Here is a 55,318-nt window from a genome sequence, read left to right as displayed (position 1 = left end):
TTGTCGAATGTGTGCCTGATCGGCACCCGTTCCAGCCGGATCCCCCGCGACCCCACCCCCGTCGCGCAGGCGTGATCCCCGGGTGACGACCACGTCGACGACGCCAGGCGTCCGACGCGATCGATCCCCGCACTCCCGGGCTCCCCGGTCCGCAGCAGGACCGCGGGGGATCCTCGGCACACCGCCGTACCCGGGCCGACGCATTCGACACCGGTCGCACCACCGCAGCACCGCAGCACCGCAGCACCGCGACCTTCCTCCCGGAGAACCAGCCATGTCGCTCACCATCGCCCAGCCCCGCACCCCGCTCCGCACCTCGGCACCCGCACCGACCGACCTCGGCACGGTGACGCCGCTGCGTCCCCGTCGCCACCCGGTGACACCGCAGGCGAGCCCGGTGCCCACGAGCCCGGTCGTCGCCCCGCAGCGCAACCGCGCACTGCCCGAGGGCACCGAGGCCCGCGGCTTCGCCCTCTACGTCGGGATCGACGAGGCGAAGGCGGCAGCGGCCGGCACGACGCTCGCGGCCGTGGTCGAGCAGCTCAAGGCCCTGACGGCGCAGCTCGTGCCGACGTCGGAGACCTACGCCGCGGTCGCCGTAGCCGCCGAGGGCTCCGGTGGGCGTGACGTCGACGTCGTCCGGCTCGCCCTGCAGGACCGCTCCGCCGTCGCCGCGCGGAAGCAGGCCGAGAAGCCCGAGCCCGAGGAGACCGGCGTCGTGATCGACATCTCCCGGAAGCGCGTCACGCTCGACGGCGAGCCGGCACCGCTGACCTACAAGGAGTTCGAGCTGCTGCAGTTCCTCGTGCTCCGCGAGGGCCGGACCGTCGACCGCTCGGCGATCATCGACGGGCTGTGGTCCGACGGCGAGGACGAGACGCCGAACGAGCGCACCATCGACGTGCACGTCCGCCGGCTGCGGTCGAAGCTCGGCGTGTTCGAGGAGATCGTGCGGACCGTCCGGGGCGTCGGCTACCGCTTCGACCGCCACGCCGACGTCGCGGTCCGCTACGCGTCGACGCCGTCGCCCGACCTGTTCTGAGGCCTCTCGGCGAGGACATCGACCGCTCTTGGTGAACTCGCAGCGAACGGGGCACGTGTGGTCTAGCGTGCCGTTACCGCTTCGTTATACAGTCGTTCCTGCAGGCAGTGTTTGCTGTGGCACCGCCTGTGGAATGTGATTGCAGGACACTCTTGGTGCAAGGGAGAGGGCCGGTCGTCTTCGGATGGCCGGCCCTCGTGCTTTCCGGAGCTGCACCCATCGTGCAAGGGAGAGGGCCGGCCGCCTTCGGACGGCCGGCCCTCGTGCTTCCCGGAGCTGCACCCATCGTGCAAGGGAGAGGGCCGGCCGCCGACAAGGTGGCCGGCCCTCGTGCCTTCCCCAGTGCTCCGGCCGGCGGCACCGGCGTCCGTCTGTCGGGCGTCGTCGGTAGGGTTGGGCGACGGACCGGAGGGAGCAGCAAGGTGAGCGACAAGGCCACTGCGGTCACGGCGTGGGAGGCCCTCTTCCGCGCCCAGGTACAGGTGATGCGGAACCTCAACGCGGAGTTCCCCGGCGGCGAGATCTCGTTCAACGAGTACGACGTCTGCTTCAACCTCTCCACCCAGCCGGGTCGACGGTCGCGGATGCGTGACCTGACCGGCCACCTCCTCCTCACCCAGCCGAGCGTGAGCCGCCTCGTCGACCGCCTCGCCTCGCGCGGCATCGTGGAGAAGCAGCCCGACCCCACCGATGCACGCGGCGTCTACGTCGCCCTCACCCCGCACGGGTTCGACGTCTACCGCGCGGTCGCGGTCCAGCACGCCGCGAGCATCGCCGCGCAGCTCGGCGCCGGACTCACCGACGTCGAGCTCCGCACCCTCACCGAGCTCTGCACGAAGGTGCGCCGCGCGGCAGGGACCGGCATCCCCGCACGACGCTCCGCTCCCGACACGGCCTCCGTGTGACCGGCGCGATCGTCTGGCTCCGCGACGACCTCCGGCTCGCGGACAACCCGGCGCTCCGGGCCGGCATCGACCACGGCGGGACGCTGACGGTCGTGTACGTCCTCGACGACGAGTCCCCCGGCGTCCGGTCGATCGGCGCTGCGGCGCGGTGGTGGCTCCACCACTCACTGACCGCCCTCGACGACGCACTGCGTGAGCGCGGTTCCCGACTGGTGCTCCGGCGCGGAGCCGCAGCCGCGGTCATCGACACCCTCGTCGCGGACACCGGGGCGGACGCGGTGTTCTGGAACCGCCGCTACGGTCACGCCGAACGCGAGATCGACGCCGGCATCAAGTCGACCCTCCACGACCACGGCGTCGAGGCGCACAGCTTCGCCGCGAACCTGCTCTGGGAGCCGTGGACGGTCACGACCGGCCAGGGCGAGCCGTACAAGGTCTTCACGCCGTTCTGGCGCGCGGCCCAGGCGATGCCCGAGCCCCGCCACCCGCTCCCGAAGCCGCGCGACCTCCCGGCTGCGGCGGACGTCACGGGCGACGACCTCGACGACTGGGCGCTCCTGCCGACGAAGCCGGACTGGGCCGCCGGACTCCGCGACGCCTGGACCCCGGGCGAGCTCGGTGCGCACCGTCGCCTCGAGCACTTCGTGGAGCACGCCCTCGAGGACTACGACCAGCGTGACGAGCCGTCGATGGACGCCACGAGCGGCCTCTCCCCGCACCTGCGCTGGGGCGAGATCAGCCCGTACCAGGTGTGGCACCGCCTGCACGGACAGATGGAGCCGTCGCAGCGGCAGCAGGCGCCGGCGTTCCTCCGGCAGCTCGCGTGGCGTGAGTTCAACTGGAACGAGTACTTCCACTGCGAGGACATCGCGACGGTCAACGTCCGCCGCGAGTTCGACGGCTTCCCGTGGCGCGACGCCTCGGACGCCGAGCTCGACGCGTGGCGGACCGGGACGACCGGCTTCGACCTCGTCGACGCGGGCATGCGGGAGCTCTGGCACACCGGCGCGATGCACAACCGCGTCCGGCTGGCCGCGGGCAGCTTCCTCGTGAAGAACCTCCTGGTCGACTGGCGCGTCGGCGAGCAGTGGTTCTGGGACACCCTCGTCGACGCGGACGCCGCGAACAACCCGGGCAACTGGCAGTGGGTGGCGGGGTCGGGCTTCGACGCGGCACCGTACTTCCGCGTGTTCAACCCGGAGCGCCAGCTCGAGCGCTTCGACCCGCACCGCGAGTACGTCCGGCGGTGGGTGCCCGCGGACGAGGACCGACCCGAGCCGATGGTCGACCTCAAGGAGACCCGGCAGCGCGCGCTCGGCGCCTACGACCGGATGCGTCGATCGTGACCACGGCGGAGGTCATCGCCCGGGTCGACGCCGTCTTCGGAGACCGCGTCGCACGGGGCCTGGCCCCGAGCTCGGTCTGGGGCGTCTTCGACCCGAGCGGACTCGTGGCGTCGGGCGGCCACGGCGACCGCGGTGACGGCACCGCGCCCGATGCCTCGACGGTCTACCGGATCGCCTCGTGCACGAAGAGCGTGACGGCGGCGACCCTGCTCACCCTCGTCGCCGACGGCCGGCTCGACCTCGACGCCCCGGTCACCGACTTCGTCCCGGCGTTCCGCGCGGTCGAGCTCCCGACGACGGACTCCCCCGTGCCCACCGTCCGGATGCTGCTGACGATGTCCGCCGGGTTCCCGACGGATGACCCCTGGGCAGACCGTCAGGAGTCCATCAGCGACGACGAGCTGGACGCAGTGCTGACCGACGGGCTGCTGTTCGACAGCGTCCCCGGCACCGGGTTCGCCTACTCGAACCTCGGGTACGCCCTGCTCGGTCGGGTCGTCGCGGTCGTGTCCGACGAGCCCTACACCGCGACGGCGACGGACCGGGTGCTCCGCCCGCTCGGCCTGCACGACACGGTGTTCTCCGCCGAGGACTCGAACGGCTTCGTCGTGACCGGGGTCCGGCCGTACGCCGGTACCTGGGAGCCGCTGCCGCTGACCGGCCCCGGCGCCTTCTCCTCCATCGGCGGCCTCTACTCGACGGTCTCGGACCTGGCTCGGTGGGGCGGTCACCTGGCCTCGGCGTTCGCGGACCGGCCCGAACCCGGGCCCGTGGCACCGGCCGATCGACGGCTCATGCAGCAGGCGATGCGGGTCGTCCCGCCCGTCGTCGTCCCGGGCTCGACCCGTGCGACGGCGTACGGGTTCGGGCTGTTCGTCGAGCAGGACGACCGTCACGGTCCGATCGCCTCGCACTCCGGCGGGTACCCGGGCTTCTCCGCCCACATGCGTTGGTCCACCCGGCACGGCATCGGCGTCGTCGCCTTCGAGAACGCGACGCAGGCCAAGGTATCCCAGGCCGCCACCGAGGCCCTCGACCTCTTGCTCGACGCACGCGAGCGCGAGCGCGAGACCGGGCGGTCTGCACGAGGTCCGGTCGCGGCCGAGGTCGCGGTGCTCCCGCAGACCCGGGAGGCGCAGCGCCGCGTCTCCACCCTGCTCGCCGACTGGGACGACGCCCTCGCCGATCGGATCCTCTCGCCGAACGTCGCGCTCGACGAGCCCTACGAGCGCCGGCGTCGACACCTGGCCGAGGCCGCCGCTGCCGTCGGCGCCGACCTCACGGCGGCACCGGCCGAGGAGCGCTCGGTCGCGCCGACGCACCTGCGGTGGTGGCTCCCCGGCGCGGGTGGTCGACTCCGGGTCGAGATCCGACTCGCGCCGCTCGCCGCCGGCCTCGTGCAGACCATGACGGTGACGGCCGAGCCCAACGAGGCCTGAGCAGCGACCGGAGGTCAGACCGGCGGACGACCGCCGACGAAGCCGAGCGCCCGTGCAGCGACCCGTCCGCCCTCGCGCGCGGCCGACCCGATCCGGACCGGGTCGGTCGCCCAGGCGCGGAGGAACCCGGCGGCGAAGGCGTCCCCCGCCCCGAGCGTGTCGACGACCGTCGCCGGCGTGGCCGCCACCCGCTGCGGACTCCGCCCCGGCCGCCCCACGACGGCGCCGTCCGCTCCGACGGTCACGACCACCAGCGGGACGTGTTCGGTGAGCCGCCGGACACCCTCACGGAGATCGGCGGCTCCCGTGAGCGCCAGGGTCTCCTCGCGTCCGGGGAACAGCACGTCGACCCCGGCGAGGGCTTCGAGGAACGCCGGGGCACCGAGCGCCCGGACGACCGACGGCGACGACGGGTCGAGCGACACCCGGGCCGGTCCCGAGCGGGCGCACGCCACGAGTTCCGCGAGCCGGTCCACCCCGCCGCCGGACAGCATGCCCGCGCCGGTCAGGTGCACGATGTCCGCGCGGGCGACCAGGTCGGGCGGCACGTCGGCCGCTGACAGGAGGCCCGTGGCCGCCGGGTCGGACATCGCCGTGCGCCCGTTCCGGTTCCGCACGGAGACCTCGGTCCCGGTGCTCGCACGAGCGTCGTAGCGGATGTGCGGACGGACTCCGGCGTCCTCGAGTCCTCGTTCGTGTCGGTGCACGTCGTCGACGCCCACCCGGGCCACCAGGTCGACCTCGGCACCGAGCCACCCCAACCACGTCGCGGTGTTCCCCCCGGCGCCGACCGCGCGGTGGCGGATGGTGGCGGCCGGGTCGTGCAGGCCCATGGCGTCAGCGGTGGTGTGCACGAGGATGCCGTCGAGGACGTCGCCGACGACCAGGAAGCGCTTCCCGGCGCCCCGACGCCGTCCTCGGTCAGCAGGCTGCGCCCGCCCTGGTACGGGCGTTCGTGGCGGCACAGCGTGCTCGTGGGACGTGGACATCCGCCCTAGTGTACGTGGACACGAGCTTTGCTCCTCTTTTCTCGCGGATCACTCAGGCTCCGCCATCTCGAATGCATCGCACGTACGGTAATATTTCTGGTGGTCGCACACGGCGGCCGTGCCAGCAGCCCCGGAGGACCCGTGCCCAGGAAGCCCGATCCCACGCTCAAGCCCGCGATCATCGAGAAGGTCACCGAGCACCTGCACGACACCAAGCTCGAGGCGGTCTCTGTCCGGAGCCTCGGCCGGGTCCTCGGGACGAGCGCGTACCCGATCGTGTACCACTTCGGTTCGCGGGAGGCGCTGATCGACGCCGTCGTCGAGCACCTCGACCGAGACCTCGCCGACCTCCGCCTCGTGCCCGACGCGGGCCCCGCCGCGCTGCGCCACTGGCTGATCGCGGTGTTCGGCGGGCTCGAGCACCGCGATCGGTTCCTCGCCGCACGGCTCACGTTCGAGCTCGGCGCGGTCGAGACCCTCGACGGGCGGGAGCGCGAGCGTCTCGTGCACCACGGTCACCTCGCCGCCGTCGCCGAGTGGTGCAGGGCACACGGCTACGCGACTCCCGATGCCGAACAGGCAGCGAGTGAGGCGGTCTGCGCCGCACGGGGAGCGCAGTGGGCAGCGCTCGTCGACCCGGACGGCACCGACGTCGACGGCGCGCTCCGCGCGATCGCCGACCGGCTCGCTTCCGGAGCGCAGGTGCCCGTCGCCTAGCGGGGAGCAACGACTCCGCACAACGTGCAACGGACGGGAGGGACGGTGCCGTCCGGCACCGTCCCTCCCGTCCGTCTCCGGGTCGCGTCACGCGACCCGCTGCACACGACTCAGAGCGTGACGAAGCTCTGCGACTTCGCGTTCGCGAAGCGCGCGGCCACGTTCTCCCAGTCGACGATGTTCCACACGGCCTTGACGTAGTCCGCCTTGACGTTGAGGTAGTCGAGGTAGAAGGCGTGCTCCCACATGTCGAGCATGAAGATCGGCACGACGCCCAGCGGCACGTTGGCCTGCTGGTCGAAGAGCTGGAACGTGGTGAGCTTCTGCCCGACCTGGTCCCACGCGAGCACCGACCAGCCGGAACCCTGGATGCCGGTCGCGACGGCGGTGAACTGCGCCTGGAACTTCTCGAACGAGCCGAAGAACTCGTCGATCGCCGCGGCGAGCTCGCCCTCCGGGACCTTCGTGTCGGGGCCGAGGTTGGTCCAGAAGATCGAGTGGTTGACGTGGCCACCGAGGTTGAACGCGAGGTCCTTCTCGAGCTTGTTCACGTTCGCCAGGTTGCCCGACTCGCGTGCCTCGGCGAGCTGCTCGAGCGCGGTGTTGGCGCCCGTCACGTAGGTCTGGTGGTGCTTGTCGTGGTGCAGCTGCATGATCTTGCCGCTGATGTGCGGCTCGAGCGCCGCGTAGTCGTACGGCAGCTCCGGCAGGGTGTACTCAGCCATGTGGGGTCCTTTCGATCGGTGGTTGGCGGAACGGTGTCCCGCGGCTCACGAGAGCCGGGAACGGTCGGTGAGGGAGTGGAATTCCCGGTTGTGGTAGACGAGCGGCTCGCCGTGCTCGAGGCCGAGGACGATGTCGAGGACCTCGGCCACGACGACGGTCGACGAGCCGATCGGTGTCGTCGAGAGCGGCCGGCACCGGAGCGCGGTCGCGGCACCCGGCAGGTAGCGGTCCCCCGAGGGCAGCGTGCCCCAGATCGGGTCGTCCGCGGCCGGGCTCCCGGTGCTCGCGAACCGCTTCGCCAGCGCGACGCCGAGCGAGTCGACGAGGTGCACGACGAAGATCGGGGCGCCGAGGACGACGCCGGCGGACCCGGAGTTCGTCGACAGCGAGAAGACGAGGACCGGCGGGTCGATCGCCACGCTCGCGACGCTCGACGCCGTGAGCCCGGTCGGGCCGTCGGGGCCCTCAGCGGTGATGACGGCGACGCCGGCGGGATGGCCCCGGAAGGCGGACTTGTAGGCCTCGGCGAGGTTCGCGGGCGCGTCGGACATCGTGGTCGTGGTCGTTCCTGTCATCGGGGGGTCGACCGCGTGCATCGCGGCCAGGTCCCAACGTAGGACCTGAACCGGGGTTGAGGTCAACGATTCACAGGTTCCGGCGATCCCGGGCGCGCCGTGTGTCCCGCTACCGACGGCGCAGCATCACCACGGCACCCGACGCGGCGACGACCATGAGCACCGCGGCCACCGAACCGGTGATCGTCACGCCGGAGTCGAACGCCGCCCGGGCCGAGGCGAGCAACGCCTCGCCGGCCGAGCCGCCGAGGTCAGCAGCCGCCGAGACCGCTCCGCCGAGGGTCTCCTGCGCTGCGGTGTGCGCGGTGGAGGACAGCCCGTCGGGCACCGCCACGTGGGCACGGTAGGCGGTCGCCAGGATCGTGCCGAGCACGGCCGTCCCGAGCACGGCCCCGATCTCGTACGCCGTCTCCGAGAGCGCGGACGCCGCACCGGCCTTGTCGGCGGGAGCGGTGGAGATGATGAGGTCGTTCGTCACCGTCTCCGACGCGCCGATCCCGATGCCGAGCAGCACGAAGGCGAACCCGAGGGCGACCACCGTGGCGTGGTGCCCCAGGACCGCGACCATCGCGTACGCGGCCGCGGAGAACAGCAGCGCCACGGCGACGACCCAGCGCGGCGCGACACGGGCGACGATCGGCACGACGACGAGGCCGGCGACGATCGTCAGCACGGAGCCGGGGATGAGCACGACGCCCGAGGTGAACGGGTCGAGCCCGGCCACGAGCTGCAGGTGCTGCGCGATGAAGAACAGGAACCCGGTGAGCGAGAACATCGCCGCGAGGTTCATGAGCACGCTGCCGGTGAACGCCGTGCTGCGGAACAGCGTCAGGTCGAGCATGGGCGTGCGGGAGCGCAGCTGCCGGCGGACGAAGGCGATGCCGCACACGACGCCGACCGCGAGCATCGCGATCGCGAGCCCCCGCTCCTCCGGGTGCACGACCGACTTGATCGCCCAGGCGACGGGGCCGAGCGCGCCGAGGGACAGCAGCATGCTCGGCACGTCGACCGGCCCGGGCGCGGGGTCGCGTGACTCCGGGACGAAGAACGGCACGCCGACGAGCATGAGCACGAGGATCGGCACGGCGACGAGGAACACGCTGCCCCAGGGGAAGTGCGCGAGGAGCACCCCGCCGACGAGCGGTCCGAGCGCGTTGCCGGCAGCGAACATCGTCGACCAGACGGCGAGCGCCATCCGCCGCTCCCCCGCGTCCGTGAAGACGTTGCGGATGATCGAGAGCGTCGCCGGCATGAGCATCGCACCGAAGACGCCCATCGCGATCCGGGCGGCGACGAGCATCCAGGCGTCGGTGGCGAAGGCGGCCGCGACGGACAGCAGCGCGAAGCCGGTGGCACCGACGACCAGGATGCGGCGTCGTCCGATCCGGTCGCCGATGCTCCCCATCACGACGAGGAGGCCGGCGAGGACGAGCGGGTAGGCGTCGACGATCCACAGCTGGGTCGTGGCGTCGGGGTCGAGGGCGCGGCTGATCGACGGGAGGGCGAAGCTCAGCACGGTGTTGTCGACCGAGATGAGCAGCACGGGGAGCATCAGCACGGCGAGCGCGGCGAACCGTCGGGCGCGGCTGCCGGTGGCGACGGTGGGGACCGAGCTGGTGAGCAGAGCGGACACGCAGGACTCCTGGAGGACTTCGAGCCGGACCAGGTCGACGGCACTTCGGTGGGGGTGGTCCGGGACGGGGCGCGGAGATCGACACGCGCCCGTCAGGACTCCGTAAGTGTACCGTCTGGACGGTGTTGGTTGCAAATGCAACCAACGAGCGGCCGGGAGGCACGGTGCGGGCCCGCCACGGGCCTCCAGGCCGGTGCGTGGTGGGCGTGCGCTCGCGCGATCGGCTACGCGCTCTCGCGCACCAGCAGCCGGTGCCGCACCGTGCGCTGCACGGCAGCGCCGCTGCGCGGCAGCTCCCCCGCGAGCATCCCGAGCGCGAGGTCGAGGGCCTCCCGCGCCACGGCATCGAGGTCGACCGCGAGGGTCGTGAGCGTCGGTGAGACGAGCGCACCGAGCGGCAGTCCGTCCACCCCGACGACCCGTACGTCGCCGGGCACGTCGCGGCCCGCGCGTCGGCACGCCTGGAGCACCCCGAGCGCCATGACGTCGTTGAAGGCGAGGACGGCGTCGAGCCGGCGTCGGCGCGCGAGCACCTTCGTGGTCTCCTCCGCGCCGCACTCCGCGGTGCCGTGCGGACCGTGCACGAGCTCGGGCAGGTACCCGCGCCGGTGCAGGGCGTCGAGCATCAGGGCGCCACGCGCGCTCGGCCGTCCGGGCTCGGAGTTGTCGAGCACCACGGGGTGTCGGACGCCGGTCGCGACGAGGTGGTCGGCGAGCTGCTCGATCGACTCCGCCGGGTCGATCCACACGGCGGCCGTCGGCGGGTCGGCGGACGGGTCGAGCTCGACCATGGGGACGGAGCCGAGGAGCGCGGTCCACCGCTCGCGCCGGTTTCCGAGGTACCCGATGACGACGTCCGTCTGGCTGCCGAGGGCGGCGACGATGCGGTCGGCGTCCCCGGCGAGCGTCGTGTCGGCGAGCATGACGTTCCACCCCTGCTCGGCCGCGAGGCGGTAGACGGCGGACGCGAGCTGTGGCGAGTAGGGGTTCCGGAGGTCGTTGACGACCAGGCCGAGCTGGTGGTCGCCGCCCGTGACGAGGCCGCGGCCGAAGCGGGACGGACGGTACGCGAGCTGCTCGGCGACGGCGAGCACCCGTTCCTTCGTGGCGGCACTGATCCCGGACATCCCGTTCATCGCGCGGGTGACGGTCTGCCGGGAGACGCCGGCGGCGGCGGCGACGTCGATGATCGTGGCCCGTGACGGTGTCCCGGGAGCCGCGGGCGACGACTGCGTCGCAGGTGCCGCGGGCGCGTCGGACGGGTCCGGCGCACCCACGGCGTGCTGCGGATCGGTCAGTCGCGGAGGTCCAGCCATGCCACCTGTTCGGGAGTGAGGTCGACGGAGAGGCCCTGCATCGAGGAGCGGGCTTCCGCGATCGTACGCGGTCCGAAGAGCGGGAACGTCGGGAACGGCTGGTTCAGGACGTACGCGAGGGCGATGGCCGTCGCGGGCACCCCGAACTGCGCACCGAGCTCCCGGGCGCGACGGAGCCGCTCGAAGTTCTCGTCCGAGTAGTAGCAGCGGACGAGCTCGGCGTCGCTCGTGTCCTCCGGCGCCGCACGGCCGGTGAAGAACCCACGGGCCTGCGACGACCACGGCAGCAGCGGGACCTGACGCTCCTCGAGCCACCGCTTCGACTCCGGGTCGGTCGCGTGGCGGCAGCCCGCCCACGGCACGTCGTACGCCTCGGCCAGGCCGAAGTGGTTGCTCAGCACCTCGAAGCCGTGCTTGCCGTTCGCCGCCGCGTAGGCGTTCGCCTCGTCGAAGCGCGCGAGGCTCCAGTTCGAACCGCCGAACACCCGGATGCGGCCGGCGCGGCGGTGCTCGTCGAGGACGTCGACGAACTCCCCCACGGGGACGTCCTCGTTGTCGCGGTGCATCATGTAGATGTCCGCGTAGTCGGTGCCCTGGCGATCGAGGCTCTCGAGCAGCTGCCGCGTCAGTGACTCCGGGTCGCAGTACGGGGTGTGGGCGCCCTTCGTGATGACGACCACGTCCTCCCGGACGCCGCGGTTCTGGATCCACTTCCCGAGGCGGCCCTCCATCGTGCCGCCGCCGTAGATGTAGCCGGTGTCGAAGACGTTGCCGCCGCGGCTGACGAAGTGGTCGAAGATCGCGCTCGCGTGGGCGAGGTCCAGCTGGTTGTCGACACCCATCACGAGTCGGGACAGCCGCTTGCCGACCCCGGCGATCTCCCCGTACCGCATCGGGTTGTCGGCCCGGTCCGGCTCGAGGGCCGCGACGGTCAGCGGCTCGCCGCTCACCGTCGGGATGTCGGCATCCTCGGCCTCGAACGGGTAGCGGAGGCCGATCGCCTCGCGCCAGCGGTCGAGGGTCCTGGCGGTCGCGAGCGACTCGTCGGTGGTCATCTCCGGGGCGTCGGTGCGTCCGTCGCGCAGGGCGGCGGTCGTGGCGTCGGCCTCGAGCGCGTACGGCGCCGCACCGGCGAACGAGAGCGTGCGGGGTTCCTCGTCGACGGTGCGGACCTCGATCGTCGGGTCGTCCCCGAGGGTCCACGGGTCCGTCAGCACGATCCGGCCGCGGGTGCCGTACACCGTCACGGCGTTCTCGTCCTGCACCCGCACACCGGTCCGGACCACCGCGGTGATGCCGGACGGGTACGTGAGGTGCGCCGTGGTCCACTCGTCGACGCCCGTCGGCCCGAGGGTCCCCGTCGCGGTCAGCTCGGTCGGTTCCGCGACCGCGACGCCCGTCGCCGCCTGCACGACGGCCGCGGTCATCGTGACCGGGTACCCGCCGACGTCGAGGATGCCGCCACCGGCGGTCTCGACGTCGAACAGGCGACCCGTACGGGAGCCGGCGCGGAAGGCGAAGGACGCGTCGACGTGGGTGACGTCGCCGATCGCGCCGTCACGCACGAGCTCGCGGAGCGCCGCGGTCTGCGGGTGGAAGCGGTACATGTAGGCCTCGACCAGGGGCAGCCCCGCCTGGCGTGCGGCGTCGACGAGCGCCATCGCGGTGCCGTGGTTCGGGGAGAGGGGCTTCTCGCAGAGGACCGCCTTGCCGGCAGCCAGGGCGCGGAGCACGAGACGTGCGTGCCCGGTGTGCACCGTCGAGACGTACACCGCGTCGACCCGCGGATCGGCGAGCACCTCGTCGTAGCCGGCCGCGGTCACGTCGGCGAAGCCGTGCTCGGCAGCCTCGTCCGCGAACGCCTGCGCACGGCTGGGGTCGCTGCTCCCGGCGGCCACGAGCAGGCCGCCGACCGACGGGTCGACGTCACCCGTGACGCCGTTCCCGCTCGCCGGCAGTTGGGAGAGGAACCGGCGCGCGATGCCACCGGGTCCGAGGACGGCCCACCCTTCCTGCGTGCGGGTGGAGGTGGGGGTCGCGGTCTGCGCTGACATGCGGATCCTGTTCGTCGTGAACCTTCACGGTCGCAGCGACGCTAGCCCGATCTCCGCCACGGCACAATGCCGAGGATGCTTGACACGGCGTGTCGCGGAGAGCATGCTCTGAGCACTTCGTGAGCGTTCACGGTCGAACGCTCGGCACGGGTCTCGACGATGAGTGCCCGTGCGCCGGCCGCTGCCCGACGAGCGCGCCGCCGAGGTGTCCGGCAATCTCAACGACGAGAGCAGGTCGTCCGTGACAGCAGCACCATCCGTCCGTCTCAGCAGGCGGGGGTTCCTCGCCGGCGCAGGAGCCCTCGGGGCACTCGCCACCACCGCACTCCTCACGGGGTGCTCGACCGGGACCGCGATCTCGAAGGACCCCGACGAACTCGTCCTCTGGTACTGGAACCGTTCACTCGACCCGAAGTTCCTCCGCCAGGCGGCCGGCGGCATCCCCGGGCAGGGAGCGAAGCGTCTGCGACCGGACCTCATCGGCGGCGCCTCGTACGACACGAAGTTCCGCACGGCGCTGGCCGGGAACGCGTTCATCCCGGACGTGCTCATGATCAACTCGAACTGCTGGCTGTACTTCCCCGACGAAGAGCTCTTCACCGACTTCCGGCCGACGGCTGCGGAGCGGGAGGACTACTACGACTGGAAGCTCTCGCTCGGGCGCACCCCGTCCGGACGCCAGTGCTTCTGGCCCGTCGACACCGGACCCACCGGGTTCTTCTACAACCAGGAGGTGCTGCAGAAGGCGGACCTGCCGACCGAACCCGACGAGGTCGGCGCCGCGATCAGCACCTGGGCCGACTTCCGTGCGGTCGGCAAGCAGATCAAGCAGAAGACGGGCGCGGCCACGATCATCACCGCCACACAGCTCTTCAACCAGTTCATCGCCGCGAGCCCGACCCGGTACTTCGACCGCGACGACGAGCCGCTCTACCAGCGCGACGACGGCTCGGTGCGGAAGGCCTGGGACAACGCGGTCGAGTCGATCCACGCCGGCATCACGGGCAACCTGCAGTCCGGCACGGACCAGAACGCCGGGTGGGTGGCGGGCCGCGTCGCCGGGCAGATCGAGGGCGCCTGGTGGACGCAGATCATCCACGACACCGCACCCGACCTGTCCGGCAAGTGGCGCATCGCGAAGCAGCCGGAGCGGCCGGGCAACAGCGGCGGCTCCTTCCTCGCGGTCCCGAAGTCCTCGAAGGACCCGGAGGCCGCCGTGGCGTTCGCGAAGTGGATCACGCAGCCCGAGATCCAGTCGCACACCTACAACGACATCCAGCTCTTCCCCTCCACCCCGGCGTCGTTCACCAACGGCCTGATGCGGAACCCGGGCGACTACTTCGGTGACCAGGACCCGCTCGACTTCTTCAGCGATGCCGCACCGGAGGTGCCCGTGACCTACATCTCGAACCGCGAGCGCTTCATCGGGGCCTTCGCCACGGAGATCACGAACGTCGAGTCGACGGGCAAGGACCCCGAGCGGGCGTGGAAGGACGCGGTCGACCAGACCGACCGGGTCCTCGCGAAGCGGGGTGTTGCGGCATGACCTCGACCCGTGAAGCACCCGCGACCACGGCGAACCCGACCGTCGGCGGCACACCCACCTCGTCGATCTCGACCGCTGCGGCCGGCCGCCGGTCGGGCCTCCGCCGGTTCTGGCCGCAGTACGTCGCGATCGCACCGTTCTACGTGCTGTTCCTCGTGTTCGGCCTGTTCCCGATCGTGTTCTCGATCGTCCTGTCCTTCACCGACTGGGACGGCGTCGGCTCCCCCGCGTGGGTCGGGTTCGCGCAGTACCAGTACCTCCTCGGCGACCCGAGGTTCTGGAACGCGGTGTCGAACACCTTCATCATCTGGATCATCTCGACCGTCCCGATGCTCTTCCTCGCGCTCGTGCTCGCGTTCCTGCTGCACGGCAACATCCGGGCGAAGGGCTTCTACCGCGTCGCGTTCTTCATCCCCAACGTCACGAGCATGGTCGCGATGGCGATCGTCTTCGGGTCGGTGTTCTCGGACGGGTTCGGGCTCGTCAACGCCGCCCTGCGTGCCGTCGGCGCGGACCCGGTCGGATGGCTCTCGACGTACTGGGGCGTCAAGGTCACGATCGCCGTCATGGTGATCTGGAGGTGGACCGGGTACAACGCGATCATCTACCTCGCCGGACTGCAGTCGATCCCGACGGAGTTGTACGACGCCGCGAAGGTCGACGGCGCGAACACCTGGCAGATCTTCACCCGGATCACCATCCCGATGCTCCGGCCGGTGATCCTCTTCACCGTGATCACGTCGACGATCGGCGGCCTCGGACTCTTCACGGAGCCGCAGATCCTGTTCCAGGGCCAGGCCGTCGGCGGACCAGACGAAGCCGGCATGACGATCGTGCTCTACCAGTACGACCAGGCCTTCAACCAGTTCGACTTCGGCTACGGCTCGGCGATCGCCTGGGTGCTCTTCTTCTTCTCCGTGGTCTTCGCGATCATCAACTGGCGCCTGCTCAGTGAACGCGACGGGTTGAAGACACCGCGACGGCTGCGCACCGCGCGCACCCTCGCTCCGGCGACGTCCGGCCGCGCCGGTGCCACCACCGCCTCGAAGGGGGACCGCGCATGAGCGCCGACACCGCACCGAGCACGACGAACACCGCCGCGGCCCTCGGCCGACCGAACGCCGCCGCGGACCGCCCCGACGACCACCGTCGCGGGTTCAGGCACGGCTGGGTCGGACGGCTCGTCACGCACCTCTGCCTGATCGTCGGGGTCGTGCTGTCGATCTTCCCCTTCTACTGGCTGCTCGTGATGTCGACGTCGTCGAACGCGCAGATCTTCGGCTACCCGCCCTCGCTCTGGTTCAGCGACCACACGATGCAGAACCTGGCGACGGTGTTCAGCAGCGTCGACATGCTCCGCGCGCTCGGCAACACCGTGCTCGTGTCCGGGGCCACGGCCGTGCTCGTCATGCTGTTCGACTCGCTCGCGGCGTTCGCGTTCGCCAAGTACGAGTTCCCGTTCAAGCGGTCGCTCTTCACCGTCATGCTCGCGACCTTCCTCGTGCCCGGGAGCCTCTCGCTGGTGCCGAGCTTCGTCCTCATGGCGCACCTCGGCTGGATCGGTGGGCTCCAGGCACTCATCGTCCCCGGGGCGGCGAACGCGTTCGGCATCTTCCTGCTCCGGCAGTTCGCGACCGGGTCGATCCCGAACGAGATCATCGACTCCGCGCGGGTGGACGGTGCCGGGTTCTTCCGGACGTGGTGGTCGATCGCGGTGCCGATGCTCCGCGGAGGCCTCGCCTTCCTCGGCATCTTCACGTTCATCAGCTCGTGGAACGACTACGTCTGGCCCCTCATCGTGCTCATCGATCCGAAGGGACAGACGCTCCAGGTGGCGCTGGCCTCCCTCAGCTCGGTGAACGCGACGGACCTCGGCTCGGTGATGGCGGGCGCGGTGATCAGCGTCTTCCCGCTCATCGGGGTGTTCATCATCGGCTCGCGGCACTTCATCGCGAACATCGCCGCCGGAGCACTCAAGGGCTGACCCGACCCGCAGGCGCCGTGGAGGATGGCCCACGGCGCCTGCGCGCTGCCCGGCGACGGTGCGGCCCCCGGTCGCGGCGCGACCGGTGCGCGCCGCCCGGTCCCGCGCATGGCAGACTTCCGGCATGGCAAGCGCCCGCGATCGTGTCCTGGACAGCTTCGTCGCCATCGTGTGCGAGGAAGGCGAGCGTCCGGCGACCCTCGACGCCGTCGCCGCCCGCGCCGGCGTCTCGAAGGGCGGACTGCTCTACCACTTCGGCTCGAAGGCCGCCCTCGTCGAGGGGCTGTGCGAGCGGCTCTCCGACCTGTCGCACATCGACGTCGAGCGGATGCGCGAGGCCGAGGACGGTGTGGCCCGCTACTTCGTCCGCAACTGCCAGTGGGTCGGCAGCGAGCTCGACCTCGCCCTGCTCGCAGCGAGCCGGTTGCAGCAGGCCGGGTACGAGGAGGCCGGACGGACCCTCGACGACACCGAGAACGCCTGGCTCGAGACCCTCGTCGAGGAGCTCGGCGACGAGCCGACCGCGCAGGCCGTCAAGCTGCTCGGCGACGGGCTGTACCACCAGGCCTCGCTCGGCGCGACGACGGACGTCCGACCGACCCGCGGCGTCGTCGACATGGAGGCCCTGCTCGCCGTCGTCGACCGTCTGATCGCGACGAAGCCCGCGGCGTGAACCAGCACCCGCGCTCCTGGGGATAGACTGGCGACTGCATCACCCGCTGATTCCGGAGGTACCACCGTGGGCCGCGTCATCGCCGCTGTTTTCTCGATCCTGCTGCTGCTGGTGTCGATGTACCTGTTCGGTTTCGCGTTCCAGGTCGCGTCGGGTCAGGCGTTCGTCTTCATGGGTGGCCTGATCCTCATGTGCATCTCGTTCTTCCTGCCGATCCACGTGTTCGGCAAGCGGTAGTCACCACCGCACGGCACGGACGGCCCCGCACCCATCGGTGCGGGGCCGTCGTCGTTCCGCTGCGCGCACGGCCTGGAGGCGCGGCTCGGGCCCGCCACGCAGCACTCGTCACGCAGGCCGGCCTGCCGACTGCGCGCCCGCCCGGCCGGCGCGCCAGCTGACCCGGCCCGCTCCACGCGTCTCGACGGCTCGCGCACGACCGAAGACACCCCGAACCGCGTCGGAACGTGGTGCGGGGTGTCTTCGGTCGTGCAGCGTTGCGGGGCGCGCGGACGCGGTGGTCAGGCGGGGACGCGCAGCGACCGGAGCGTGACCGCGGTCGCGATGGCGGCGTGCGCGGCCTCGGCTCCCTTGTCCTCCTTCGACTCGGGCAGCCCCGCGCGGTCGATGCCCTGCTGCTCGTCGTCGAGGGTGAGGACCCCGAAGCCGATCGGCTTCCCGGTCTCGATCGCGACGCGGGTGAGGCCGCTCGTCGCCGCGTCCGACACGTACTCGAAGTGCGGGGTGCCGCCGCGGATGATGACCCCGAGCGCCACCGCCGCGTCGAACCCGGACTCGAGCGCCGACTTCGCGACGACCGGCAGTTCGAAGCTCCCGGGCACGGGGATCACGGTCGCCGTCGCACCGAGCCGTTCGACCTCGCGCTGCGCCCCCGCGAGGAGTCCCGCGGCGATGACGTCGTGCCACTGCCCGGCGACGATCGCGACCCGCACCCCGGTGCCGTCGACGTGGCCGCGCTCCGCAGCTCCCGCTCCGCTCATCGTGTCGTTCCTTCCGTGGGCGACTTCCCCGCCCGGTCGGCCGCGTCCAGCCACTCGACGAGCGCGGCGATGGTGATGACGGGCACGCCCTCGCGCGCCCCGAGTTCGACGAGCCGCGGCAGCCGCATCATGCTGCCGTCCTCGTCGACGATCTCGCAGATGGCCGCCGCCGGGCGCAGGCCCGCAGCGGTCACGAGTTCGATGGCCGCCTCGGTGTGGCCGGCGCGTTCGCGGACGCCACCCGGGCGGGCGCGGAGCGGCACGACGTGGCCCGGGCGGTGCAGGTCGGACCGGACGGACGCCGGGTCGGCGAGCACTCGCAGGGTCCGGGCGCGGTCGTGTGCGCTGATGCCCGTCGTGATGCCGGACGCCGCGTCGACGGTGACCGTGTAGGCCGTCCCCCTCGGGTCCTCGTTGTGGGCCACCATCGGCGGCAGGTCGAGCGCGTCGGCGATCTCCGCGGACACCGGTGCGCAGACGAACCCGGACGAGTGCGCCACGGTCCACGCGATCCACTCCGGGCTCGCGAGCTCGGCGGCGAGGATGACGTCGCCCTCGTTCTCGCGGTGCTCGTCGTCCGCGACGATGACCGGGCGGCCGGACGCGATGGCGGCCACGGCGTCGTCGATGCTCGACAGTCCGGGGACGCGGTGTTCGCCGGGGCCGGACGCGGCGACGGGTGTGGCGTGCGTGACCATCACCGCGCCTCCAGGACGGGTTCCGCCGCACCGGCAGCACCGGCCGACACAGCAGCGCCGGCGGCCGTCGCCGCGGCGTCGAGCCGCAGCATCCGCCGGACGTGCCTGGCGAGGACGTCGGTCTCCACGTTCACCCGGTCCCCCGGCACCCGGAGCCCGAGTGTGGTGGCCTCGAGCGTCTCCGGGATGAGGCTGACCTCGAACCACGCGGCGTCGGGTGCGGTGTCCTCGGACGAGACCGCGCTCACGGTGAGGGAGACGCCGTCGAGCGCGATCGATCCCTTGTCGACGACGAGCGGGCTCAGCTCGGGCGCGAGGGAGAACCGCACGCGCCGCCAGCCGTCGCCGTCGGACGTCTCGAGCACGGTCGCCGTGCCGTCCACGTGCCCCTGCACGATGTGGCCCCCGAGGCGGTCCCCCACCGACGCGGCGCGCTCGAGGTTGAGGCGGTCGCCGACGACGAGTGCGCCGTGGGCACTCATGTCGAGCGTCTGCTTCATGACGAAGGCCGTGAAGGTGTCGGGGGTCTGCTCGACGACGGTCAGGCAGACGCCGGACGTGGCGATGGAGTCGCCGTGCGATGCGTCCGCGACGACGAGCGGACCGCGGACGGTGAGCGCGACGGAGTCGCCGTGCTGCTCGACGGCGGTGACGGTGCCGAGTTCCTCGATGATGCCGGTGAACACTGGTGTCCTCTCAACGGGACTCCGGGGGTGCTCGACGGTCGTCGACACGGGCGGACGGGTCGACACGGTCGACCTGCCCGCCAGCGCTTCCTCCCATCCGGACTTTCACCGTCGGTCCTGGAATCCCACCAGGTCAACCTCTGCCGGGTTCGCACCCGTCATCAGTTCGTGGACTGTCACCACCGGTTCGGACTTGCACCGACCCCGGAGCGCTTGCGTACCGGGAACGATACCCCACCCGCATGACGGTCCGGTTGCGCCGGTTTCCTCGCGTGACACGCAGCAGCCTGGAGGCTCGTGGCGGCGCCGCCACGAGCCTCCCGGCCGTCAGGTGGTGCGTCGGTCAGCCGCGCCCCCGCGCGAAGGCGACCGCCTGCCGGAACGACAGGTCGGGCAGGTACGCCCGCACCACCGCGATGCCGATGGCCGGCAGCGCGACGGGGTCGGGGTAGGCGAGGACGAGCGGGTGCAGTTCGGGGCCGAACTTCTGCTTGAAGCGCAGGAGCGAGCGGAACCCGTACACGGGCTCGAGCACCCCGCCGACGAGCTCGAGGAGGTTCTGCACGCCGTCCGTCGGCGCCTCCGGGTCCGAGACCTGCGCGAGCGGCGCGGCGGACAGGCTGAGCCGTTCGACCCCGTCGTCGCGCATCTGCTCCGCGGCGCTCGCGACGAGGAACTCCATGACGCCGTTCGGCGCGTGGTCGGTCCGCCGCATCACGTCGAGCGTCCACCCGACGACGCGCCCGTCCCGGTGGCTGGGGAGCCAGCTCGTCACGGCGAGCACGGTGCCCTCGGCGTCCTGCGCGACGAGGGTACGGACGGCGGGGTCGCGCATCTCGTCGACGCCGCCGAGGGTGAACCCCATCTCGGGGAGTTCCCGCTCGGCGACCCACTCCTCCGAGATCGCCTCGATCTGCCGGACGGTCGGCGTCGGGAGGTCCTGCCAGGACGACCAGGTCGCGGTGATGCCCTCGCGGCGGGCTTTGTTCACCGCGGTCCGGACGTCCTGCTTCTTCTTCCCGCTCGTGGTCCACGTGCGGGGGTCGAAGTCGGCGTCCTCGGCGACCGGCAGCGTGCCCCAGCCCTGCGGCGTGAGGTGCTCCGCGACCTCGGCCTCGATCCCGTAGAACGCAGCGGTCCAGCCGTTGTCGTCGCAGTACCGGGCGAAGTCCGTCAGCGCGCGCTCGCGTGCGTCGGGCCACCCGAACGGACCGCCGACCGTCACCGCGACCGCGCCGTTCCGCCGGAACGCCACGCCCGCCCGCCCGTCGGCCGCGAACCAGTACTGGTTGCCGAGCCACGTCGTCATCCAACCGAACGTGTCGCCCCCGCCGGCGAGCAGGAGTGCGCGTGCCCGCTCGCGGTCAGCCCGCGAGCCGTCCGCGTCGGTGTCGGGTTCGACCGCGCCGGTCGGCCGGACCGCGGCGAGCGCGACGACGACCCAGAGCACCGGTCCGCTCAGGCCGACGACGAGCCGGAGTGCCGGGTCGAGCGACGGCAGCCGGTCCCAGAACGACACCGGCGCGAGCGGGCCGAGCGCGGCGAGCGCGAGCCGGACGGGGTCCTCCACGTGGGCCGGCGAGGACGCGGCCACGACCAGCACGATGGTCACGAGCACGAGTGCCGACGCACCGACGGTCACCGCGAAGCCGACGACCCGTCGGCGGGACGGCAGCACGGTGAAGGAGCGGCGGAGCAGGACGAGCACGACCGCGGTCGCGAGCGGCACCACGATCGACGCGGCGATCGACACGTCGACGACGAACTGGTCCTCGAAGCCGTGCAGGGCCGTGACGCGCCCCGGCACGAGTCCGTAGGTGACGGCGGCGGCCACCCCGGTGACGACGTCGACGACGACGACGAGCCACACCGCGAAGCGGCTGCCGCGGAAGAGCCCGAGGCCGCCGACGAGCAGGACGAGGAGCGGCGCCACGGCGAGGACGAGCGTCCACGGGTCGGTCGCGCGGAACGAGAGCAGTCCGCGGAGGCACTCCCCCGCGACACCGTCCGCGCGGCACCCGCGCACCGGACTCACCGGACCGGCACCGACGACCGCGGCGAGCGGGGCGAGCAGTCCGACGCGGGCCCTCGAGACGAGCGCGATGACGGGTCCGACCGCCGAGACGAGGACGGCGGTCCCGAGCAGCACCCGGATCTCCCGGTGGGAGCTGCGGAGCCACCCGGTGCGCTTCGGCGTCCGTCGGAGCAGTTCGCCGAGCACCCAGCCGGCGGCCGCGGCGAGCACGGCGTACAGGTCCGACACGTGGCCGGCGTAGAGGAGCAGCGCCGCCACGACGGCGAGGGCGTTCACCCGGATGCGACGCCGCCAGAGCGTGCCGGCGAACGCGCTCGCGGTGACGATTGTGCCGACGATCGCGGTCCACGGGTCGAACGCCGTGGCGCGGCCGAGCAGGAGGTGCCCGACGTCACGGCCGTCGGTGTCGACGAAGGCGGTGAGCGCGCCGACCCCGGTCCCGACCACGGTGGTGACGACGAACGCGACGATCGTCCGCCACGGCCCCATCAGCCGTTCCGATGCACCGATCAGCACGACCACGCCGGCGATCGTCACGAGGATCGCGACCAGGCCGGTCGACGCGGCGAACACCCGGAACGGGCCGAACGACGCGGGCTGGGTGCCGTGCTGCACGCGGAGCACCACCGCGGCGACGGAGGTGACGAGGACGAGCAGGGCGAGCACCGTGGTGACCGGGTACCGCCGAAGGGTCTGTTGCGCGCGCCGCGGCCACGCTCGGGTCTGCGGGCTCACAGGGCACCGCTCGCGGGGAGGCCGAGGTGGGCGATCACCGTCGGGAGTCCGTGCGCGAGGACGTACCGCACGGTGTTCCAGTCGTGCGCGGAGCCGGGCGAGACGATGACCTCGGTCGTGATGCCCACCTTGCGCGCGGCGGCGTCGAGCATCGCGGTCGACCGCCGGTACGGCGCGTCGTCCTGCCCGACGCCGAACACCGTGAGGTGGTCGACGTAGTGCCCGTGCGCCGCCATGAGCGCTGCGGGCGCCGCTGCCCGGTACTTCGCCGCGGAACCGTCGAACGCCACCTTGATGCTGTTCGCGGCGCTCCCGGTCAGCGGTGCGGGCTCGCTCGATATGGCGAGCGCCGAGCCGAACACGTCGGGGAACTCGGAGGAGAACTGCATCGCGCAGGTCGCCCCCTCGGAGAACCCGGCGACGGCCCACCCCGACGGGGCCGCGGCCACCGGGAGGTGCTTCCGGATCCAGTCGACGGTGTCGGTCATCACGTAGGTCTCGCTCCGGCCGAGGCGGCGGGAGTCGACGCACATCGGGTTGCGGTTCGGCGCGCCGAGCTGGTCGGGCGACACCACGATCGGGGCCAGCCCGTCGTGGGCAGCAGCGTAGCGGTCGAGGAAGCGCCCCATGTCGCCCGTCTGGAACAGGTCGGACGGCTCGCCCGGCTGCCCGGAGAGCGCGACGATCACGGGGAGCGTCGGCGGGTGCGCTGTCCGTGCTGCCGGGGGCAACCAGACGACGGCCTTCCGCGCGTGGAAGTGCGACACCGTCGCGGGGATCCGGACGCTGATCGCCTCGCCCTTCGCCGGCATGCCCGCGGGGGCGTGCCACCCAGACGGGTCGAGGGCGGGCCGGGTCGTCGGTCCCGTCGCGAGCACCGGCAGGTCCTTGTAGGGGTAGGGATTCGTGACGAGCGCCTGCTGGATGTCCTTGTAGAACCCGAAGTCCACGTTGACGCCGAGCCCGGCCGCGAGGACGACCGCTCCCGCCGCCGTGAGCGCGATCACCCGACGCCCCCATCCGCCCTGCACCGCGACCGTGACGAGGAGCGCGACGGCGGCGACCGCGAAGGCCACCCACATCCGGGTGATCGGCGTGAAGGCGACGCCGAACGCGTCCTGCACGTCGCCGAACCACCACACGAGGCCGAGCCCCACGACGGCTCCGACGCCCATGGCGGCGATCCGGACGAGGAACCGCGAGAGCGACCACGGTCGAACGACGAGCGCCCAGAGCACGAGGAGGCCGGCGATGACGTCCACCGGGACGAGGACGTCACTGTCCGTGATCTTGAGGCGCAGGAGTTCGTGGAGCACGTGCCAATCGTGGCCCCGGCCGGCTGCCGACCAGCCGCCGAGCCGCTTCCACTGCTCACAGGATCAGCATCACCACCTTCCAGAGTCCGTCCGGTTCGCTCACAGGTGGACGTCCGGCGGGCAGCGCGGTGCGCCGGGACCACCTCGGAGGTGGTCCCGGCGCGACCGCGGGGTCGCTGGCCCGTCCGGTCAGTGCCGACGACGCAGCGTGAGCACGCCGGCTCCGGCGAGGAGCAGCAGCAGCGCGGCGGTCAGCGGCAGCGTCGGCGACGCCGCGCCCGTGTAGGCCAGGCCCGTCGCGGTGCTCCCGGACGCGGTGGCCGCGGCGGCGGTCACCGCTGCGACCGTCGCCGGCCGGGAGGCGCTGGTCGCCGCCGTCACGGCGGCTGCGGTCACCGGGACGGTCGCCGTCACGGGCGCCGAACCGGTGGTCGTCCCGGTGCCGGATCCGGGCGTCGTGCCGGTTCCGGTCCCGGTCCCGGTCCCGGGGGTCGTGCCGGTCCCGGGGTCGGTGCCGTCACCCGGGTCCGTACCCGTCCCGGGGTCGGTGCCCGTCCCGGGGTCGGTGCCGTCACCAGGGTCCGTGCCGGTCCCGGGGTCGGTGCCCGTCCCGGGGTCGGTACCGTCACCCGGGGTCGTGATCGTGCTGGTGCCGTCACCGATGATGCCGATCCCGTTCCCGCCGACGCTGATCGGCAGGCTGATCACCGGGGAGACCTGCGTCCCCGAACCGATGCCGTCCGAACCATCCGTCGTCCCACCGGCCGACGGGACCGAACCCGACGAACCCGAACCAGCCGTCGAACCCGAGCTCGCGCCGTCACCGATGATGCCGATCCCGTTGCCGCCGATGGTGACCGGCAGGCTGATCACCGGGGAGACCTGCGTCCCCGAACCGATGCCGTCCGAACCGTCCGTCGTCCCACCGGCCGACGGGACCGAACCGGTCGAACCCGTGCCGGACGTCGAACCCGAGCTCGCGCCGTCACCGATGATGCCGATCCCGTTGTCACCGATGGTGACCGGCAGGCTGATCACCGGGGAGACCTGCGTCCCCGAACCGATGCCGTCCGAACCATCCGTCGTCCCACCGGCCGACGGGACCGAACCCGACGAACCCGTGCCGGACGTCGAACCCGAGCTCGTGCCGTCCCCGACGACCCCGATCCCGTTCCCGCCGACGCTGATCGGCAGGCTGATCACCGGGGAGACCTGCGTCCCCGAACCGATGCCGTCCGAACCATCCGTCGTCCCACCGGCCGACGGGACCGAACCCGACGAACCCGAACCAGCCGTCGAACCCGAGCTCGTGCCGTCACCGACGACCCCGATCCCGTTCCCGGAGATCGTCACGGGCACCGACACGAGGCCACCGACCTGCGTGCCGGAGAGCAGCCCGTCGGAACCGTCCGTGGTCGGCGTCGGGGCTCCCGTGCCCGTCCCCGTCCCGACCGGCGTCGTGGTCGTCGAGCCGGAGGCCGCACCGTCACCGAGGACGCCGATCCCGTTGCCCGAAACCGTCACCGGCACGGACACGACCGGTGCGACCTGCGTGCCCGAGGCGGTGCCGTCCGCGCCGGACGTCGTCGGGGCCGAAGCGGACGAGTCCGCAGCCGGAGCCGCCGGAGCGGTCGCCGAGGACGCATCGCCCGCGACCCCGACGGCGTTGCCGGACACGGTCACCGGGACGTCCACGTCCGGGGCGATCTGCGTGCCCGAGGCCGTGCCGTCCGCGCCCGACGTGGTCGGCGCAGGCGCAGGCGCAGGAGCCGAGGGTGCCGGAGCCGGAGCGGTCGCCGAGGACGCATCGCCTGCGACCCCGACGGCGTTGCCGGACACGGTCACCGGGAGGCTCACCGCCGGAGCGACCTGCGTCCCCGAGGCGGCGCCGTCCGCCCCCGAGGTGACCGGAGCCGGAGCTGCCGGAGCCGAGGATGCCGGAGCCGCGGGTGCCGGGGTCGACGCAGCGCCGGACCCGGTCGCCGTCGAAATCGCGTCGCCGAGGACGCCGAGCGCGTTGCCGGTGACGGACACCGGTGCGTCGACGGACGGGGCGACCTGTGTGCCCGAGACGGCTCCGTCCGCTCCGGAGGTCGTCGCGGCGTTCGCTGCCGCCGCTCCCCCGAGGGTCAGGCCGCCGACGAAGAGGGCGAACCAGAGCCCTCTCGAGACGTACTTGTTCATGGTCGTTCACTCCCTGATCGAGATCGGTTCCCGACCGTGGTGACGGTCGGGGGTGTGTGCGTGCCTGCCGTGGCGGACAGGCGCACCGATCTCAGTCAGGGGCGACGTCGTGGTCGCCGACGAGGGACGCGGGGACCACGTCGTCGGCGAGGGAACCGCGTGACCCCGCGGCGAGGGAGAACTGGGCGTCCGAACCGGCGGTCGTGCCGACCGGCGCGGTGATCGACGAGCCACCCGTGGCACCACCGGGGGTGCCGGTCGCGGCGGGGCCGTCGGCCGGCAGGTGCACGGGGGCACCACCCTCCGGGACGAGGAGCGCGCGCCCGTCCACGACCACGGAGGTCGTCGGCGCGGCACCGAGGGACGCGTCACCGGCCGCGGGGACCCGAACCGCCGCGACCGGTGACGTGGTCGTTGCCGCAGCGTCGGCCGACCCGGCCTGGGGCACGGAGGACGGCGCTGGCGTGGTCGCGACCGCGGGGGCTCCGGAGCCGCTGCCCACCGGGGGCAGGCCGGTCCCGGTGACGGGGGTCGTGCCTCCAGGGAGGGTCGCGACCGGCGGCTGCGCGCCGTCGAGCGGCGGGAGCGCGCCTCCGGGCGTGAGTGGGACCGTGCCGTCGACCACGCCGGGGAGGTCGCCGACCGTGCCGCCGACGCCACCGAGCGTGTCGTCGACGAGCCCGGTGACGGGTGCCGTGACGGTCCCGAGGGCACCGTCGCCGGCGACCGGTCCGACGACCGGGAGTCCGGCGACGACGCGGTCGAGAGCGTCCACGAGCCCGGTCACGGGGCGTGCGTCGGTGAGGTCCTGCACGGCTCCCGTGACGGGGCGCAGTGCCGTCGCGAGCGGGCCGGTCAGCGGCCGGGAGGCACTGGTCGCCTCGGCCGCGGAGCCCGCCGTGGACGTCGGTGCGGGAGCCGGTGCTGCGGGCTCGGCGGGTGCGTGCGCGGCGGGCGCCGGTGCCGGCTTGTGGACGGGCGCGGCCGGTGCCGGAGCGGGCTTCGCGGGTGCCGGAGCGGGCTCCGCGGTTGCCGGTCGGGCAGCGGCCTGCGCCGGCTGGGCAGTGGGAACCGGCTGCGCCGCGGGCGCCGGAGCCGGAGCCGCGGGACCGGGAGCCGGGTGCTGCGCCGGGGGCTTCGGGGCGACGGCGGTGCGGACGGGGTCGACCACCTCGCCGACGACCGAACCGACGCCGCGGGTGACGCCCTGCACGGTCGATCCGAGGCCTTCCGTGACCCCGCCGAGCAGACCCGGCCGGTCGCTGGTGGACGCGGCGGACGTCGGGGCGGCGGTCGACGCCGAAGCGGACCGGACGCCGAAGACGAGGGTGAGCAGCACGAGGGCAGCAGCGAGCCCGACGCCCAGCAGGACGTACCGGACCAGCGTGCTCAGGGGTGCACGCATCGCCTGATCCATGCGCTCACCTCCTGATCCTGGCTGCGCACGTAGAGTGGTTGCTCGGTACGGTACGCCCGTCCGCCCGAGTTCGCATCCCTTTTCGTGGGGAAACGTCAGGAAAGGCCGGCAGTGGTCCCGATCTTCAGCGCTCCGACCCGCAACCTCGACCCCGTGACGCTGCACGAGATCCTCCGTCTGCGGCAGGACGTCTTCGTGGTCGAGCAGGGCGCCGCGTACGACGACATCGACGGGCGCGACCTCGAGCCGGGCACGGTGCAGTTCTGGGCGGGACGCGGATCGGTCGACGCGACGGTGCGGCTGCTCCGCGAACCGGACGGCAGCGAGCGGATCGGCCGCGTGGCCACCGCTCGGCACGCCCGCGGACACGGGCTCGCCGGGCGGCTCATCGAGGCAGCGATCGCCGAGGCCCGTGCCCCGCGGATCCTCCTCGGAGCGCAGGAGCACCTCGAGGACTTCTACGGCCGGTTCGGCTTCGTCCGCTCCGGAGCGCCGTACTCCGAGGACCGGATCCCGCACATCCCGATGACCCTCACCCGCTAGACCGCTCCGCACGCCAACGACGGAGCTCGTCGAACGACCGCCCCTGGTGCGTCCGGTCCGCCACGAGCCGCTCGAACACGATGTTCGTCTGGGTGGTCGCCACGGACGGGTCCCCGCTCAGCTCGTCGGCCACGAAGTCCCGGAGCTGCTCGGTGGACGTGCACGCGATGTGCACGAGGAAGTCCTTGTCACCCGCGAGGAACGACACGTCCTGCACGACGGGTACCCGCAGCAACCGCTTCGCGAACTCCCGGAGCTCGTGCCGTGCGGCGGCGTGGACGCGGACCGAGACCATCGCCTCGATCGAGAACCCGAGCCGCGCGACGTCGACGTCGGCCCGGTAGCCGCGGACCACCCCGGCGTCCTCGAGGGCACGGACACGAGCGAGGCACGTCGACGGGGCGATGCCGACGGCCGCGGCGAGCCGGTTGTTCGGGATGCGGGCGTCCTCGGCGAGGGTCCAGAGGATGCGCTCGTCGACCTCGTCGAACCGCGGGCTGGGGTCGGGACGGCGAGCGGCACGTTCGGACATGCCACGACGGTACCGCGCGCTGGGAGCCGCGCGTAGCGTGGCCGGACACTGACCGTGACGCGCGCCCGACGCGCCGACGACGAGGAGCCCCCGTGAGCACCGACGACCACGACGGCGGCAAGCCGTCCACCCGCGACTCGCTCACCGCCGGCCTCGTGCAGCGAGCCTCGAGCCGCTCCTGCGCGCCGTCCGCGAGGAGGTCGCCGCCGCCCGCCGAGAGGTCGGCGCCCGCGCGAAGAGCGCGAGGACCGGCCTGGTGCTCACCGGCGCGGCGGTCGCGTTCGCGCTGACCACGCTCGTCCTGCTGGCGGGGTTCCTGGTGGCCCTCCTCGCGCTCGCGCTCCCGGTCTGGGCGGCGACCGGGATCACGCTCGTCGTGTTCGCGATCGTGACGGGGGTCCTCGCGGCCGTCGGGGTCCGGGGCATCCGCCGTGGCGTGCCACCCGTGCCGAAGGACACCATCCGCGCCGCGAAGGACCGTGTCACGAAGGACCGCGTCACGGATGACCGCGTCGCGCGGACGACCGACGAGTCGACGCGCGACTGACCGCTACATCGCGAGGGTCATGCCGACCACGGCGACGGTCATCGCGAAGACCTCGCCGCTCCGGACCGCCCGGCGGTCCTCCTGCGCCCACTCGTACCGGAGGAGCCACCCACTGAACGCGCAGTAGCCGATCACGCCGGCGCCGAGCACCGCCGTGAGCGCGATGCCGTGACCAGCGTGTCCGTCGACGGCACCGGTCGCGTGGCCCATCAGGAGCATCCCGGCCATCACGACAGCCGAGAGCGCGCGGTGCACGTCCATCGGTTCTGCGCGGCGCCCGTCCTGCCGACGGCGTCGCACCACCGGGAGCGGCGCGAGCAGCAGGAGGACGGTCGCGGCGAGGAGCGTCCACACCGCGCCCGCGTGCACGACCGGGAGCAGCATCGCCCCGAGCATCACGGTCGCCGGGACGATCACACCGATGCGCGGCCGGTAGCGGTCACCGACGATGCAGCACACCGACGCGAACTGCGGCACGACGAGCATCGCGTCGGCGACGGTCTCGTGCACGGCGGTCATGGGCGGTCGGAGGTGTTCAGTCCTCGGAACGGGCGGCCTTCGCGGCGCGCTCCTGCTTCACCCGGGCGTTCTCGGTGTGCACCGCGGCTTGGGTCGCCCGCTCGCGCACCAGCCACTCGGGCTTCTCCTGGAGGAGCGTCTTGATCTCCGCGGTCGTCAGCGGCTCGTCGATGCCCGCACGGCTCAGCCCCGAGATCGACACGCCGAGCTTCTGCGCCACGACGGGTCGCGGGTGCGGACCGTCGCGACGGAGGTCCTCGAGCCACGCCGGCGGCTCGGTCCGGAGTTCGTCGAACGCGGTCCTGCTGACCGGCGCACCGCGGAAGGACTCCGGGGCGGCCGACAGCAGGATGCCGAGCTTCTTCGCGGCCGTCTCGGGCTTCATGGTCTGTTCCTGCGCCATGCACACCAGGGTACGGCCCCTATGCTCGGTTGCATGACCGAGGCCCTCACCATCGCCTTCGTGCCCGGGGTCTCCCCGGCGAAGTGGGCCCGCGTCTGGCGCGAGCGGTTCCCCACGATCGAGCTGCGTCTCCGCCCGATCGGCGCGGACGAGGTCGACGACGCCCTCGCCGGGGAGGCCGACATGGTCTTCGCCCGCGAGCCCGTCCCCGACCACCACAACGCGATCCCGCTCTGGACCGAGACCGCGGTGGTCGCGATGCCGAAGGACTCCCCGCTCGCCGACGCGACCGAGGTCGACCTCACCACGACGGACGTCCACGTCGTCGACGCCGGCCCCGTCCCCGCGGACGTCGACGCGACGCTCGACCTGGTCGAGGCCAACGTCGGCGTCGCGGTCCTCCCGCAGTCGCTGTTCCGCGCGGCGAGCCGGAAGGACCTCGTCGCCCGGCCGCTCACCGGCTCCCCCGGCACCCGCATCCTGCTCGCCTGGCGTTCGGAGGACGCCTCCGAGACCACGGAGGAGTTCATCGGCGTGGTGCGCGGGCGGACCGCCAACAGTTCCCGGGGTGGTCAGGACCAGACGGGAGGCACGGATCGCGCCGACGAGAGCAGCTCGCGCTCGTCCGCGGCCGGTTCCGGCTCCGGCTCCGGCTCCGGCTCCGGCTCTCGCGGCGGCAAGGCGACCGCCGCGAACAGCCGCACCACCGCCAAGCGAGGTGCCACGAAGGGCACCAGCGGGAAGACCGGCGGCGGCAAGGCCGGGCGCGGCAAGGTCCAGCGCGGGATGAAGGGCAAGCCGAAGCGCGGCTCGAAGGGCAACCGGTAGGCGGCAGCCCCGACGTCAGCGGATGACCGCTGCGGCCGCGCGCGCCACCCGCTCACCCCGTGCGTCCTCGGCCGCAGCGCGTGCCTCGGTGACGACCCTGGCGTCCGCCCACTCGGCCGACCCGGCGTCGAACGGCGGCTGCGGGTCGTACTCGATCTGCAACTGGATGCGCTCGGCTGCCGGCTGTCCGGCGAGTTCACCGGCCAACCAGAGTGCCATGTCGATGCCCGCGCTGACCCCGGCCGCGGTGACGACCGCGCCGTCGTCGACGATGCGCTGCTCCACCGGGTCCGCGCCGAACGCCGCGAGCATCGGCTTCGAGGCCCAGTGCGTCGTCGCGCGCTTGCCCGCGAGGAGGCCCGCCGCGCCGAGCACGAACGCGCCGGTGCACACCGACGTCACCCAGGTGGCGTGCTCCGCCGTGCGCCGGACGAACGCGATGACGTCCGGGTCGAGCATCGCGTCGAAGGCTCCGTCGCCGCCGGGGACCACGAGGACGTCCGCCGCCCGCGCGGTCGGGAACGTCGCGGTCGGCACGAGCGCGAGGCCGCAGTCGCTCGGCACCGGGTCGAGACTCGCCGCGACGTACTCCACCGAGGCGCCGGGCACCCGTGCGAGGACCTGCGCGGGTCCGGTCAGGTCGAGCTGGGTCAGCCCGGGGAAGAGGAGGAAGGCGATCCGGACCTCTGCCGGGTCGTGCTGCGGGCGCACGTCACCGGGAGCTTCCGGCGCGGGCGTCGGCGTGTCGACCGGCACTTCGACGTGCTCGGCGCCGATCGGCTGCACCGGCACCGTCCGCGATCGGTTCGGGGCGGGGTCCGGTTCCGAGGTCATGCCCCGACCGTAGCCCTGCCCGCGCACCGGTGGCCGCTCAGCTCCAGACGCCGGAGCTCCCCCGCCGATGGCTGCCGAGCAGGTGCGTGTCGACGATGCCGATCGCCTCCATCAGCGCGTACATCGTGGTCGGGCCGACGAACGCGAACCCGCGCTTCCGGAGCGCCTTCGACAGCGCCACCGACTCGTCGGACGTCGTCGGGACGTCGGCGAACGTGACCGGCTCGGGCGTGCGCTCGGGCCGGAACGACCACACGAGGTCGGCGAGCCCACCGTCCTCGCGCAGTGCCACCGTCGCGTTCGCGTTCGTGATCGTCGCGAGGATCTTCGCCCGGTTCCGCACGATGCCCGCGTCGGCCATCAGCCGCGCGACGTCGTCCTCGCCGAACCCGGCGACCACGTCCGGGTCGAAGTCCGCGAAGGCGCTCCGGAACGCCGGACGCTTCGCGAGGATCGTCCGCCACGACAGCCCGGACTGGAACGCCTCGAGCGACAGCCGCTCGAACACGCCCCGTTCGTCGCGGACGGGCATGCCCCACTCGGTGTCGTAGTAGGTGCGGAGCATCTCGTCGGTCGACGCCCAGACCGGGCGGGCGAGACCATCCGCACCGACGACGAGGGACTGCGGGACGACGGGTTCTCCGGTGCTCACGTCCCCATCCTGTCGTCCACCGCCGACACGTCGCTACTCGCTCGGCGGACCGTCCTGCATCGCGGCCTGGTCCATCCACACGTGCTCCCAGCGGTGGCCGTCCGGGTCGGTGAAGCTCCGCTGGTACATGAAGCCGAGGTCCATCTCGGGCCGGTCCTCGCTCCCACCGGACATGACGGCAGCGTCGACGATCCGGTGCACGTCGTCCTTCGAGTCAGCGCTGAGGGAGTTGATCACCTCGATCGTGTCCGGCCCGGCGATCGTCTTGTCGGTGAACTCGGCGAACTTCGCGTGGGTGAGCAGCATCACGTACACGGTGTCGCTCACCACGACGCACGCCGCGGTCTCGTCGGTGAAGTCGGGGTTGATCGTGTAGCCGAGGGACTCGTAGAAGGACTTCGACCGGTCGAGGTCGGCGACCGGCAGGTTGATGAACACCATCGTGGGCATGGGGGCTCCTTCGCTTCCCCAGAACCTCTCGCAGACCCCTGCCCCTCCGCAAGCACGGTTCCGATCCGGAACGATCGTGATACGCAATGTGCTGGATCGATGCGGACTGCCCACGTCGACGAATCCGAGCCGGGCGGCGGGCTGGATCACACCGTGTACGTGATGGCCGCGGTCCTCATCGATGCGGCAGACGCGAGCGAGGCGCGCGGAGCCGTGCGGAGCGCGACTCCGAAGCGCATGCGGAAACTGCACTGGTACGAAGCACTCGGCGGTCAGCGGTTGACCTGGCTCGGTCTCCTCACCCGGGCGGTGAGCATCGTGGTGGTGCGTTACGACGGCCAACCCGCCCGCACGGAACGACGGCGGCGGCGGTGCATCGAGCGCCTGGTGTGGGAACTCGAACAGCGAGACGTCCGTGCACTCGTGCTCGAGTCGCGAAGCCGAGTCCGCGATGCCAGCGACGTTTCGATGCTCGAGTCGCTCCGGGACCGCGGCATCGGCAACGGTATCCGCCACGAGCACGTCCGCGGTTCGGACGAACCCCTGCTCGCTCTGGCAGACATCGCCTGTGGAGCGCACTCCCGCGGATTGCTGGAGTCGCGACCCCAGGACGCGCTCGTCCTGGTGCAGTAGCCCGGACAGCGCAAAACCCCGGTCCCGCGCTGGTTGCAGGAAACTCAGGGGCTCACTGTCGGCCGAGCAGCACCCGACCGACATGTCAATACTCGAGCCCTTGCGGCGGACGGTCAAGGAGGACTGAGTGAGGCCAGCGCCACGGACGCGCACCGTGCCTCCAGGCCGACGCCGCCAGGAACGACCGTCGGCCGCCCGCCGGAGCGGACGGCCGTCGGACCGATGCGGGTGCGTCAGGCGAGTTCGCGGCCCTCGCCGGCCGCCTTCTGGTGCTCCTCGGCCTCGGCCTGGCCGATGATGTCCGCCGCGGGCACCGGGTTCAGCCGGTCCCACAGGAAGAAGAGCAGGCCGCCGACGAGCAGCGAGAGCCCGACCCACAGGTTGATGTGGATGCCGCCGGTCTTCTCCGGGTCGGTGCCGTAGTTGACGATCCCGACGATCGTCGTGATCACGCCGTAGACCACGAAGAGGCCTCCGAGGATGCGGCGCAGGTCGAGTCGGCGGGTGGAACGGACGAGGGCCTGCTGCTCCTCGGTCATCGTGGTGGTGTCGTCACGCATGAGCGATCTCCTTCGAGCGGATCAGAGGAACGGGAGGTAGAGGGCGACGCACAGCACGAGCGCGACGGTCCCGAGGAGGGCCGGCGAGCGGTACCAGGCGGTGTCGGTGGCGACGGCCCCGGCGGTCATGTCGATCTTGCCGACGCCGTAGACCAGCCCGCCGAGCTCCGAGACGTCCTTCGGCTTCGTGGCGAGGGACACGACCACGGCGACGACGAGCACGGTGACGAAGGAGATGATCGCGCCGTAGAGCGTCTCGGCGGTCGCGGTGGCGAAGAGGTCCGGGTTCACGAGGTACGCGATCCAGGTGATCGTCGGGGCGATGATGCCGAGGATGTACCCCCAGAGCGCTCCGGCGGTGGTCATCCGCTTCCAGAGCAGTCCGAGGATGAAGACGCCGAACAGCGGTGCGTTGAAGAACGAGAACAGCGTCTGCATGTACGTCATGATGTTGCCGGCCTGCGCGGCGAGGAACGCGGTGCCGATGCCGACGAGGACGCCGACGACGGTCACCCAGCGGCCGGTCTGCAGGTAGTGCAGGTCGGGCATGTTCGGCTTGATGTAGCGCTGCCAGATGTCGTACGTGAAGACGGTGTTGAACGACGAGACGTTCGCCGCCATGCCGGCCATGAACGAGGCGAGGAGACCCGTGACGGCGATGCCGAGCACACCGGTCGGGAGGTACATCTGGATGAGCTTCGGGATCGCGTCGTTGTAGGTGAGCGCACCCGAGGCGAACTGGTTGCCGACGACGGCCGCGGCGATGAGACCTGGGACGACGACGATGAACGGGATGAAGAGCTTCGGGATCGCCGCGATGAGCGGGGTGCGGCGGGCGGCCGACATGTTCTTCGCGGAGAACGCGCGCTGGACCTCGGTGAAGTTGGTGGTCCAGTAGCCGAACGAGAGCACGAAGCCGAGGCCGAGCACGATCGCGAGCCAGTTCGCCCCGATCGGGTTCGTGACGTCGCCGATGCCGGTGCCGGCCCACGCCTGCAGGTGCTGCACGCCCTGGGTCTGCTTGATCGCCTCGGTCAGGCCGCCCCAGCCGCCGACGCGGTGCAGGCCGACGATCGTCAGCGGCACGAGGCCGGCGATGATCACGAAGAACTGCATGACCTCGTTGTAGATCGCGCTGCTCAGGCCGCCGAGGGTGATGTACGCGAGCACGAACGCGGCCGACACGAGGATCGCGAGCCACTCCGGCCAGCCGAGCATCGCCTCGATGACGATGGCCATGGCGTAGAGGTTGATGCCGGCGATGAGGACGTTCGACACCGCGAAGGCGATGGAGTTCACCAGGTGCGGCGCCTTGCCGAACCGGCGGAGCATGAACTCCGGCACGCTGCGCACCTTCGACCCGTAGTAGAAGGGCATCATCACGAGCCCGAGGAACACCATCGCGGGCACGGCACCCACGAGGTAGTAGTGCAGGGTCGCCATGCCGATCTGCGCACCGTTCGCCGCCATGCCGAGGATCTCGGTCGCGCCGAGGTTCGCGGACACGAACGCCAGGCCCGTGATCCACGCCGGCATCGACCGTCCGGACAGGAAGAAGTCCATGCTCGTGCGGACCTGCCGCCGGGCGGTGAACCCGATGCCGATCACCACCGCGAAGTACACGATGATCATCAAGTAGTCGACCCAGCCCAAGTCGAGCCGGATCCCGCTGTTCGCTGCCGCGAGAACCATTCACACTCCACGTCGATGTGTTGCAGCCGACAACTCCGCCGGCCCGGACGGAGACGCTACACCGGTTTGTGACCGTTCACATAGCTGAGGCATGTTTCACCCCGGCACACGTGCACGAGTCCGTGACCTCGGCTCCTCGGTAGGCTCGGCGCATGACCGCACCGCGCATCCTCGTGCTCAACGGGCCGAACCTCGACATCCTCGGCCGTCGCGACCCGGCGCAGTACGGCACGACGACGCTCGCCGAGATCGAGGCCATCGTGCACACCGAGGCGGCGGTCCACGAGCTCGAGGCCGACTTCCGGCAGACGAACCGCGAGGGCGAGCTCGTCGAGTGGCTGCACGAGGCGCTCGACGACTTCGTCGCCGTGGTGATCAACCCCGCGGCCTACGCGCACACCTCGGTCGCGCTGCACGACGCGGTCGAGGCGCTCACCGTCCCGGTCGTCGAGGTGCACCTGTCGAACACGTGGAAGCGCGAGCCCTTCCGGCACGTCGACCACGTCGCGACGGCGGCGACGGCCGTCATCGCCGGCGCGGGCGCCGACGGGTACCGACTGGCCGTCGCGCACGTCGCGTCCCTGGTGGCGGACCCGACCGACTGACGGCCTGGAGGCACGGTGCGGGCCCGCCCCGCGCCTCCCGTCCGGCGCGCCCGTCGTCGCGTCGCGAGGTTCCAGAGTTCTGGACCCTCGCCGCCACCACGGCCGATGCCCGGCACCTCGGCGAACGCGAGCGGGGTGTCGTGGAACCTCGACCGCTGGTCGCGCTGGGCCGTGAGCCGCTAGAACTCGGCGGGGCGGCGCACGTCAGCGGCGCCGGCGGTGGCGAATCCCCCGCGGATGATCGGCAGCGCCCGTCGTACGGCCTGGACGATGCGGAGCTCGAGGTCGACGCTCGCGATGTCGTAGCCGCCCTCGCGTTTGGTGAAGTCGCGCTCGTTGCCGAACACCCCGAGCGGCAGCGTCGTCGACTGGAAGAACCCGAACAGCGGCCGCATCTGGTGCTCGACGAGCAGCGCGTGCCGGTCACTGCCGCCGGTGGCCGTGAGCAGCACCGGGGTGTCGACGAGGTCGTACTGCCCGACCCAGTCGAAGAAGAGCTTGAACGCGCCGGAGTACGCGGCACGGAACGCGGGGCTGCCGACCACGAGGACGTCCGCCGTCTCGACGAGCTCGAGGGCGCGGGCCGTGGCCGGGGCCATCGCCTCCCGCGAGCTGGCCGCGCCGAGGTCGGCGAGCAGCGGACCGATCTCCACCGTCTCGGTCCGTGCGTCCTCGAACTCCTGCCCGAGACGTGCGACCGTGGCCGCGACCAGGGTCGAGGTCCGCGACGGATCCGACGGGCTGCCGCTGACGCCGACGACGAGTGCTGCGCTCATGTCGTCGATGCTCACACGCAGCGCTCCCCCGGGGTGCGCGTGTGACGGCATGTGTCGGGGAGCCCTGCCAGCGCGCCGCGGGTAGCGTCCGGTCGATGCAGACGTTCCTGCCGTACGCCGACTTCCGCGCCTCGGCCGAGGCGCTCGACGACCGTCGGCTCGGCAAGCAGCGCGTCGAGACGCTGCAGGTCATGCGCGCCCTGACGCTGCCCGGCTACGGCTGGCAGAACCACCCGGTGACGGCGATGTGGCGCGGCTACCGGCCGGCGCTCATGGCCTACCAGGACGCGACGTGCGCGGTGTGGGTCGAGCGCGGGCACCCGGACACCTGCCGTGACAAGACCGTGGCGGACCTGGCGCTCGTCCCCGAGGACCTCGAGGCCTACGCCTCGGGCGACTTCGCGGTACCGCCGTGGAACGACGACGAGGCGCTGCACCGGTCGCACCGCTCGAAGCTGCTGCAGAAGGCGCCGGAGTTCTACCGACCGCTGTTCCCGGACGATCCCGACGACCTGGCCTACGTCTGGCCCGGGACGGTCCCGGCTCCGGTCCGCGACTGACCGTCGCTCGCGGGCGACACCGGCCCGCCGGGGGCGGCACCGGCCCGCCGTGGGCGTCAGGGGGGGGACGGCGTCGCAGGGTCGACGCCACGCCCACGGCGGGTCGCGGTGTGCGGCGGGGCACGACGACAGGGGGATGTCGTGCCCCGCGCCGGACGCGGATCAGGGGGTCGCGTCCGGCTGGGTGCACCGCGGACCCACAGGGGGACGGGTCCGGCGGTGCTGGTCCGGTAGGGCCGTACTTCAGAGGGGGTGTTCGGTGTCCTCTCGGTACCGGTCCGATTCGGTCGGTGCGGGCATCGACCGGTGCACAGGGGTGGCCACGGCGGCTCGGTCGACGGCCGGCCGGATCATCGGGAGCAGGGCGCTCCCGACGGTCGCGAGCGCTCCGACGACGGCCACGACCGCGAGGGGTCCGGCGCCGAGGTCGTGCTGGGCGGCCACGACGAGCGCGAGCACCGTCGCGGGTGCGGGGAGGAGCTGGACTGCCCGGAAGCGGTCCTCCCGCCGGACCCGAGTCGTGATCGCGTTTGCCATGTGGACAGCCTGACGCACTTCCCCGGTCCGCAAAAGGGGGGACACGACCCCACTCATGGAGTAGAACGTCTAGTACACCCGGTCCGGGCTGCCGCGACGGCTGCCCTAGGCCAGTGCGCGCACCGCGGCGACGGCGTCCCGCACGGCACCGACGACCGCGGGCACGTCCGTCGGCGCGAGGGACTCGTCGAACGTCAGCCGCACCGCCGACCGCGCCGTGTCCTCGTCGAGCCCGAGTGCCGTGAGCACGTGCGAGGCCTCCGTGCTCCCCGCCGCACACGCGCTGCCCGACGAGGACACGACGTCCCGCTGCTCGAGCTCGAGCAGCACCGTCTCGCCGTGCACCCCCGGGAAGCAGAACGACGCGTGTCCCGGTAGCCGCGACGTCCGCGAACCGGTCACGAACGCCCCGGGCACGGCCGCGAGCACCCCGTCCAGCACGGCGTCCCGAACTGCGCTCGCCCGGGCCGCGGCGTCCGTCCGCTCCCCCGCGTGCAGCGTCAGCGCGGTGGCGACGGCGATCGCGCCGGCGACGTCCTCGGTCCCGGACCGCCGTCCGCGTTCCTGTCCTCCGCCGTGCAGGAGCGGCTCGAGCGGCGTCCCGGCACGCACGACGAGGACGCCGGTCCCCTTCGGCGCGCCGAGCTTGTGACCGGACAGCGACACCGCGTCCGCGTCGGTGGCCTCGGGCCCGACCGGCAGCCACGGTGCGGACTGCACGGCGTCGGTGTGGAACCGCGCCCCCACGCCGTGCGCCACCGCGGCGAGCGCGCGGACGTCCTGCACCGTGCCGACCTCGTTCGACGCGTGCGCGATCGTCACGAGCGTCGTGTCGGGACGGAGCGCGTCGGCGAGGACGTCCGGGTGCACGACGCCCTCGCGGTCGACCGGCAGCACGGTCACCTCGAAGCCGTGGTGCCGCTCCAGGTAGCGGCAGCTCTCGAGCACCGCCTCGTGCTCGATCGCGCTCGTGACGACGTGTCGCCCCCGCGGCGCCGCGAGGGCGATGCCCTTGACGGCCGTGTTCGCCCCCTCGGTGCCCCCGGTGGTGAAGACGACCTCGGCCGGCCGGCAGCCGAGCACCCGGGCCGCAGCCGCCCGGGCGTCGGCGAGACCCCGCGCGGCGGCGTCCCCCACACCGTGCGTCGACGACGGGTTGCCGAACGTGCCGGTGAGGTACGGCCACATCGCCTCGAGCACCTCGCGGCGGACGGGCGTCGTGGCGGCGCGGTCGAGGTAGAACACGTCAGGCCGAGACGGCGATGTCGAGCCCGAGGTCGAGGGCCCGGGCCGAGTGCGTGAGGGCTCCGACGGAGATGACGTCAACCCCCGTCGCGGCGATCGCACCGACGGTGTCGAGGGACACCCCGCCCGACGCCTCGACCAGGGCGCGCCCGGCCACGATCGCGACGCCCTCGACGAGCTCGTCCGGTCCGAAGTTGTCGAGCATGATCGTGTCGACGCCCGCCGCGACGACGGGTTCGACCTGGTCGACGCGGTCCACCTCGACCTCGAGGTGCACGGTGTGGCCGAGCCGCTGCCGGGCAGCCCGCACCGCGTCACCGATGTCGATGCCGCTCGCGAGGAGCACCGCGAGGTGGTTGTCCTTCGCCATCACGGCGTCCGACAGCGACGTGCGGTGGTTCCGGCCGCCGCCGCACCGCACCGCGTACCGCTCGAGCGCGCGGAGCCCCGGGGTCGTCTTCCGGGTGTCGACGATGCGCGCCGAGGTGCCCGCGACGGCCGCGACGTAGGCCGCGGTGAGCGTGGCGACGCCGGACATCCGCTGCACGAGGTTGAGCGCGACCCGTTCCGCGCGGAGGACCGACCGTGCCGGCCCCGACACCGTCACGAGGGTGTCCCCCGCGACGAACCCGGCGCCGTCGGCCCGGTGCACCTCGGCCCGGATCGTCGGGTCCACCGCGTGCATGACCGACACGAAGACGCCGCCGCCGCTCAGCACGCCGGGCTCCCGTGCGGCGAGGACCGCGGTCGCCGTGGCGCCCGCGGGGATGAGGGTCTCGCTGGTGACGTCGCCCCATGGGGCGTCCTCCTCGAGCGCGGTGTCGACCACGCGCCGGAGGACGTGCGGCGGGATCGAGCCGGGGTCGGTGACGACGAGGGCGTCGGTGGTCGGTGCGGCGGTGTCGGTCATGCGGGTACCTCCTGCGGGACGGCCGCGGGTCGGAGGACCCAGCCGTTCGGTCGTGCGGCTCGGGGATCGGTGTCGGGGTGGTCGGTCCGGGCGTGCGCGCCGCGGGACTCGGTGCGGGCCTCGGCGGCGCGGGCGGTCAGCCGGGCGAGGTCGAGCAGCGCGCGGTCCTCGTGCTCCCGGACGCCGGTGGGCGCCGGCACGCCGAGGCGGTCGACGTCGCGGCGGGCGCTCGCGAGTCCGCTCGCGTCGCGCAGGAGCCCGACCCGGTCCGTCATGACGGACTGCACCGCCTGACGGACGTCCGCGGCGTCGGTGCGGTGATCCGGGCCTCCCGTCCGGTCCTGCCGGGAGGCACGGGTCGCGTCCGCAGCGTCGGGGACGGTCACGACGTCCAAGGTCGTGTCGCCGCGCAGGCGGATCCGGCCGGGTCGCGGTGCACTGAGGGCGTCCGCGGCGCGGACCGCGAAGACGAGGCCCTCCAGCAGCGAGTTCGAGGCGAGCCGGTTCGCCCCGTGGACCCCGGTGCAGGCGACCTCGCCGACCGCGAGGAGTCCGGGGAGGCTGGTGCGTCCCTCGGCGTCGGTCGCGACGCCGCCCATGGCGTAGTGGGCCGCGGGGGCGACGGGGACGCCCTCGCGGGTCCAGTCGTAGCCGGCGGCGCGCGTGGCGCGGGTGAGGCCGGGGAACCGACGGACGAGGAAGTCCGGGTCGAGGCCGGTGGCGTCGAGGAGCACCGGAGCGCCACCCTGGTCGCGGACGGCGGCGGCGATGCCCCGGGCGACGACGTCACGCGGGGCGAGCTCGGCGTCCGGGTGGAGACGGGTCATGAAGCGGTCACCGCGGGCGTCGCGGAGCACGGCGCCCTCGCCGCGGACGGCCTCGGACACGAGCCCGCCGTCCGGCACGGCCAGTCGGGTCGGGTGGAACTGGACGAACTCGACGTCGGCGAGCACGGCGCCCGCGCGCCAGGCCGCCGCCTGGCCGTCCCCGGTCGCGACGAGCGGGTTCGTGGTCTCGCGGTACAGGTGTCCCGCGCCGCCCGAGGCGAGGACGACCGCGTCGGCGTCGAGCCGCCGCGGTTCGCCGAGGAGGTCGAGGACGTCGACGCCGACGACCGCGCCGCCGTGGACCACGAGGTCGACGAGGCAGGTGCGCTCGAGGATCGTGACGTGGCGCCGGTGCAGGGCGTCGACGAGGGTCCGCTCGATCGCCGCGCCGGTCGCGTCGCCGTCGGCGTGGACGACCCGCCAGCGACCGTGTGCGGCCTCACGACCCCGGGCGAGGTCGTCGCCGTGCCGGTCGAGGCTCGCCGCGTCGGTCGTGCGGTCGAACGGCACGCCGAGCGCGAGCAGGTCGCGGACGCGGGCGGGCCCGTCGGTGCAGAGCACCTCGACCGCGCGGGCGTCGGCGCTGCCGGCGGCGGCGACGTGCGTGTCCGCCTGGTGCAGGGCGGCGGAGTCGTCGGCGCCGAGCGCCACGGCGACCCCGCCCTGGGCGTACCGGGTGGCGCCGTCGGTCAGTGTGCCCTTCGTCACGAGGGTGACGTCGTGGCGGCTGCTCGCGCGGATCGCGGCGGTGAGCCCGGCGATGCCGGACCCCACGATGACGACGTGCACGGTGTGCTCCTTCCGTCCCGGCGGTCCCGCGTCAGCCGCGGGGCTTGGCGGCGAGCATGCGCTCGAGGGCGACCCTGGCGTCGGCCTGGACGTCGGTGGGCACGACGATCTCGTTGAGGACCTCACCGCGGACGAGCGCCTCGAGCACCCACGCGAGGTAGCCGGGGTGGATCCGGTACATGGTCGAGCACGGGCAGACGACCGGGTCCAGGCAGAAGATCGTGTGCTGCGGGTACTCCGCCGCGAGCCGGTTCACCATGTTGATCTCGGTGCCGATCGCGAACGTCGTCGGCTCGGTCGCGGCCGCCACGGTCTTCCGGATGAGGTCGGTGCTGCCCGCGTGGTCCGCGGCGTCCACGACCGCCATCGGGCACTCCGGGTGGACGATGACCTGCACGCCGGGGTGGTCGCGTCGGGCCTGGTCGATCTGGTCGACGGTGAAGCGGCGGTGCACCGAGCAGAAGCCGTGCCAGAGGATCACCCGGGCGTCCTGCAGGGCCGCGACGTCGTTGCCGCCGAGCGCCTTCCGCGGGTTCCACATCGGCATGCGGTCGGTGCTGATCCCCATGGCCTTCGCGGTGTTGCGGCCGAGGTGCTGGTCGGGGAAGAACAGGACGCGCTGCCCGCGCTCGAACGCCCACTCGAGGACGGTCGCGGCGTTCGAGCTCGTGCAGACGATGCCGCCGTTCCGGCCGCAGAACGCCTTGAGGTCCGCCGCGGAGTTCATGTAGGTGACCGGGATGACCGGGACGCGTCCGTCGGCGTCCGGCTCGGTGCCGTAGACCGCCGTGAGCTCGGCCCAGGCCTGCTCGACGCTGTCGATGTCCGCCATGTCGGCCATCGAGCAGCCCGCGGCGAGGTTCGGCAGGATGACCCGCTGGTCGTCCCGCGCGAGGATGTCCGCCGTCTCCGCCATGAAGTGGACGCCGCAGAACACGATGGCCTCGGCGTCGGGCTTCGTCAGCGCGGCGTTGGCGAGCTGGAACGAGTCACCGAGGAAGTCCGCGTGCCGCACGACCTCGTCCCGCTGGTAGAAGTGCCCGAGGACGACGACGCGGTCGCCGAGGGTGGCCTTCGCCCGCTCGATGCGCTCGTGCAGTTCCTCGTCGCTCGCGGTCTTGTACTCGTCGGGGATGCCGCCCTGCCGGGGAGCCCCGGTCGGGATGACGTCGGACATCGACGACCCCGGACCGTAGCCGGGCCGGGAGTCGAAGTCCCACGTGGGCACCGCGAGGTCCGGTGTGCACGTGCTGCCGGCGGCGCCGCCGTTGGAGATGAGCTCGATCGTGGTCGCGATGGACACGGTGGTTCCTATCGGTTCGTTGGCTGCTCGGTCCGCTGCAGCGGACCGTTGTCCGCGTACGCGAGGTCGGGGTTGGAACGGTAGAGCCGGGCCGGACGGTGCCGTCCCCCGCTCGTGGTCTCGTCGGTGGGCAGGACCGCGTCGGTCTTCTCCACCTGTCGTCGGAAGTTCGCGGGGTCGAGCGCCCGCCCGAGCACGGCCTCGTACACTCCGCGGAGCTCGGCGAGGGTGAACCGGTCGCCGAGGAACGCCTGCGCGATCCGGGAGTACGACATCTTGTTCCGCAGCCGCCACAGGGCGTACTCGACGATGCGGTCGTGGTCGAACGCGAGCGGCGGGTGCTCGTCGGCGAGGAACCAGCGGACGTTCCAGTCGTCGGGCACGACGTTCGCCTCGTCCGGGTGCACCAGGGCCCAGTACACGATCGACACGACCCTGCTCGGGGAGCGGTCGACGTCCCCGAACGCGTAGAGCTGCTCGAGGTACCGCGGCTGCACGTTCGTGGTCTCCCGGAGGCGCGCCGCGGCGGAGTCCTCGAGCCCCTCGTCCGGTCGGACCCAGCCGCCGGGCAGCGCCCACGAGCCCTCGTACGGTTCCGCGACCCGACGCACGAGCGGCATCCACAGCGCCGGTGCACCCGTGTCCGGGTGCGGACGCAGCGCGACGATCACGGTGGACACCGCGACGCGGATGGAGGGCTCAGAAGATAGTGTCATGTTGACTCGAAGTGTTCGGGTTGCGATGACTCTATCACCGGGTTTCACGAGTCGGTAACACCGCCGAAAACTCGTCCGGGGAGCGCACGCCTACGGTGAGGGCATGACGACGGTGACGAGGATGCACGCGGTGGTGTCGGGCACGGTGCAGGGGGTCGGTTTCCGGTACTGGACGGCGCGGAAGGCCGACGGGCTCGACCTCGTCGGGTACGCGCGGAACCTGTTCGACGGGACGGTCGAGGTGGAGGCCGAGGGGCCGTCCGCAGCGGTCAACCGGCTCATGGACCTGCTGCACAGCGGGCCGCCCTCGGCCGAGGTGGCCGAGGTGACGCTCCGTCCGGTCATCCCGCACGGGGACACCGAGGGGTTCTCGATCCTGCACTGAGCGGGGCGTGCCGCTCGGCGCGCCGATACGGCGTGCGGCTCGGCTCGCCGGTGTCGGACGGAAGCGGAATAATCGAATCCGTTCAGGCGGTTGCCCTGTCTGCGCTCCGGCGCCCCCTCGTCCCGTACGTCGCGATCCACCAGGAGCCCCGCATGACCCAGGCCGTCGATTCCGCACCCCGCACCGGGAGCGTGACGCAGCCGTCCGCCGGCGAGACCCGGCTCGTGATCGGACTCCTGCTCGTCTCCGCGTTCGTGGTGATCCTCAACGAGACGATCATGGGCGTCGCGCTCCCCCGGCTCATGGACGACCTCGGCATCAGCGCGGCCACGGGCCAGTGGCTGACGACCGGGTTCCTCCTCACGATGGCCGTCGTCATCCCGATCACCGGGTTCCTGCTGCAGCGGTTCAACACGCGGCCGGTGTTCGTCTGGGCGATGAGCCTGTTCTCCGCCGGCACGCTCGTCGCGCTGCTCGCGCCGGGCTTCACGATGCTGCTCGTCGGGCGCATCGTGCAGGCGAGCGGGACGGCGATCATGATGCCGCTCCTCATGACGACGGTGCTCACGCTCGTCGAGCCGGCGCACCGCGGGCGCGTGATGGGCAACATCTCGATCGTCATCTCCGTCGCCCCGGCCGTCGGTCCGACGATCTCCGGGCTGATCCTCAACGCGTTCTCGTGGCGCTGGCTCTTCGGCTTCGTGCTCCCGATCGCGATCGCCGCGCTGATCCTCGGCATGGTCAAGGTGCGCAACGTGTCCACGCCGCGGAAGGCCCCGATCGACGTGCTCTCCGTCGCGCTGTCCGCCTTCGCGTTCGGCGGGCTCGTCTACGGACTGTCGAGCATCGGCGAGGCCGGGTCGACCGGGCCGCTCGTGCCGATCGTGTCGCTCGTGGTCGGCGTGGTCGCCCTCGCGGTGTTCGTGCTCCGACAGACCCGCCTGCAGCGCAGCGACTCGGCCCTGCTCGACCTGCGCACGTTCCGCACCGCCGGCTTCACCATCCCGATCGTCGCGATGGTCGTCAGCTTCATGGCGATGTTCGGCACGCTCATCCTGCTGCCGATCTACCTCGAGCGCGTCCTCGGGCTCGAGGTCCTGCAGGTCGGGCTCCTCCTGCTGCCCGGCGGGCTGATCATGGGGCTGCTGTCGCCAGTGGTCGGCCGCGTCTACGACCGTCGCGGCCCGCGGGTGCTGCTCGTCCCCGGCTCGATCATCGTCAGCGCCGTGCTCTGGGCGCTCTCGACCGTCGGCACCGGTACGAGCGTGTGGTTCGTCCTCGGTGCGCACGTCGTCCTGAGCATCGGGCTGGCGCTGACCTTCACGCCGCTCTTCACCTCGGCGCTCGGCGGGCTGCCGCCGAAGCTGTACTCGCACGGCAGCGCGGTGCTCGGTACCGCACAGCAGCTCGCCGGGGCCGCCGGCACGGCGCTCTTTGTGACCCTGCTCACCATCGGTGCGGCGGGCGCGGCGAGCTCGGGAGCAGCGGACGTCGCGGCGGCCACGGCGACGGGCGTACGGACGGCCTTCCTCGTCGGGGCGATCATCTCGCTCGCCGGCATCGTGACCGCGTCGATGGTCCGTCGACCCGCGACGCCGGAGGGTGCACCGGCTCCGTCGATGCACTGACGCTCGCCCGAGCACCAGACCGGTCCTGCGGCCGCGACGCCGCGTTCCCCTTCGCGCCCCCTCCCGGACATCGCGCCCCGTCACCACGGGGCGCGATGTCCGTGAGGGGGCGCGATTGCACCAGGGGCGCGGATGACCGGCCACGTGCCGCAGCGCCCGTCGGCCGCGCGTGGCATCGTGGGCGGCATGCGGTCGACGACGAGCGAGCTGAACTGGTCCGGCACGGTCACCTACACGGCGGAGCGCGTCGTCCGGCCCGGCTCCGTGGCCGAGGCCGCCGAGGTCGTCGCCCGCTCCCCGCGGGTGCACGGCCTCGGCACCCGGCACTCGTTCAACGACGTCGCGGACACCCCCGGCGTGCTGCTCGACCTCACGGGCGTCCCGACCGACCTCGTCGTCGACACCGACGCACGGACCGCGACGATGGGCGCCGGGACCCGGTACGGACTCGTCGCACCGGAGATCGACCGCGCCGGGTTCGCCCTGCACAACATGGGCTCGCTGCCGCACATCTCGATCGGCGGCGCGGTCGCGACCGGCACGCACGGCTCCGGCACGACGCTCGGTTCGCTGAGCACCGCCGTCCGCTCCCTCGAGCTGATCGGCCCGGACGGCGAGCTCCACACCGTGCGCCGCGACGACCCCGGGTTCGCGGGCACGGTCCTCCACCTCGGGCTGTTCGGCATCGTGACCCGGGTGACCCTCGACCTCCAGTCGACGTACGGCATGCGGCAGGACTCCTACGGCCCGGTCCCGTGGGACGTCTTCACCGCGCACGTCGCCGAGGTCCACGCCGCCGGCTACTCGGTGTGCTCGTACACGGTGTTCGGCGACGAGATCAGCGACGTGCTCGTGAAGTCCCGCGTCCCCGACGGCGCCGTCGACGTGACTGTGCCGGAACACCTCCTCGGTGCGCCGAAGCGGCCGGGGACACCGGGTGACGGGCACCACACCGCCCGCGACGGGTCGGTCGGTCCGTGGTGGGACCGCCTGCCGCACTTCCCCATCGAGTCGGTCCCGAGCGTCGGGTCCGAGGTCCAGAGCGAGCACTTCGTCCCGCTCCGGCACGCGGCGGCGGCCCTCGACGCCGTCCGGACGATGGCGGCGCGCATCCAGCCGCACCTGCACGTCTGCGAACTCCGGACGATGGCGGCCGATCCGTTCTGGCTGAGTCCGACCCAGGGTGAGGACGTGCTCTGCATCGCCTTCACCTGGAAGAAGCACCCGGCCGAGGTCGCGGCGCTCCTGCCCGACCTCGAGGGTCTGCTCGCCCCCTTCGACGGGCGGCCGCACTGGGGGAAGATGAGCTCCCTGGACGGCGAGGCGATCGCCGGGCTGTACCCGCGCCTCCCGGCCGTCCGCGACCTGGTCCGCGCCGCGGACCCGGACCGCGTCTTCGGCTCCGCCTTCGCCGAGCGCGTCCTCGGGGTCTGACGACGGCACGCCGACGGCGGCGGGACGCGGACGGGACGACGCAGCCGGGAGGCCCGTCCCGGCGCCGACCCGCTCCTCACGCCAGCGGCGTGACCGCCCCCGCCTCGCCGTCCCAGAACCGCACGCCGCCCACCTCGAGCACCTCGGGCAGCGGTGCCCGCCGGAGTGCCGCCAGCGCCCGCGGGAGATCGACGTCCCGGACCCGCCGTGCGAACGACACGTGCGGCGACCACGCACCCGGCAGCGAGGTGTCGACGCCGCCGGGCGCAGCGCGGTGGACGGCCTCGTGGAAGGCGGCGAGCGCCGGGTCGACGACGACGGCCCGGACGAGCACGGACCGCTCCGGACCGGCGGGGAAGAGCAGGACACCGCCGAGCCGGAGCGTCGCGGGCACGGGCGCGTCGAACCCGGTCGGAAGGGGCAGGTCCGGACCGGCAGCGAGGGTGACGTGCGGCGCGTTCGACGCCGACACGTGCCGACCGAGGCTCGGCAGGTCGTCAGCGATCAGCTCGTCCCACACTGCTCGGACGGCCGCGTCCGACGCCGGGGACAGGACGAGTTCGATGCTCCGCACCCGTCCGAGTGAACCCGACCGCGCTGTCACACGGCTGTAACACAGCGGAACGCAACTCGCGGCACCCGTGGGTCACCGGTCACACTCGTCGCACGCCACGGACCAGTGCTGCTCCGCGGGCGAGTCGAAGACCACGCACCGCTCACCCCACGAGGAGCACCATGTCCGCACCTGCACTGCCCCAGAAGCCGAAGGGCAAGCGTCCGATCGGCTGGATCGTCGCTGCGGCCGTCGTCGTCGTCGCGATCGTCGTCGCCGTGATCGTCGGTGCCGTCCGTGCCGGTGGTGACGGCGGAGCGGGTGCGACTGCCGACGGCGGTGCCGCCAAGACGGTGAAGATCGGTGTCGCGGACAAGGCGCTGCCGTACTGGAAGACCTACACGAAGCTCGCGAAGGAGAAACTGAACGTCACCGTGCAGCTCGTGAACTTCTCGGACTACTCGCTGCCGAACCCGGCGCTGAAGGACGGCCAGGTCGACATCAACCAGTTCCAGCACATCCAGTACCTCGCGGACTACAACGTCACCTCGGACGACGACCTGCAGCCGATCGGCTCGACGGCCGTCTACCCGCTGCCGCTCTACGCGACGAAGTACGACAGCGCCTCGGCCCTGCCGGCGGACGCGAAGGTCGCGATCCCGAACGACGCGATCAACCAGGCGCGTGCCCTCCTCGTGCTGCAGGACGCGAAGCTCCTCACGCTGAAGAACGGCGGGACGGCGTTCTCGACGACCGCTGACATCGAGACGCACAAGGTCGACGTGCAGACCCTCGACGCCTCGCAGACCGCGAACGCGCTGCAGCAGGGCTCCGTCGCCGCAGCCGTGGTGAACAACAACTTCGCGACCGCTGCCGGCCTGCCGGTCAAGGACGTCATCTCGAAGGACGACCCGTCGAGTGCCAGCGCAGCCCCGTACGTCAACGTGTTCGCCGTCCGGAAGGCCGACGAGGACGACACGACCTACCTGGCCCTCGCGAAGCTGTTCCAGGACAGCGCGGTGCAGAAGGCGTTCAAGGAGGACTACCCGCAGGCCGTCGCGCGCAACGTGAGCGCCTCCCAGCTGCAGAGCGAGCTCGCCACCGTCGAGCAGGACGCGAAGGCGGCCAAGCAGTAGTGTCTGCCCTCGTCGAACTCCGCGGCGTCTCGAAGCACTACCGCCGCGCCGACACCGGCGAGACCGTCACCGCGGTCGAGGACGTCTCCCTGGACGTGCACCAGGGAGAGGTCCTCGGGGTGATCGGCTACTCGGGTGCCGGCAAGTCGACGCTCGTCCGGCTCGTCAACGCCCTCGAGCTCCCGAGCTCCGGGTCGGTGACGGTCGCCGGCCAGGACCTGACGGCGATCCCCGAGCGGGATCGCCGTCAGGCGCGTCGGCGCATCGGGATGATCTTCCAGCAGTTCAACCTGTTCCGGTCCCGGACGATCGCGGGCAACGTCGCGTACCCGCTGAAGGTCGCCGGTGTCGGCAAGCAGGAGCGCGACCGTCGGGTGGCGGAGCTGCTCGACTTCGTCGGACTGCTCGACCGCGCCTACGCCTACCCCGAGCAGCTCTCCGGCGGGCAGAAGCAGCGCGTCGGCATCGCCCGTGCGCTCGCGTCGAACCCCGAGCTCCTGCTCGCCGACGAGGCCACGAGCGCCCTCGACCCGGACACCACGTCGGAGGTCCTCGGGCTGCTCCGCCGGGTGAACCGGGAGCTCGGCGTCACGATCATCGTCATCACGCACGAGATGGACGCCGTGCGGCAGATCGCGGACCGCGTCGCCGTCATGGAGCACGGCCGGGTGGTCGAGGTCGGCGACGTGTACGACGTGTTCTCGAAGCCGCAGACCCCGGCCGCGCAGCGGTTCGTCCGGACGGCCCTGCACGACCGACCGTCCGCGGAGCAGCTCGTGCGACTCCGTGAGCACCACACCGGTCGACTCGTCACCGTGCAGATCTCCGACGAGGTCGGCCTGCAGAACCGCATCGACGCCGCGTGGCGCGCGCACGGCGTGACGGCCGAACTCGTGTTCGGCGGTGTGGGCGAGATCCGGGAGCGCCGGATCGGCTCGCTCACCTACGAGCTGACGAGCGACGACCCGCACGCCGTCGACGAGGCCGTCCGCGACCTGCGTGCGAGCGGCACCACCGTGGACGAGGAGGCGGCGGCGTGAACAACACCTTCCAGAGCGTGATCGACACGTTCGACGTCTTCGTCGCCTCGGTGCGCGACACCCTCGTGATGACGATCATCTCGCTCGTCGTCGCCGGCGTGATCGGCCTCGCCCTCGGGCTCACGCTGTACGCCACCCGCCCGGGCAACCTGCTCGGCAACCGGACCGTCCACACCGTCGTCAACGTCGTCGTGAACATCGTCCGGCCGATCCCGTTCGTGATCCTCCTGGCCGCGATCGGTCCCCTGCAGCGGGAGGTCGTGGGCACCACCATCGGCGTCCCCGCGGTGACGTTCGCGATCTCCTTCGCGGCGTCGTTCGCCGTCGCCCGGATCGTGGAGCAGAACCTGCTCGCGGTGGACCCCGGCGTGGTCGAGGCCGCTCGGGCGTCGGGAGCGCACCCGGTGTCGATCTTGCTGACGGTGCTCATCCCGGAGGGCCTCGGGCCGCTCATCCTCGGGTACACGTTCATCTACGTCGGCATCGTCGACATGACGGCGCAGGGCGCGATCGTCGGTGGCGGCGGCCTCGGCGAGTACGCGATCAACTACGGCTCGCAGCGCTACGACTGGTGGATCGTCTACGTCTCGGTGGCGGCGATCGTGGTCATCGTCCAGCTCGGGCAGTTCCTCGGGAACCGTCTGGCGCGCGCGACGTTGCGTCGCTGACGCGACCGTGGACGGAGGGGGAGGCACGGAGCCAGCTGGCACCGCGCCTCCCGTCCGTCCGTCCGTGGTCACGACACCCCGCGCGCCACTCCCGAGCGGTCACGAAGTGTCGCTCCGACCGCACGACGGCGACGAATCGTGACCGCCTGCTGCCCGACGGACGGGGAGTCGTGACCCACGACGCACGATGCCGCAAGCCCCTCCACGTCGCTCCGAGCGCGACGCCGCGCCGTAGGTGTCAGGCCGCGGGGGCGTCGATCGTCGGGTAGCCGGCGGTGTCGCCGGGGTGCTCGTAGTGCGCCCGGACCAGGATCGGCCGGTGGTCGGACACCCCCGCGGGGAGCGTCTCGACGCCGGCGATGTGCAGGCCGACGCTGGTCGCGAAGTCGAAGTGCCCGGTGAACTTCCGGTAGCGCAGGTAGGTCGGCTGGTCCGAGAGCGACAGCGCGAAACCGTGCTGCTCGATCTTCCGGCGGAGGTTCGTCTGGAACCACGGGTAGTTGAAGTCGCCGACCATGATCGCCGGGGCCTCGCTCGAGAGGTCGCGGACGAACTGGTGCGCCGCCTCGATCTGCTTGCGGCGGAGGGAGTTCGTCGCGGTCAGGGGCGAGGCGTGGAACGAGGCGACGATGACCTCGGTGTCGGCCTCGCGGTCGCGGAGGTGCATGGCGATGAGCCGCTCGTGGGCGGGCGCGAGCACCCGGTCGTGCAGCGACTTCTGCAGCGAGTGGATGCTGAAGTCCTGGAGCTCGAAGCGGTCGTCGCGCTTGTAGATCGCGAGGCCCAGCCGGTTCGCCTTCGTCGACGCCGCGAGGGAGAGCCCACCGACGGACGGAGCGAGGTCGTTCGAGTCGCACTCCTGCACGCACAGGACGTCGGCCTGCGAGGCCTCGGCCAGGGACGCGAGTTCGCCGTTCGCGGTGTGCTCACGGAGGTTGTAGCTGACGACGCGGAGTGCGGTCGGCTGCACGTCGGCGTCGGGGTCGAGCGTCCCGTGCTGCTGTGGAGCGGCCATGCTGCCTTCCTGTTCCGGGTGGCGTCCTGTCCGGGGTACCGGGTCACCCTGCCGGAGCGAAACTACTCGGCCTCCGCAGCAGGTTCCTGAGACTGTAGCGCGGGACGGGTTTCCGGCGTGTGACCGGGTCGCGAACGGACAGCGGCGGCGGTGCGCCCGGTACACGTCAGGCGCGGACCCGCCCCCGCCGGGCGGGTCGCACGGTGTCCCCCGCCGTCCGGCTCATGAGCAAACCCTCGACGCACGCGACGACGAGGAGCGCCGCGATGACCCAGAACGCGGCCACGTACGGCCCCGACCCGCCGAGCCCCGACGCCGCGCGGATGACCACGGCGGCGACCGCGACGCCGAACCCCGCCGCCGTCTGCTGCAGCGTCGAGGAGAGCGTGTTCGCCGGGGTCATGTCCGCCTGCTCGACGTCGGCGAACGCGATCGTGTTGTACGCGGTGAACCCGACCGACCGAGCAGCACCGCTCACGACGAGCAGCACCGCGAGCAGCCAGAACGGGGTGTCCGGCGTCATGAACGCCATCGCCACGACGCTGAGCGCGGCGACGGCGGACGACACGACGATGACGGGCCGGTACCCGAACCAGCGGAGGAACGGAGTCGTCATGGGCTTGATGCCGAGGTTGCCGACGAAGACCCAGAGCACGGCGGACCCGGCGAGCACCGCGCTCCACCCCCACGCGTCCTGGAAGAGCAGCGGGAGCACGAACGGCACGGCCGAGACGGCCAGGCGGAAGAGGCTCCCGCCCGCATGCGACACCCGGAAGGTCTCGAGTCGGAAGGACTCGAGCCCCATGATCGGGTGCGGGGCCCGGCGGAAGTGCCGGATCGCGAGCCAGCAGCACACCGCGCCGACGACCCCGGAGACGACGACCGCGAGGACCGGCACCACGTCGAGCGCCAGCAGCGATGCCATCACGACGAGCGCGCCGAGGCCGAAGCACGCGAGCAGCGACCCGAGCCAGTCGAACGGCACGCGCTCCGGTGCCCGCTCCTGGGGCACGAGCACGAGCGCGGCGACGAACGCGACGACACCGAGGGGGATGTTGATGAGGAAGATCCAGTGCCACGTCAGGGTGTCGACGAGCACCCCGCCGACGAACGGCGCGATGATCGGCGCCGCCAACGCCGGCCAGGTCAGGATCGCGATCGCCGTGACGAGCTGGTCGCGTCCGGCGCTCCGGAGCACGACGAGCCGGCCGACGGGCACCATCATCGCGCCGCCGAGGCCCTGCAGGATGCGCCAGAGCGTCAGCTCCACGAGCCCCGTCGACGCGGCGCACAGTGCGGACGCGATCGTGAAGAGCGCGATCGCCGCGGCGAAGACGGTCCGCGAGCCGACGCGGTCGGTCACCCAGCCGCTCACCGGGATGAACACGGCCAAAGTCACGAGGTAGGCGGTGATCGCGACGCCGACCGCAGCCGAGTCGACCCCGAGGTCGCGGCCCATCGCGGGCGCGGCGGTCGCGAGGATCGTGCCGTCGAGCAGCTCCATGAAGAAGGTGCCGGCCACGAGGACGGCCACCGCCGTGCTGTGGGTCCGCCGTGGTGCGGGCGTCGATGTCGTCGTCGTCATGTCGAACGAAATGCTATGCCTGCTCGGGATCCGCGACGGCCCGTGCGACGAACGTTCTGCGTTGCACAATGGAGCGGCCACCAGCGTTGTCCGCACCGCGGCGGACGGACGAACGTGGCAGCACCGCACTCGACGAGGAGGCCCGATGACCACGCACGTGCTCGACGACGTCCTGCTGCCGGCGATGACGCTCCGCGAGTCCGCCCTCGCGTCCAACGCCGCCGTGATGCAGGCGTACGTCGACCGCCACGGCCTGCTGTTCGCGCCGCACATGAAGACCCACATGGCACCCGCCCTGGCCCGCCGGCAACTCGACCTCGGCGCGTGGGGCGTCACGGTCGCCTCCGTCCAGCAGGCCGTCGTGGCGTGGCGGCACGGCATCCACCGGATCCTCATCGCGAACGAGGTGCTCGACCCGGCCGGACTGGCCTGGATCGCGAGCCGTCGCACCGAGGACCCCGGTGCCGACGTCCTCTTCCAGGTCGACTCCCCCGCCGGCGTGACCGCGGCAGCGGACCACGGAGCACTCCCGGTGCTCGTCGAGGTCGGGTTCCCCGGCGGTCGCACGGGCGTCCGGTCCCCCGAGGACGGGATCGCCCTCGCACGCACCGCACACGACGCCGGCCTCGAGCTCCGCGGCGTCACCGGCTACGAGGGCGGGCTGCCCGGCCCCGACGAGGCCCGCGACTACGTGCGCGGCGTCCTCGCGGTCACCGCGGCGGTCCACCCGTTCGTCGGGGTGCCCCGGACGCTCCTGAGCATGGGCGGGAGCGCCTGGTTCGACGCGGTCGTCGAGGCCGTCGAGTCCCGGCCCGGTGACGTCGACGTCCTGCTGCGCTCCGGAGCGTCGCTGACGCACGACGACGGCTTCTACGCCGAGCGGACGCCCTTCGGCCGCCACCCCGAGGAGGGGCGGCTCGAGGCCGCCATCCGCGTCTGGGGTCGGGTCACCTCCGCCCCGGAGCCCGGCCTCGTGCTCGTGGCCGTCGGCAAGCGGGACATCAGCTTCGACGAGGGACTGCCGGTCGTGCGCGAGGTCCGGCCGGGAGGCACGGCTGACGCCCGCCCCGTGACTCCCGTCCCCGGGTCGGTCACCGTCACCCGCCTCGACGACCAGCACTGCTACCTGCGGACCACCGACGCGGCGCCCGACCTCGTCCCGGGGGACGTCGTGGTGTTCGGCATCTCCCACCCCTGCACGGTGTTCGACAAGTGGCGCCGGGTCCTCGTGCTCGCCGACGACGACACCGTGCTCGACACGATCGAGACGGAGTTCCGGTGAACACCTCACCCGACATCCCCGCCCGCAACGCCGCCCTGTCGCTCCGGCGCGGACTCCGGCTGCTCGACCACGTCGCCGAACGCACGCGGAACGGCGAGGTGTCGGTCAGCCTCGGCACCCTCGCCACGGAGCTCGGGACGTCGAAGTCGACCGTCCTCCGCCTGACGGCCCCGATGGTCGAGACCGACCTGCTCCGCCGGACCGCGGACGCCGGGTTCACGCTCGGGCTCGGGGCGCTGCTCCTCGGCCAGAGCTACCTCGAGGGCATCGACCTCCGGGCCGCCGCGGCCCCGTTCCTCCGCCGGACCGCCGAACGGACCGGGCTCACGTGCCACCTCGTCGTCCCGGACGGCACCGACATCGTCTACGTCGACAAGGTCGAGACGCGCGGGACCGTCCGCATGGGGTCCCGCATCGGCAACCGGCTGCCGATGCGCAACACCGCCTCGGGCAAGGCCATCGTGGCGTTCGGGGAGCCGGACCTGCTCGCCCGGGTGCTCGCGGAGCCCGTCCGGGCGATGACGGACCACACCATCACGGACGACGTGCGCTGGCGCCGCGAGGTCGACCGGACGCACCAGCGCGGCTACGGCATCGACGACCGCGAGAACGAACCGGACATCCGGTGCGTCGCCGCACCCGTGTTCGGCCACGCGAACCAGGTCGTCGGGGCGATGAGCATCTCCGGGCTCGCGTCGCGGTTCCCGGCGGCCGCGGTCCGCGAGCTCGGGTCGGGGGTCGTCCGGACGGCGCACGAGATCTCGGTCGCGCTCGGTTCGTCCTCCGCCCAGCTGGCACTGAACCGGACGGCGACGACCCGGAGCGCCCGGTGACCGGGCGGGTGGTCACCGTGGGCGAGACGATGCTCCTGCTCAGCGGACAGTCGGTCGGTGCCGTCCCCGACCTCGACGCGATGCGCGTCGACACCGGCGGCGCGGAGAGCAACGTCGCGATCGGCCTGGCCCGCGCCGGGGTGCCGACGACGTGGGTCGGCCGCGTCGGGACGGACCCGGCGGGCGACCGCGTCGTGGCGGACGTCCGCGGCGCGGGCGTCGACGTGGTCGCGGTCGCCGATGCGGACCGCTCGACCGGACTCATGATGAAGGAGCGGCTGGCC

55 protein-coding genes, 1 pseudogene and 1 riboswitch (1 of these 57 only partly in view) are annotated in these 55,318 nt (G+C 72.3%); of the genes and pseudogenes, 25 read left to right on the top strand and 31 right to left on the bottom strand.

Annotated elements, in window-relative coordinates; translation table 11 throughout:
- Positions 1 to 274 precede the first annotated feature (274 nt).
- The 4 genes from QPJ90_RS10490 (at position 275) to QPJ90_RS10475 (ending at position 4,732) form a co-directional block, all read left to right on the top strand.
- Positions 275 to 1,042, top strand: coding sequence for a winged helix-turn-helix domain-containing protein (locus QPJ90_RS10490; protein ID WP_290131188.1), 768 nt, complete (start codon positions 275 to 277; stop codon positions 1,040 to 1,042).
- A gap of 422 nt (positions 1,043 to 1,464) precedes the next feature.
- Positions 1,465 to 1,947 (top strand): MarR family winged helix-turn-helix transcriptional regulator, encoded by a 483-nt coding sequence (locus QPJ90_RS10485; RefSeq protein WP_290131187.1) that lies wholly within the window; start codon positions 1,465 to 1,467, stop codon positions 1,945 to 1,947.
- Positions 1,944 to 3,293 carry a deoxyribodipyrimidine photo-lyase gene (locus tag QPJ90_RS10480; RefSeq protein WP_290131186.1) on the top strand — a complete coding sequence of 450 codons (1,350 nt, stop codon included), beginning with the start codon at positions 1,944 to 1,946 and terminating at the stop codon, positions 3,291 to 3,293. The genes QPJ90_RS10485 and QPJ90_RS10480 overlap by 4 nt, the downstream gene beginning before the upstream one ends.
- The gene (locus QPJ90_RS10475) at positions 3,290 to 4,732 is read left to right on the top strand and encodes a serine hydrolase domain-containing protein (protein ID WP_290131185.1); all 1,443 of its coding nucleotides are present in this window, start codon (positions 3,290 to 3,292) and stop codon (positions 4,730 to 4,732) included. The genes QPJ90_RS10480 and QPJ90_RS10475 overlap by 4 nt, the downstream gene beginning before the upstream one ends.
- A 14-nt stretch (positions 4,733 to 4,746) precedes the next feature.
- Here QPJ90_RS10475 and QPJ90_RS10470 read toward each other — a convergent pair whose 3' ends face one another.
- Positions 4,747 to 5,721, bottom strand: coding sequence for a PfkB family carbohydrate kinase (locus QPJ90_RS10470; protein ID WP_290131184.1), 975 nt, complete (start codon positions 5,719 to 5,721; stop codon positions 4,747 to 4,749).
- Between the two features lie 141 nt (positions 5,722 to 5,862).
- On the opposite strand from QPJ90_RS10470, the gene QPJ90_RS10465 reads away from it, so the two are divergent.
- Complete coding sequence (locus QPJ90_RS10465; protein ID WP_290131183.1) at positions 5,863 to 6,438, top strand: TetR/AcrR family transcriptional regulator; 576 nt, start codon at positions 5,863 to 5,865, stop codon at positions 6,436 to 6,438.
- A 110-nt stretch (positions 6,439 to 6,548) separates the two neighbouring features.
- Here QPJ90_RS10465 and QPJ90_RS10460 read toward each other — a convergent pair whose 3' ends face one another.
- The 5 genes from QPJ90_RS10460 to QPJ90_RS10440 all read right to left on the bottom strand — a co-directional run bounded on the left by QPJ90_RS10460 (position 6,549) and on the right by QPJ90_RS10440 (position 12,742).
- Positions 6,549 to 7,163 carry a superoxide dismutase gene (locus QPJ90_RS10460; protein WP_058725055.1) on the bottom strand — a complete coding sequence of 205 codons (615 nt, stop codon included), beginning with the start codon at positions 7,161 to 7,163 and terminating at the stop codon, positions 6,549 to 6,551.
- A 45-nt stretch (positions 7,164 to 7,208) separates the two neighbouring features.
- Positions 7,209 to 7,739, bottom strand: coding sequence for a flavin reductase family protein (locus QPJ90_RS10455; protein WP_290131182.1), 531 nt, complete (start codon positions 7,737 to 7,739; stop codon positions 7,209 to 7,211).
- A 109-nt stretch (positions 7,740 to 7,848) separates the two neighbouring features.
- Entirely contained in the window at positions 7,849 to 9,372 is a 1,524-nt protein-coding gene (locus QPJ90_RS10450; RefSeq protein ID WP_290131181.1) for an MFS transporter, read from the bottom strand.
- Positions 9,373 to 9,596: 224 nt separating this feature from the next.
- Complete coding sequence (locus tag QPJ90_RS10445; RefSeq protein WP_290131180.1) at positions 9,597 to 10,688, bottom strand: LacI family DNA-binding transcriptional regulator; 1,092 nt, start codon at positions 10,686 to 10,688, stop codon at positions 9,597 to 9,599.
- Positions 10,667 to 12,742 carry an aldo/keto reductase gene (locus QPJ90_RS10440; RefSeq protein ID WP_290131179.1) on the bottom strand — a complete coding sequence of 692 codons (2,076 nt, stop codon included), beginning with the start codon at positions 12,740 to 12,742 and terminating at the stop codon, positions 10,667 to 10,669. Before QPJ90_RS10440 ends, QPJ90_RS10445 begins: the two co-directional genes overlap by 22 nt.
- Positions 12,743 to 12,983: 241 nt before the next feature.
- Here QPJ90_RS10440 and QPJ90_RS10435 point away from each other — a divergent pair, with 241 nt between their 5' ends.
- The 5 genes from QPJ90_RS10435 (at position 12,984) to QPJ90_RS10415 (ending at position 17,182) form a co-directional block, all read left to right on the top strand.
- Positions 12,984 to 14,288, top strand: a complete 1,305-nt coding sequence (locus tag QPJ90_RS10435) for an extracellular solute-binding protein (protein WP_290131178.1) — start codon at positions 12,984 to 12,986, stop codon at positions 14,286 to 14,288.
- Positions 14,285 to 15,352, top strand: a complete 1,068-nt coding sequence (locus tag QPJ90_RS10430; RefSeq protein WP_290131177.1) for a sugar ABC transporter permease — start codon at positions 14,285 to 14,287, stop codon at positions 15,350 to 15,352. The genes QPJ90_RS10435 and QPJ90_RS10430 overlap by 4 nt, the downstream gene beginning before the upstream one ends.
- Positions 15,349 to 16,272 carry a carbohydrate ABC transporter permease gene (locus QPJ90_RS10425; protein WP_290131176.1) on the top strand — a complete coding sequence of 308 codons (924 nt, stop codon included), beginning with the start codon at positions 15,349 to 15,351 and terminating at the stop codon, positions 16,270 to 16,272. Before QPJ90_RS10430 ends, QPJ90_RS10425 begins: the two co-directional genes overlap by 4 nt.
- A 124-nt stretch (positions 16,273 to 16,396) precedes the next feature.
- Complete coding sequence (locus tag QPJ90_RS10420) at positions 16,397 to 16,945, top strand: TetR/AcrR family transcriptional regulator (protein ID WP_290131175.1); 549 nt, start codon at positions 16,397 to 16,399, stop codon at positions 16,943 to 16,945.
- Between the two features lie 66 nt (positions 16,946 to 17,011).
- On the top strand, positions 17,012 to 17,182 hold the full coding sequence (locus tag QPJ90_RS10415) for a hypothetical protein (RefSeq protein ID WP_175329491.1): 171 nt from the start codon (positions 17,012 to 17,014) through the stop codon (positions 17,180 to 17,182).
- 281 nt (positions 17,183 to 17,463) lie between these two features.
- Here QPJ90_RS10415 and ribH read toward each other — a convergent pair whose 3' ends face one another.
- From ribH to QPJ90_RS10380, 7 genes and pseudogenes are all read right to left on the bottom strand, one after another.
- A complete protein-coding gene (gene ribH, locus QPJ90_RS10410; protein WP_290131174.1) occupies positions 17,464 to 17,943 on the bottom strand; it encodes a 6,7-dimethyl-8-ribityllumazine synthase in 480 nt (159 codons plus the stop codon).
- Positions 17,944 to 17,987: 44 nt separating this feature from the next.
- Positions 17,988 to 18,641 (bottom strand): annotated as a pseudogene (gene ribB, locus QPJ90_RS10405) (3,4-dihydroxy-2-butanone-4-phosphate synthase); the annotation flags it as partial.
- Complete coding sequence (locus tag QPJ90_RS10400; RefSeq protein WP_290131173.1) at positions 18,641 to 19,327, bottom strand: riboflavin synthase; 687 nt, start codon at positions 19,325 to 19,327, stop codon at positions 18,641 to 18,643. The pseudogene ribB and the gene QPJ90_RS10400, both read right to left, overlap by 1 nt.
- Before the next feature lie 81 nt (positions 19,328 to 19,408).
- Positions 19,409 to 19,542: riboswitch (FMN riboswitch) on the bottom strand.
- A gap of 128 nt (positions 19,543 to 19,670) precedes the next feature.
- Complete coding sequence (locus tag QPJ90_RS10395; RefSeq protein WP_290131172.1) at positions 19,671 to 22,097, bottom strand: DUF2156 domain-containing protein; 2,427 nt, start codon at positions 22,095 to 22,097, stop codon at positions 19,671 to 19,673.
- Entirely contained in the window at positions 22,094 to 23,413 is a 1,320-nt protein-coding gene (locus QPJ90_RS10390; RefSeq protein WP_290131171.1) for an alpha/beta hydrolase-fold protein, read from the bottom strand. Before QPJ90_RS10390 ends, QPJ90_RS10395 begins: the two co-directional genes overlap by 4 nt.
- Before the next feature lie 189 nt (positions 23,414 to 23,602).
- Positions 23,603 to 25,597, bottom strand: coding sequence for a cell wall anchor protein (locus QPJ90_RS10385; RefSeq protein ID WP_290131170.1), 1,995 nt, complete (start codon positions 25,595 to 25,597; stop codon positions 23,603 to 23,605).
- A 91-nt stretch (positions 25,598 to 25,688) separates the two neighbouring features.
- A complete protein-coding gene (locus QPJ90_RS10380) occupies positions 25,689 to 27,002 on the bottom strand; it encodes a hypothetical protein (protein WP_290131169.1) in 1,314 nt (437 codons plus the stop codon).
- Positions 27,003 to 27,125: 123 nt separating this feature from the next.
- Here QPJ90_RS10380 and QPJ90_RS10375 point away from each other — a divergent pair, with 123 nt between their 5' ends.
- Complete coding sequence (locus QPJ90_RS10375; RefSeq protein ID WP_290131168.1) at positions 27,126 to 27,557, top strand: GNAT family N-acetyltransferase; 432 nt, start codon at positions 27,126 to 27,128, stop codon at positions 27,555 to 27,557.
- Here QPJ90_RS10375 and QPJ90_RS10370 read toward each other — a convergent pair.
- A complete protein-coding gene (locus QPJ90_RS10370; protein ID WP_290131167.1) occupies positions 27,547 to 28,089 on the bottom strand; it encodes an Lrp/AsnC family transcriptional regulator in 543 nt (180 codons plus the stop codon). The genes QPJ90_RS10375 and QPJ90_RS10370 overlap by 11 nt on opposite strands.
- Positions 28,090 to 28,267: 178 nt before the next feature.
- Here QPJ90_RS10370 and QPJ90_RS10365 point away from each other — a divergent pair, with 178 nt between their 5' ends.
- Positions 28,268 to 28,636 carry a phage holin family protein gene (locus QPJ90_RS10365; RefSeq protein ID WP_290134206.1) on the top strand — a complete coding sequence of 123 codons (369 nt, stop codon included), beginning with the start codon at positions 28,268 to 28,270 and terminating at the stop codon, positions 28,634 to 28,636.
- A gap of 3 nt (positions 28,637 to 28,639) precedes the next feature.
- On the opposite strand, the gene QPJ90_RS10360 is transcribed toward QPJ90_RS10365, so the two are convergent.
- Together QPJ90_RS10360 and QPJ90_RS10355 are read right to left on the bottom strand one after the other, a co-directional pair.
- Positions 28,640 to 29,155 carry a hypothetical protein gene (locus tag QPJ90_RS10360; protein ID WP_290131166.1) on the bottom strand — a complete coding sequence of 172 codons (516 nt, stop codon included), beginning with the start codon at positions 29,153 to 29,155 and terminating at the stop codon, positions 28,640 to 28,642.
- Positions 29,156 to 29,171: 16 nt separating this feature from the next.
- Entirely contained in the window at positions 29,172 to 29,558 is a 387-nt protein-coding gene (locus tag QPJ90_RS10355) for a DUF5997 family protein (RefSeq protein WP_290131165.1), read from the bottom strand.
- Between the two features lie 33 nt (positions 29,559 to 29,591).
- Between QPJ90_RS10355 and QPJ90_RS10350 the strand changes: the two genes are divergently transcribed.
- Positions 29,592 to 30,386 carry a LysR family transcriptional regulator substrate-binding protein gene (locus tag QPJ90_RS10350; protein WP_290131164.1) on the top strand — a complete coding sequence of 265 codons (795 nt, stop codon included), beginning with the start codon at positions 29,592 to 29,594 and terminating at the stop codon, positions 30,384 to 30,386.
- A 15-nt stretch (positions 30,387 to 30,401) separates the two neighbouring features.
- Here the strand turns inward: QPJ90_RS10350 and QPJ90_RS10345 are convergent, their stop codons facing one another.
- From QPJ90_RS10345 to QPJ90_RS10335, 3 genes are read right to left on the bottom strand one after another with little or no spacing between them, the layout of a single operon-like run.
- On the bottom strand, positions 30,402 to 31,220 hold the full coding sequence (locus QPJ90_RS10345; protein ID WP_290131163.1) for a DJ-1/PfpI family protein: 819 nt from the start codon (positions 31,218 to 31,220) through the stop codon (positions 30,402 to 30,404).
- 37 nt (positions 31,221 to 31,257) lie between these two features.
- Positions 31,258 to 31,872, bottom strand: a complete 615-nt coding sequence (locus QPJ90_RS10340) for a DNA-3-methyladenine glycosylase I (RefSeq protein WP_290131162.1) — start codon at positions 31,870 to 31,872, stop codon at positions 31,258 to 31,260.
- Between the two features lie 33 nt (positions 31,873 to 31,905).
- A complete protein-coding gene (locus QPJ90_RS10335; RefSeq protein ID WP_290131161.1) occupies positions 31,906 to 32,322 on the bottom strand; it encodes a VOC family protein in 417 nt (138 codons plus the stop codon).
- A gap of 162 nt (positions 32,323 to 32,484) precedes the next feature.
- Between QPJ90_RS10335 and QPJ90_RS10330 the strand changes: the two genes are divergently transcribed.
- A complete protein-coding gene (locus tag QPJ90_RS10330) occupies positions 32,485 to 32,955 on the top strand; it encodes a hypothetical protein (protein ID WP_290131160.1) in 471 nt (156 codons plus the stop codon).
- A 233-nt stretch (positions 32,956 to 33,188) separates the two neighbouring features.
- Here QPJ90_RS10330 and QPJ90_RS10325 read toward each other — a convergent pair whose 3' ends face one another.
- Together QPJ90_RS10325 and QPJ90_RS10320 are read right to left on the bottom strand one after the other, a co-directional pair.
- On the bottom strand, positions 33,189 to 33,515 hold the full coding sequence (locus QPJ90_RS10325; RefSeq protein ID WP_083513473.1) for a hypothetical protein: 327 nt from the start codon (positions 33,513 to 33,515) through the stop codon (positions 33,189 to 33,191).
- Positions 33,516 to 33,536: 21 nt separating this feature from the next.
- On the bottom strand, positions 33,537 to 35,207 hold the full coding sequence (locus QPJ90_RS10320; protein WP_290131159.1) for a sodium:solute symporter family protein: 1,671 nt from the start codon (positions 35,205 to 35,207) through the stop codon (positions 33,537 to 33,539).
- A 152-nt stretch (positions 35,208 to 35,359) separates the two neighbouring features.
- Between QPJ90_RS10320 and aroQ the strand changes: the two genes are divergently transcribed.
- Positions 35,360 to 35,812: a type II 3-dehydroquinate dehydratase gene (gene aroQ / locus QPJ90_RS10315; protein WP_290131158.1), complete on the top strand. Its 453-nt coding sequence runs from the start codon at positions 35,360 to 35,362 to the stop codon at positions 35,810 to 35,812.
- 179 nt (positions 35,813 to 35,991) lie between these two features.
- On the opposite strand, the gene QPJ90_RS10310 is transcribed toward aroQ, so the two are convergent.
- Entirely contained in the window at positions 35,992 to 36,588 is a 597-nt protein-coding gene (locus QPJ90_RS10310) for an NAD(P)H-dependent oxidoreductase (protein WP_290131157.1), read from the bottom strand.
- 95 nt (positions 36,589 to 36,683) lie between these two features.
- Between QPJ90_RS10310 and QPJ90_RS10305 the strand changes: the two genes are divergently transcribed.
- The gene (locus QPJ90_RS10305) at positions 36,684 to 37,148 is read left to right on the top strand and encodes an MSMEG_6728 family protein (protein ID WP_290131156.1); all 465 of its coding nucleotides are present in this window, start codon (positions 36,684 to 36,686) and stop codon (positions 37,146 to 37,148) included.
- 243 nt (positions 37,149 to 37,391) lie between these two features.
- Here QPJ90_RS10305 and QPJ90_RS10300 read toward each other — a convergent pair whose 3' ends face one another.
- The 6 genes from QPJ90_RS10300 to QPJ90_RS10275 all read right to left on the bottom strand — a co-directional run bounded on the left by QPJ90_RS10300 (position 37,392) and on the right by QPJ90_RS10275 (position 43,475).
- Positions 37,392 to 37,685 (bottom strand): hypothetical protein, encoded by a 294-nt coding sequence (locus QPJ90_RS10300; protein ID WP_290131155.1) that lies wholly within the window; start codon positions 37,683 to 37,685, stop codon positions 37,392 to 37,394.
- Between the two features lie 105 nt (positions 37,686 to 37,790).
- Complete coding sequence (locus QPJ90_RS10295) at positions 37,791 to 38,930, bottom strand: cysteine desulfurase family protein (protein ID WP_290131154.1); 1,140 nt, start codon at positions 38,928 to 38,930, stop codon at positions 37,791 to 37,793.
- A 1-nt stretch (position 38,931) separates the two neighbouring features.
- Positions 38,932 to 39,840, bottom strand: a complete 909-nt coding sequence (gene nadC / locus QPJ90_RS10290) for a carboxylating nicotinate-nucleotide diphosphorylase (protein ID WP_290131153.1) — start codon at positions 39,838 to 39,840, stop codon at positions 38,932 to 38,934.
- Positions 39,837 to 41,456: an L-aspartate oxidase gene (gene nadB, locus QPJ90_RS10285; RefSeq protein WP_290131152.1), complete on the bottom strand. Its 1,620-nt coding sequence runs from the start codon at positions 41,454 to 41,456 to the stop codon at positions 39,837 to 39,839. The genes nadC and nadB overlap by 4 nt, the downstream gene beginning before the upstream one ends.
- 31 nt (positions 41,457 to 41,487) lie before the next feature.
- The gene (gene nadA, locus QPJ90_RS10280; protein ID WP_290131151.1) at positions 41,488 to 42,759 is read right to left on the bottom strand and encodes a quinolinate synthase NadA; all 1,272 of its coding nucleotides are present in this window, start codon (positions 42,757 to 42,759) and stop codon (positions 41,488 to 41,490) included.
- A gap of 8 nt (positions 42,760 to 42,767) precedes the next feature.
- Positions 42,768 to 43,475 (bottom strand): NUDIX domain-containing protein, encoded by a 708-nt coding sequence (locus QPJ90_RS10275; RefSeq protein ID WP_290131150.1) that lies wholly within the window; start codon positions 43,473 to 43,475, stop codon positions 42,768 to 42,770.
- 103 nt (positions 43,476 to 43,578) lie between these two features.
- On the opposite strand from QPJ90_RS10275, the gene QPJ90_RS10270 reads away from it, so the two are divergent.
- From QPJ90_RS10270 to QPJ90_RS10260, 3 genes are all read left to right on the top strand, one after another.
- The gene (locus QPJ90_RS10270) at positions 43,579 to 43,860 is read left to right on the top strand and encodes an acylphosphatase (protein WP_290131149.1); all 282 of its coding nucleotides are present in this window, start codon (positions 43,579 to 43,581) and stop codon (positions 43,858 to 43,860) included.
- Positions 43,861 to 44,012: 152 nt separating this feature from the next.
- Positions 44,013 to 45,488: an MDR family MFS transporter gene (locus QPJ90_RS10265; protein ID WP_290131148.1), complete on the top strand. Its 1,476-nt coding sequence runs from the start codon at positions 44,013 to 44,015 to the stop codon at positions 45,486 to 45,488.
- A gap of 132 nt (positions 45,489 to 45,620) precedes the next feature.
- The gene (locus tag QPJ90_RS10260) at positions 45,621 to 46,922 is read left to right on the top strand and encodes an FAD-binding protein (RefSeq protein ID WP_290131147.1); all 1,302 of its coding nucleotides are present in this window, start codon (positions 45,621 to 45,623) and stop codon (positions 46,920 to 46,922) included.
- Positions 46,923 to 46,998: 76 nt separating this feature from the next.
- Here the strand turns inward: QPJ90_RS10260 and QPJ90_RS10255 are convergent, their stop codons facing one another.
- Complete coding sequence (locus QPJ90_RS10255; protein WP_290131146.1) at positions 46,999 to 47,496, bottom strand: 2'-5' RNA ligase family protein; 498 nt, start codon at positions 47,494 to 47,496, stop codon at positions 46,999 to 47,001.
- Positions 47,497 to 47,657: 161 nt separating this feature from the next.
- On the opposite strand from QPJ90_RS10255, the gene QPJ90_RS10250 reads away from it, so the two are divergent.
- The 3 genes from QPJ90_RS10250 to QPJ90_RS10240 are packed head-to-tail and all read left to right on the top strand — an operon-like array spanning position 47,658 to position 50,319.
- Entirely contained in the window at positions 47,658 to 48,611 is a 954-nt protein-coding gene (locus QPJ90_RS10250) for a MetQ/NlpA family ABC transporter substrate-binding protein (RefSeq protein WP_290131145.1), read from the top strand.
- Complete coding sequence (locus QPJ90_RS10245; protein WP_290131144.1) at positions 48,611 to 49,651, top strand: methionine ABC transporter ATP-binding protein; 1,041 nt, start codon at positions 48,611 to 48,613, stop codon at positions 49,649 to 49,651. The genes QPJ90_RS10250 and QPJ90_RS10245 overlap by 1 nt, the downstream gene beginning before the upstream one ends.
- Positions 49,648 to 50,319 carry an ABC transporter permease subunit gene (locus tag QPJ90_RS10240; protein WP_290131143.1) on the top strand — a complete coding sequence of 224 codons (672 nt, stop codon included), beginning with the start codon at positions 49,648 to 49,650 and terminating at the stop codon, positions 50,317 to 50,319. Before QPJ90_RS10245 ends, QPJ90_RS10240 begins: the two co-directional genes overlap by 4 nt.
- 238 nt (positions 50,320 to 50,557) lie before the next feature.
- Here QPJ90_RS10240 and QPJ90_RS10235 read toward each other — a convergent pair whose 3' ends face one another.
- Both QPJ90_RS10235 and QPJ90_RS10230 read right to left on the bottom strand, forming a co-directional pair.
- Positions 50,558 to 51,334: an endonuclease/exonuclease/phosphatase family protein gene (locus tag QPJ90_RS10235; RefSeq protein ID WP_290131142.1), complete on the bottom strand. Its 777-nt coding sequence runs from the start codon at positions 51,332 to 51,334 to the stop codon at positions 50,558 to 50,560.
- 166 nt (positions 51,335 to 51,500) lie between these two features.
- A complete protein-coding gene (locus tag QPJ90_RS10230) occupies positions 51,501 to 52,919 on the bottom strand; it encodes an MFS transporter (protein ID WP_290131141.1) in 1,419 nt (472 codons plus the stop codon).
- A gap of 145 nt (positions 52,920 to 53,064) precedes the next feature.
- On the opposite strand from QPJ90_RS10230, the gene QPJ90_RS10225 reads away from it, so the two are divergent.
- The 3 genes in view from QPJ90_RS10225 to QPJ90_RS10215 are tightly spaced (each overlapping or abutting the next) and all read left to right on the top strand, a layout consistent with a single transcriptional unit that may run on beyond the window.
- The gene (locus tag QPJ90_RS10225) at positions 53,065 to 54,201 is read left to right on the top strand and encodes an alanine racemase (protein ID WP_290131140.1); all 1,137 of its coding nucleotides are present in this window, start codon (positions 53,065 to 53,067) and stop codon (positions 54,199 to 54,201) included.
- Positions 54,198 to 55,034, top strand: a complete 837-nt coding sequence (locus QPJ90_RS10220) for an IclR family transcriptional regulator (RefSeq protein ID WP_290131139.1) — start codon at positions 54,198 to 54,200, stop codon at positions 55,032 to 55,034. The genes QPJ90_RS10225 and QPJ90_RS10220 overlap by 4 nt, the downstream gene beginning before the upstream one ends.
- Positions 55,031 to 55,318 carry the 5' portion of a sugar kinase gene (locus QPJ90_RS10215; protein WP_290131138.1) on the top strand. Its footprint extends 690 nt past the window's final position, so 288 of the gene's 978 nt are visible here — the first part of the coding sequence; it begins with the start codon at positions 55,031 to 55,033; its stop codon lies beyond the right edge, outside the window. Before QPJ90_RS10220 ends, QPJ90_RS10215 begins: the two co-directional genes overlap by 4 nt.

The sequence above is a fragment of the Curtobacterium sp. 458 genome, from assembly GCF_030406605.1.
Classification (GTDB): domain Bacteria; phylum Actinomycetota; class Actinomycetes; order Actinomycetales; family Microbacteriaceae; genus Curtobacterium.
The sequence above is the reverse complement of the archived record's forward strand: the minus strand, read 5'-3'. Positions and strand labels throughout refer to the sequence as shown.

What these genes read in the sequence shown, in the direction of transcription:
- QPJ90_RS10425 (WP_290131176.1), top strand. Translation starts at nt 15,349, where the DNA reads ATGAGCGCCGACACCGCACCGAGCACGACGAACACCGCCGCGGCCCTC.
- QPJ90_RS10440 (WP_290131179.1), bottom strand. Translation starts at nt 12,742, where the DNA reads ATGTCAGCGCAGACCGCGACCCCCACCTCCACCCGCACGCAGGAAGGG.
- QPJ90_RS10275 (WP_290131150.1), bottom strand. Translation starts at nt 43,475, where the DNA reads ATGACACTATCTTCTGAGCCCTCCATCCGCGTCGCGGTGTCCACCGTG.
- QPJ90_RS10310 (WP_290131157.1), bottom strand. Translation starts at nt 36,588, where the DNA reads ATGAGCGCAGCACTCGTCGTCGGCGTCAGCGGCAGCCCGTCGGATCCG.
- QPJ90_RS10360 (WP_290131166.1), bottom strand. Translation starts at nt 29,155, where the DNA reads ATGACCGCCGTGCACGAGACCGTCGCCGACGCGATGCTCGTCGTGCCG.
- QPJ90_RS10470 (WP_290131184.1), bottom strand. Translation starts at nt 5,721, where the DNA reads ATGTCCACGTCCCACGAGCACGCTGTGCCGCCACGAACGCCCGTACCA.
- ribH (WP_290131174.1), bottom strand. Translation starts at nt 17,943, where the DNA reads ATGAGCGGAGCGGGAGCTGCGGAGCGCGGCCACGTCGACGGCACCGGG.
- QPJ90_RS10355 (WP_290131165.1), bottom strand. Translation starts at nt 29,558, where the DNA reads ATGGCGCAGGAACAGACCATGAAGCCCGAGACGGCCGCGAAGAAGCTC.
- nadC (WP_290131153.1), bottom strand. Translation starts at nt 39,840, where the DNA reads ATGACCGACACCGCCGCACCGACCACCGACGCCCTCGTCGTCACCGAC.
- QPJ90_RS10260 (WP_290131147.1), top strand. Translation starts at nt 45,621, where the DNA reads ATGACCGGCCACGTGCCGCAGCGCCCGTCGGCCGCGCGTGGCATCGTG.
- QPJ90_RS10265 (WP_290131148.1), top strand. Translation starts at nt 44,013, where the DNA reads ATGACCCAGGCCGTCGATTCCGCACCCCGCACCGGGAGCGTGACGCAG.
- QPJ90_RS10345 (WP_290131163.1), bottom strand. Translation starts at nt 31,220, where the DNA reads ATGACCTCGGAACCGGACCCCGCCCCGAACCGATCGCGGACGGTGCCG.
- QPJ90_RS10455 (WP_290131182.1), bottom strand. Translation starts at nt 7,739, where the DNA reads ATGACAGGAACGACCACGACCACGATGTCCGACGCGCCCGCGAACCTC.
- QPJ90_RS10305 (WP_290131156.1), top strand. Translation starts at nt 36,684, where the DNA reads ATGCAGACGTTCCTGCCGTACGCCGACTTCCGCGCCTCGGCCGAGGCG.
- QPJ90_RS10320 (WP_290131159.1), bottom strand. Translation starts at nt 35,207, where the DNA reads ATGGTTCTCGCGGCAGCGAACAGCGGGATCCGGCTCGACTTGGGCTGG.
- aroQ (WP_290131158.1), top strand. Translation starts at nt 35,360, where the DNA reads ATGACCGCACCGCGCATCCTCGTGCTCAACGGGCCGAACCTCGACATC.
- QPJ90_RS10430 (WP_290131177.1), top strand. Translation starts at nt 14,285, where the DNA reads ATGACCTCGACCCGTGAAGCACCCGCGACCACGGCGAACCCGACCGTC.
- QPJ90_RS10330 (WP_290131160.1), top strand. Translation starts at nt 32,485, where the DNA reads ATGGCCGCGGTCCTCATCGATGCGGCAGACGCGAGCGAGGCGCGCGGA.
- QPJ90_RS10490 (WP_290131188.1), top strand. Translation starts at nt 275, where the DNA reads ATGTCGCTCACCATCGCCCAGCCCCGCACCCCGCTCCGCACCTCGGCA.
- QPJ90_RS10380 (WP_290131169.1), bottom strand. Translation starts at nt 27,002, where the DNA reads ATGCGTGCACCCCTGAGCACGCTGGTCCGGTACGTCCTGCTGGGCGTC.
- QPJ90_RS10420 (WP_290131175.1), top strand. Translation starts at nt 16,397, where the DNA reads ATGGCAAGCGCCCGCGATCGTGTCCTGGACAGCTTCGTCGCCATCGTG.
- QPJ90_RS10460 (WP_058725055.1), bottom strand. Translation starts at nt 7,163, where the DNA reads ATGGCTGAGTACACCCTGCCGGAGCTGCCGTACGACTACGCGGCGCTC.
- QPJ90_RS10250 (WP_290131145.1), top strand. Translation starts at nt 47,658, where the DNA reads ATGTCCGCACCTGCACTGCCCCAGAAGCCGAAGGGCAAGCGTCCGATC.
- QPJ90_RS10325 (WP_083513473.1), bottom strand. Translation starts at nt 33,515, where the DNA reads ATGCGTGACGACACCACCACGATGACCGAGGAGCAGCAGGCCCTCGTC.
- QPJ90_RS10350 (WP_290131164.1), top strand. Translation starts at nt 29,592, where the DNA reads ATGACCGAGGCCCTCACCATCGCCTTCGTGCCCGGGGTCTCCCCGGCG.
- QPJ90_RS10335 (WP_290131161.1), bottom strand. Translation starts at nt 32,322, where the DNA reads ATGCCCACGATGGTGTTCATCAACCTGCCGGTCGCCGACCTCGACCGG.
- QPJ90_RS10230 (WP_290131141.1), bottom strand. Translation starts at nt 52,919, where the DNA reads ATGACGACGACGACATCGACGCCCGCACCACGGCGGACCCACAGCACG.
- QPJ90_RS10370 (WP_290131167.1), bottom strand. Translation starts at nt 28,089, where the DNA reads ATGTCCGAACGTGCCGCTCGCCGTCCCGACCCCAGCCCGCGGTTCGAC.
- QPJ90_RS10385 (WP_290131170.1), bottom strand. Translation starts at nt 25,597, where the DNA reads ATGAACAAGTACGTCTCGAGAGGGCTCTGGTTCGCCCTCTTCGTCGGC.
- QPJ90_RS10270 (WP_290131149.1), top strand. Translation starts at nt 43,579, where the DNA reads ATGACGACGGTGACGAGGATGCACGCGGTGGTGTCGGGCACGGTGCAG.
- QPJ90_RS10235 (WP_290131142.1), bottom strand. Translation starts at nt 51,334, where the DNA reads ATGGCCGCTCCACAGCAGCACGGGACGCTCGACCCCGACGCCGACGTG.
- QPJ90_RS10300 (WP_290131155.1), bottom strand. Translation starts at nt 37,685, where the DNA reads ATGGCAAACGCGATCACGACTCGGGTCCGGCGGGAGGACCGCTTCCGG.
- QPJ90_RS10225 (WP_290131140.1), top strand. Translation starts at nt 53,065, where the DNA reads ATGACCACGCACGTGCTCGACGACGTCCTGCTGCCGGCGATGACGCTC.
- QPJ90_RS10445 (WP_290131180.1), bottom strand. Translation starts at nt 10,688, where the DNA reads ATGGCTGGACCTCCGCGACTGACCGATCCGCAGCACGCCGTGGGTGCG.